Annotated in this window: 56 protein-coding genes and 3 pseudogenes; 31 read left to right on the forward strand and 28 right to left on the reverse strand. The window is 68.2% G+C overall.

The features are described 5' to 3' along the window. A pseudogene (locus H5411_RS28515) lies at positions 1–347 on the forward strand (class I SAM-dependent methyltransferase); the annotation flags it as partial. A gap of 183 nt (positions 348–530) precedes the next feature. Here H5411_RS28515 and H5411_RS28520 read toward each other — a convergent pair. After that, positions 531–1,172, reverse strand: a complete 642-nt coding sequence (locus H5411_RS28520; protein ID WP_183125617.1) for a VanZ family protein — start codon at positions 1,170–1,172, stop codon at positions 531–533. A gap of 103 nt (positions 1,173–1,275) precedes the next feature. Continuing rightward, on the reverse strand, positions 1,276–1,401 hold the full coding sequence (locus H5411_RS48575; protein WP_281377412.1) for a hypothetical protein: 126 nt from the start codon (positions 1,399–1,401) through the stop codon (positions 1,276–1,278). Positions 1,402–1,570: 169 nt separating this feature from the next. Here H5411_RS48575 and H5411_RS28525 point away from each other — a divergent pair, with 169 nt between their 5' ends. Next, entirely contained in the window at positions 1,571–3,259 is a 1,689-nt protein-coding gene (locus H5411_RS28525; protein ID WP_183125618.1) for a bifunctional metallophosphatase/5'-nucleotidase, read from the forward strand. A gap of 99 nt (positions 3,260–3,358) precedes the next feature. Further along, entirely contained in the window at positions 3,359–3,700 is a 342-nt protein-coding gene (locus tag H5411_RS28530) for an MmcQ/YjbR family DNA-binding protein (RefSeq protein WP_376772240.1), read from the forward strand. Here the strand turns inward: H5411_RS28530 and H5411_RS28535 are convergent. The 3 genes from H5411_RS28535 to H5411_RS28545 are packed head-to-tail and all read right to left on the reverse strand — an operon-like array spanning position 3,690 to position 7,719. Continuing rightward, entirely contained in the window at positions 3,690–5,531 is a 1,842-nt protein-coding gene (locus tag H5411_RS28535) for a VanW family protein (protein WP_183125620.1), read from the reverse strand. The two genes, H5411_RS28530 and H5411_RS28535, sit on opposite strands and share 11 nt — an antisense overlap. 24 nt (positions 5,532–5,555) lie before the next feature. Beyond that, positions 5,556–5,888, reverse strand: a complete 333-nt coding sequence (locus H5411_RS28540) for a GroES family chaperonin (protein WP_101436833.1) — start codon at positions 5,886–5,888, stop codon at positions 5,556–5,558. A gap of 1 nt (position 5,889) precedes the next feature. Further along, complete coding sequence (locus H5411_RS28545; RefSeq protein WP_183125652.1) at positions 5,890–7,719, reverse strand: thioredoxin-like domain-containing protein; 1,830 nt, start codon at positions 7,717–7,719, stop codon at positions 5,890–5,892. A gap of 169 nt (positions 7,720–7,888) precedes the next feature. Here H5411_RS28545 and H5411_RS28550 point away from each other — a divergent pair, with 169 nt between their 5' ends. Beyond that, a complete protein-coding gene (locus H5411_RS28550) occupies positions 7,889–8,461 on the forward strand; it encodes a hypothetical protein (RefSeq protein WP_183125621.1) in 573 nt (190 codons plus the stop codon). A 3-nt stretch (positions 8,462–8,464) separates the two neighbouring features. Here H5411_RS28550 and H5411_RS28555 read toward each other — a convergent pair whose 3' ends face one another. After that, positions 8,465–8,920 carry an SRPBCC family protein gene (locus tag H5411_RS28555; protein ID WP_101436830.1) on the reverse strand — a complete coding sequence of 152 codons (456 nt, stop codon included), beginning with the start codon at positions 8,918–8,920 and terminating at the stop codon, positions 8,465–8,467. A gap of 17 nt (positions 8,921–8,937) precedes the next feature. Next, a complete protein-coding gene (locus H5411_RS28560; RefSeq protein ID WP_183125622.1) occupies positions 8,938–11,241 on the reverse strand; it encodes an oxidoreductase in 2,304 nt (767 codons plus the stop codon). A gap of 389 nt (positions 11,242–11,630) precedes the next feature. On the opposite strand from H5411_RS28560, the gene H5411_RS47875 reads away from it, so the two are divergent. Then, positions 11,631–12,032 carry a hypothetical protein gene (locus H5411_RS47875; RefSeq protein WP_246369372.1) on the forward strand — a complete coding sequence of 134 codons (402 nt, stop codon included), beginning with the start codon at positions 11,631–11,633 and terminating at the stop codon, positions 12,030–12,032. Positions 12,033–12,113: 81 nt separating this feature from the next. On the opposite strand, the gene H5411_RS28575 is transcribed toward H5411_RS47875, so the two are convergent. Genes H5411_RS28575 through H5411_RS28585 form a run of 3 tightly spaced genes read right to left on the reverse strand, consistent with a single transcriptional unit; the run spans position 12,114 to position 14,775 of the window. Next, a complete protein-coding gene (locus tag H5411_RS28575; protein ID WP_101436828.1) occupies positions 12,114–12,887 on the reverse strand; it encodes an amino acid ABC transporter ATP-binding protein in 774 nt (257 codons plus the stop codon). Then, on the reverse strand, positions 12,884–13,837 hold the full coding sequence (locus H5411_RS28580) for an amino acid ABC transporter permease (protein ID WP_101436827.1): 954 nt from the start codon (positions 13,835–13,837) through the stop codon (positions 12,884–12,886). The genes H5411_RS28575 and H5411_RS28580 overlap by 4 nt, the downstream gene beginning before the upstream one ends. Before the next feature lie 23 nt (positions 13,838–13,860). Next, positions 13,861–14,775 carry an ABC transporter substrate-binding protein gene (locus H5411_RS28585; protein WP_101436826.1) on the reverse strand — a complete coding sequence of 305 codons (915 nt, stop codon included), beginning with the start codon at positions 14,773–14,775 and terminating at the stop codon, positions 13,861–13,863. Between the two features lie 166 nt (positions 14,776–14,941). Between H5411_RS28585 and H5411_RS28590 the strand changes: the two genes are divergently transcribed. Genes H5411_RS28590 through H5411_RS28600 form a run of 3 tightly spaced genes read left to right on the forward strand, consistent with a single transcriptional unit; the run spans position 14,942 to position 18,405 of the window. After that, positions 14,942–16,603: a circularly permuted type 2 ATP-grasp protein gene (locus tag H5411_RS28590; protein ID WP_183125623.1), complete on the forward strand. Its 1,662-nt coding sequence runs from the start codon at positions 14,942–14,944 to the stop codon at positions 16,601–16,603. A gap of 15 nt (positions 16,604–16,618) precedes the next feature. Continuing rightward, complete coding sequence (locus H5411_RS28595; RefSeq protein ID WP_101440938.1) at positions 16,619–17,566, forward strand: alpha-E domain-containing protein; 948 nt, start codon at positions 16,619–16,621, stop codon at positions 17,564–17,566. Then, a complete protein-coding gene (locus H5411_RS28600) occupies positions 17,563–18,405 on the forward strand; it encodes a transglutaminase family protein (RefSeq protein WP_101436824.1) in 843 nt (280 codons plus the stop codon). The genes H5411_RS28595 and H5411_RS28600 overlap by 4 nt, the downstream gene beginning before the upstream one ends. Here the strand turns inward: H5411_RS28600 and H5411_RS28605 are convergent, their stop codons facing one another. Both H5411_RS28605 and H5411_RS28610 read right to left on the reverse strand, forming a co-directional pair. Further along, on the reverse strand, positions 18,406–19,386 hold the full coding sequence (locus tag H5411_RS28605) for a FecCD family ABC transporter permease (RefSeq protein ID WP_183125624.1): 981 nt from the start codon (positions 19,384–19,386) through the stop codon (positions 18,406–18,408). Then, positions 19,383–20,399: a FecCD family ABC transporter permease gene (locus tag H5411_RS28610; RefSeq protein WP_183125625.1), complete on the reverse strand. Its 1,017-nt coding sequence runs from the start codon at positions 20,397–20,399 to the stop codon at positions 19,383–19,385. The genes H5411_RS28605 and H5411_RS28610 overlap by 4 nt, the downstream gene beginning before the upstream one ends. 62 nt (positions 20,400–20,461) lie before the next feature. On the opposite strand from H5411_RS28610, the gene H5411_RS28615 reads away from it, so the two are divergent. Next, positions 20,462–21,475 carry an ABC transporter substrate-binding protein gene (locus H5411_RS28615; RefSeq protein WP_183125626.1) on the forward strand — a complete coding sequence of 338 codons (1,014 nt, stop codon included), beginning with the start codon at positions 20,462–20,464 and terminating at the stop codon, positions 21,473–21,475. A 47-nt stretch (positions 21,476–21,522) separates the two neighbouring features. Here H5411_RS28615 and H5411_RS28620 read toward each other — a convergent pair whose 3' ends face one another. Further along, positions 21,523–22,944, reverse strand: coding sequence for a M20/M25/M40 family metallo-hydrolase (locus tag H5411_RS28620; protein WP_183125627.1), 1,422 nt, complete (start codon positions 22,942–22,944; stop codon positions 21,523–21,525). 360 nt (positions 22,945–23,304) lie between these two features. Between H5411_RS28620 and pdhA the strand changes: the two genes are divergently transcribed. The 11 genes from pdhA (at position 23,305) to H5411_RS28675 (ending at position 33,276) form a co-directional block, all read left to right on the forward strand. Next, on the forward strand, positions 23,305–24,510 hold the full coding sequence (gene pdhA / locus H5411_RS28625; RefSeq protein WP_183125628.1) for a pyruvate dehydrogenase (acetyl-transferring) E1 component subunit alpha: 1,206 nt from the start codon (positions 23,305–23,307) through the stop codon (positions 24,508–24,510). Continuing rightward, entirely contained in the window at positions 24,510–25,502 is a 993-nt protein-coding gene (locus tag H5411_RS28630; RefSeq protein ID WP_183125629.1) for an alpha-ketoacid dehydrogenase subunit beta, read from the forward strand. The genes pdhA and H5411_RS28630 overlap by 1 nt, the downstream gene beginning before the upstream one ends. Before the next feature lie 16 nt (positions 25,503–25,518). After that, complete coding sequence (locus H5411_RS28635) at positions 25,519–26,859, forward strand: dihydrolipoamide acetyltransferase family protein (protein ID WP_101436817.1); 1,341 nt, start codon at positions 25,519–25,521, stop codon at positions 26,857–26,859. 110 nt (positions 26,860–26,969) lie between these two features. After that, positions 26,970–27,542 carry a TetR/AcrR family transcriptional regulator gene (locus tag H5411_RS28640; RefSeq protein ID WP_167442196.1) on the forward strand — a complete coding sequence of 191 codons (573 nt, stop codon included), beginning with the start codon at positions 26,970–26,972 and terminating at the stop codon, positions 27,540–27,542. Positions 27,543–27,562: 20 nt separating this feature from the next. After that, positions 27,563–29,497 carry an ABC transporter ATP-binding protein gene (locus H5411_RS28645; protein WP_101440937.1) on the forward strand — a complete coding sequence of 645 codons (1,935 nt, stop codon included), beginning with the start codon at positions 27,563–27,565 and terminating at the stop codon, positions 29,495–29,497. Between the two features lie 31 nt (positions 29,498–29,528). Beyond that, a complete protein-coding gene (locus H5411_RS28650) occupies positions 29,529–30,113 on the forward strand; it encodes an ABC transporter ATP-binding protein (RefSeq protein WP_312878642.1) in 585 nt (194 codons plus the stop codon). Then, positions 30,110–30,682 carry a hypothetical protein gene (locus H5411_RS28655; protein WP_101436814.1) on the forward strand — a complete coding sequence of 191 codons (573 nt, stop codon included), beginning with the start codon at positions 30,110–30,112 and terminating at the stop codon, positions 30,680–30,682. The genes H5411_RS28650 and H5411_RS28655 overlap by 4 nt, the downstream gene beginning before the upstream one ends. 10 nt (positions 30,683–30,692) lie before the next feature. Beyond that, positions 30,693–31,190, forward strand: coding sequence for a P-loop NTPase family protein (locus H5411_RS28660; protein ID WP_101436813.1), 498 nt, complete (start codon positions 30,693–30,695; stop codon positions 31,188–31,190). A 54-nt stretch (positions 31,191–31,244) separates the two neighbouring features. Further along, the gene (locus H5411_RS28665) at positions 31,245–31,709 is read left to right on the forward strand and encodes an FxsA family protein (protein WP_183125630.1); all 465 of its coding nucleotides are present in this window, start codon (positions 31,245–31,247) and stop codon (positions 31,707–31,709) included. A gap of 12 nt (positions 31,710–31,721) precedes the next feature. Further along, a complete protein-coding gene (locus H5411_RS28670) occupies positions 31,722–32,150 on the forward strand; it encodes a very short patch repair endonuclease (RefSeq protein WP_106964998.1) in 429 nt (142 codons plus the stop codon). Between the two features lie 10 nt (positions 32,151–32,160). Further along, positions 32,161–33,276, forward strand: coding sequence for a DNA cytosine methyltransferase (locus H5411_RS28675; protein WP_183125631.1), 1,116 nt, complete (start codon positions 32,161–32,163; stop codon positions 33,274–33,276). Here the strand turns inward: H5411_RS28675 and H5411_RS28680 are convergent. Together H5411_RS28680 and H5411_RS28685 are read right to left on the reverse strand one after the other, a co-directional pair. Beyond that, on the reverse strand, positions 33,273–33,851 hold the full coding sequence (locus tag H5411_RS28680; protein ID WP_183125632.1) for an SCP2 sterol-binding domain-containing protein: 579 nt from the start codon (positions 33,849–33,851) through the stop codon (positions 33,273–33,275). The genes H5411_RS28675 and H5411_RS28680 overlap by 4 nt on opposite strands. 30 nt (positions 33,852–33,881) lie before the next feature. After that, positions 33,882–34,526: an SCP2 sterol-binding domain-containing protein gene (locus H5411_RS28685; RefSeq protein WP_183125633.1), complete on the reverse strand. Its 645-nt coding sequence runs from the start codon at positions 34,524–34,526 to the stop codon at positions 33,882–33,884. Positions 34,527–34,646: 120 nt separating this feature from the next. On the opposite strand from H5411_RS28685, the gene H5411_RS28690 reads away from it, so the two are divergent. Beyond that, on the forward strand, positions 34,647–35,306 hold the full coding sequence (locus tag H5411_RS28690) for a TetR/AcrR family transcriptional regulator (protein ID WP_101436807.1): 660 nt from the start codon (positions 34,647–34,649) through the stop codon (positions 35,304–35,306). On the opposite strand, the gene H5411_RS28695 is transcribed toward H5411_RS28690, so the two are convergent. Both H5411_RS28695 and H5411_RS28700 read right to left on the reverse strand, forming a co-directional pair. Beyond that, positions 35,295–36,134: a MaoC/PaaZ C-terminal domain-containing protein gene (locus tag H5411_RS28695; RefSeq protein WP_101436806.1), complete on the reverse strand. Its 840-nt coding sequence runs from the start codon at positions 36,132–36,134 to the stop codon at positions 35,295–35,297. The genes H5411_RS28690 and H5411_RS28695 overlap by 12 nt on opposite strands. 3 nt (positions 36,135–36,137) lie before the next feature. Continuing rightward, complete coding sequence (locus tag H5411_RS28700) at positions 36,138–37,472, reverse strand: 3-oxoacyl-ACP reductase (RefSeq protein ID WP_101436805.1); 1,335 nt, start codon at positions 37,470–37,472, stop codon at positions 36,138–36,140. A gap of 94 nt (positions 37,473–37,566) precedes the next feature. On the opposite strand from H5411_RS28700, the gene H5411_RS28705 reads away from it, so the two are divergent. Beyond that, positions 37,567–38,856 carry an acetyl-CoA C-acetyltransferase gene (locus H5411_RS28705; protein ID WP_101436804.1) on the forward strand — a complete coding sequence of 430 codons (1,290 nt, stop codon included), beginning with the start codon at positions 37,567–37,569 and terminating at the stop codon, positions 38,854–38,856. 51 nt (positions 38,857–38,907) lie between these two features. Here the strand turns inward: H5411_RS28705 and H5411_RS28710 are convergent, their stop codons facing one another. Then, positions 38,908–39,414: a DoxX family protein gene (locus H5411_RS28710; protein WP_101436803.1), complete on the reverse strand. Its 507-nt coding sequence runs from the start codon at positions 39,412–39,414 to the stop codon at positions 38,908–38,910. A gap of 184 nt (positions 39,415–39,598) precedes the next feature. Between H5411_RS28710 and H5411_RS28715 the strand changes: the two genes are divergently transcribed. From H5411_RS28715 to H5411_RS28735, 5 genes are all read left to right on the forward strand, one after another. After that, positions 39,599–40,357: a MerR family transcriptional regulator gene (locus H5411_RS28715; RefSeq protein WP_101436802.1), complete on the forward strand. Its 759-nt coding sequence runs from the start codon at positions 39,599–39,601 to the stop codon at positions 40,355–40,357. Positions 40,358–40,538: 181 nt separating this feature from the next. Further along, positions 40,539–41,729 (forward strand): ATP-binding protein, encoded by a 1,191-nt coding sequence (locus H5411_RS28720; RefSeq protein ID WP_101436801.1) that lies wholly within the window; start codon positions 40,539–40,541, stop codon positions 41,727–41,729. A 256-nt stretch (positions 41,730–41,985) separates the two neighbouring features. After that, the gene (locus H5411_RS28725; RefSeq protein WP_162836041.1) at positions 41,986–42,135 is read left to right on the forward strand and encodes a hypothetical protein; all 150 of its coding nucleotides are present in this window, start codon (positions 41,986–41,988) and stop codon (positions 42,133–42,135) included. Between the two features lie 261 nt (positions 42,136–42,396). Beyond that, positions 42,397–43,326 (forward strand): bifunctional helix-turn-helix transcriptional regulator/GNAT family N-acetyltransferase, encoded by a 930-nt coding sequence (locus H5411_RS28730; RefSeq protein WP_101436800.1) that lies wholly within the window; start codon positions 42,397–42,399, stop codon positions 43,324–43,326. Next, positions 43,327–43,614 (forward strand): hypothetical protein, encoded by a 288-nt coding sequence (locus tag H5411_RS28735; RefSeq protein WP_101436799.1) that lies wholly within the window; start codon positions 43,327–43,329, stop codon positions 43,612–43,614. On the opposite strand, the gene H5411_RS28740 is transcribed toward H5411_RS28735, so the two are convergent. Further along, on the reverse strand, positions 43,602–44,177 hold the full coding sequence (locus H5411_RS28740; RefSeq protein ID WP_183125634.1) for a peroxidase-related enzyme: 576 nt from the start codon (positions 44,175–44,177) through the stop codon (positions 43,602–43,604). The two genes, H5411_RS28735 and H5411_RS28740, sit on opposite strands and share 13 nt — an antisense overlap. A 112-nt stretch (positions 44,178–44,289) precedes the next feature. Here H5411_RS28740 and H5411_RS28745 point away from each other — a divergent pair, with 112 nt between their 5' ends. Beyond that, positions 44,290–44,940 carry a hypothetical protein gene (locus H5411_RS28745; RefSeq protein ID WP_183125635.1) on the forward strand — a complete coding sequence of 217 codons (651 nt, stop codon included), beginning with the start codon at positions 44,290–44,292 and terminating at the stop codon, positions 44,938–44,940. Between the two features lie 7 nt (positions 44,941–44,947). Here H5411_RS28745 and mctP read toward each other — a convergent pair whose 3' ends face one another. Together mctP and H5411_RS28755 are read right to left on the reverse strand one after the other, a co-directional pair. Beyond that, a complete protein-coding gene (gene mctP / locus H5411_RS28750; protein WP_101436796.1) occupies positions 44,948–46,612 on the reverse strand; it encodes a monocarboxylate uptake permease MctP in 1,665 nt (554 codons plus the stop codon). Further along, entirely contained in the window at positions 46,609–46,887 is a 279-nt protein-coding gene (locus tag H5411_RS28755; protein ID WP_101436795.1) for a DUF3311 domain-containing protein, read from the reverse strand. Before H5411_RS28755 ends, mctP begins: the two co-directional genes overlap by 4 nt. Positions 46,888–47,191: 304 nt before the next feature. On the opposite strand from H5411_RS28755, the gene H5411_RS28760 reads away from it, so the two are divergent. Further along, on the forward strand, positions 47,192–47,461 hold the full coding sequence (locus H5411_RS28760; protein ID WP_183125636.1) for a helix-turn-helix domain-containing protein: 270 nt from the start codon (positions 47,192–47,194) through the stop codon (positions 47,459–47,461). Between the two features lie 64 nt (positions 47,462–47,525). Here the strand turns inward: H5411_RS28760 and H5411_RS28765 are convergent, their stop codons facing one another. Beyond that, positions 47,526–48,377 (reverse strand): LysR family transcriptional regulator, encoded by an 852-nt coding sequence (locus H5411_RS28765; protein ID WP_183125637.1) that lies wholly within the window; start codon positions 48,375–48,377, stop codon positions 47,526–47,528. Between the two features lie 75 nt (positions 48,378–48,452). Between H5411_RS28765 and H5411_RS28770 the strand changes: the two are divergent. Beyond that, positions 48,453–49,013: pseudogene (locus H5411_RS28770) on the forward strand (SDR family NAD(P)-dependent oxidoreductase); the annotation flags it as partial. A 14-nt stretch (positions 49,014–49,027) separates the two neighbouring features. Here the strand turns inward: H5411_RS28770 and H5411_RS28775 are convergent. Beyond that, positions 49,028–50,224, reverse strand: a complete 1,197-nt coding sequence (locus H5411_RS28775) for an IS110 family RNA-guided transposase (protein ID WP_246369374.1) — start codon at positions 50,222–50,224, stop codon at positions 49,028–49,030. A gap of 228 nt (positions 50,225–50,452) precedes the next feature. On the opposite strand from H5411_RS28775, the pseudogene H5411_RS28780 reads away from it, so the two are divergent. Further along, positions 50,453–50,608: pseudogene (locus tag H5411_RS28780) on the forward strand (dehydrogenase); the annotation flags it as partial. Between the two features lie 4 nt (positions 50,609–50,612). Here the strand turns inward: H5411_RS28780 and H5411_RS28785 are convergent. From H5411_RS28785 to H5411_RS28805, 5 genes are all read right to left on the reverse strand, one after another. Then, positions 50,613–51,188 carry an EndoU domain-containing protein gene (locus tag H5411_RS28785; RefSeq protein WP_101436791.1) on the reverse strand — a complete coding sequence of 192 codons (576 nt, stop codon included), beginning with the start codon at positions 51,186–51,188 and terminating at the stop codon, positions 50,613–50,615. A gap of 46 nt (positions 51,189–51,234) precedes the next feature. Beyond that, positions 51,235–52,503: a DUF6297 family protein gene (locus H5411_RS28790; protein ID WP_183125639.1), complete on the reverse strand. Its 1,269-nt coding sequence runs from the start codon at positions 52,501–52,503 to the stop codon at positions 51,235–51,237. Then, positions 52,497–53,102, reverse strand: a complete 606-nt coding sequence (locus tag H5411_RS28795; protein ID WP_183125653.1) for an ABC transporter ATP-binding protein — start codon at positions 53,100–53,102, stop codon at positions 52,497–52,499. The genes H5411_RS28790 and H5411_RS28795 overlap by 7 nt, the downstream gene beginning before the upstream one ends. Further along, positions 53,099–53,992, reverse strand: coding sequence for an LLM class F420-dependent oxidoreductase (locus H5411_RS28800; RefSeq protein ID WP_183125640.1), 894 nt, complete (start codon positions 53,990–53,992; stop codon positions 53,099–53,101). Before H5411_RS28800 ends, H5411_RS28795 begins: the two co-directional genes overlap by 4 nt. An 84-nt stretch (positions 53,993–54,076) precedes the next feature. Further along, the gene (locus tag H5411_RS28805; RefSeq protein WP_183125641.1) at positions 54,077–55,897 is read right to left on the reverse strand and encodes a phosphoenolpyruvate carboxykinase (GTP); all 1,821 of its coding nucleotides are present in this window, start codon (positions 55,895–55,897) and stop codon (positions 54,077–54,079) included. Positions 55,898–56,032 lie beyond the last annotated feature (135 nt).

A 56,032-nucleotide genomic window follows, 5' to 3' on the forward strand; every position in this document is an offset into this window, starting at 1 on the left:
TCTTCCGATCTGATCGGCAGGCGCTGCTGACGGCCGCGCGGCGGCATCTGACGTCTGACGGGCAGCTGCTGGTGGAATGGCATCCGCCCGCCTGGTTCGACCAGGTCGCGGACGGTTCCGGCGGTCGGCTGGGCGAGGTGCGCATCGCTCTTGAAGGCGTGCGCCGCGACGGCGACCGGCTCTCCGCCACCGTCGTCTACTCCCTCGGCGACCGAACCTGGAAACAGCCCTTCACCTGCGAAAACTTCTCCCTTGAACCCGCGCTCGAGCAGGCCGGGCTGAGGTTCGAGCGCTGGGTCACCGCTGACCGGGATTGGTTCTCCGCACGACCTTCGGACGCGGGGTAGCCAACTCGGCGCCCCGGTCGGTAGCCTGTGTGATCTCTCGCACAACGGCGTCGATGAGGAGAGCACATGCAACTGTGGCTAGTGCTCGGCCTGGTAGCACTGATCATCGCCATAGCTTCGCTGATCGTGATCCTGGAAGACCGCCGCGCGGCGCGCCAAGCCGCGATCGCGAGACGAGCCCGGTTAGCGCGTCTGGGCGAGGTCGATCCGCTCGCTCCGGGCAGGCTCCACGCGGAGGGTTGAAGAGATCGGCCGGAGAGCGAGCAGCAGCGCCCCGGCCAGCCAGCCGAGACCGGACCCGAAGGTGTTGGTCATGAGGTCGTCGACGTCGAAAATCCGGTAGACGAACGGCGCGGTCCCGAAGTTCGCGGTGAGCTGGGTGATCTCGACGGCCAGTGAGGCCGCGAAGCCGATCGCCAGCGCGCCCACCAGGCCCCGCCGCCACAGGACCCGGGCGAAGAAACCGAGCGGGACGAACAGGAGCACGTTCATCGCGGCCTGCTGGAACGTCTGCGTGGTGAACCAGTCCGCCGCCGGGAGGCCGTGTTTCACCAGCTCGGTGTGGATGTCCGCGATCCACTGGAACGGCTCCAGCTGCACGGTCTGCTCCAGCCGCCTGCTGTTCGGGCCGGGCAGCGGCAGGAAGACGACCGCCAGCGCCATGCACGCGTAGAACAGGACCGCCGCCGTGGTCGCCAGGCTGCGCGGCCGCAGGCGGCCGTGCCGCGCGAACTGGAGCACGAGCTGCGGGATCAGGATCGTCGCCCAGACGGCGAGGAACCCGATGAACCCGTACTGCAGGGCGGTGACCTGTGCGTTCGTCATGCCAGGAACGCTATTGATCTTGCCGCTCGAGCACTTCGGTCGAAGAGCCGGAGGGTCTGGACCACGGATCGGCCAGATGGCCGAGCAGCCGCCGACCGATCGGTCAGCCGTCGCCCGAAGGCGGTTCGTCGTCCCGGTCCACCCGCTCCGAGCGCCAGGCCGCGAAGACGGTGCCGCCGATCAGCAAAAGGACCACGCCGAGCACCAGCACGACGAGTTGCAGTTCCATTTGCCTCCCTCGGCACTCACCGCACAAATCGGCGAGGCGCGGCCGAACGTTACCGAAAATTTCCTCCCGTACTAGCCGTTCTGCCCTGGTCAGGATCGTCCGATTTGGGCAGACTGCTTCGCCGGGCGTCCGCATCAGGGGTCAGGCGGGCGCGAACACCGGAGGAAAAATGAAGCTCTTCACCCGGCTCGCGGCCACCGCCGCGGCCGCTTTGGCCACTGTGGCCGTCACGAGCGCGCCAGCCGAGGCCGCACAGACCACTGACGTCCGGATCATCGCGCTCAACGATCTGCACGGGAACCTCGAACCGCCGTCCGGATCGAGCGGCCGGATCACGCTCTCGGACGGGACCAAGGTGGACGCGGGCGGCGCGGCCTACCTGGCGACGCACGTCAAGCAGCTCGAGGCGCAGGCGCGCAATTCGATGGTGCTGTCCTCGGGCGACAACATCGGCGCGTCGCCGGTGATCTCGGCGCTGTTCCACGACGAGCCGACCATGGACTTCCTCAACGAACTCGGCGTGAAGGCTTCCGTGGTGGGCAACCACGAGTTCGACGAGGGCTACCAGGAACTGCTGCGCATGCAGTTCGGCGGCTGCAACAAGACCGACGGCTGCCAGTTCCGCAAGACCTACGACGGCGCGCGTTTCCCGCTGCTCGGGTCCAATGTGTACTTCGACAACGGCCTGCCCGCGCTGCTGCCGTTCAGCATCCAGTTCTCCGGCGGCGTTCCGGTCGGCGTCATCGGCGCGACGCTCAAGGACCTGCCGTCGGTCGTGACGCCGGAAGCCATCAAGGGCCTCAAGTTCGGCGACGAGGTCGAGGCGATCAACCGCACCGCGGACATCCTCGACCGGCTCGGGGTGAAGGCCCAGGTCGTGCTGCTGCACCAGGGCGACGAAGCGCTGCCCGGCGCCGGTCCGAACGACTGCAAGGTGCAGCCGAACGGCGAAGCCTCGACCATCGCGAAGAACGTGACGCCGAAGGTCGACGCGATCTTCACCGCGCACAGCCACCAGCAGTACAACTGCGTGATCAACGACCCGGCCGGCCAGCCGCGGCCGGTGATCCAGGGCGCGTCCTTCGGCCGTCTGCTGTCGGTCGTGGACCTGAAGATCGACCGCCGCACGCGTGACGTGATCCGGTCGCAGACCAAGGCGCACAACGAAATCGTCACCCGCGACGTCACGCCGGACCCGGCCGTGACGAAGCTGGTCGACGAGGCCAGGACGAAGGCCGCGCCGATCGCGAACAAGCAGGTTGGCACCATCACCGCGGACCTGCCCGCGGCGGGCGGGCCGTCCGGCGAATCGCCGCTCGGCGACGTGATCGCCGACGGCCAGCTCGAAGCGACCAAGTCCAACAACGCCGTGATCGCGATGACGAACCCGGGCGGCATCCGCGCCGACCTGACGTACAAGTCGTCGCCGGCCGGGGAAGGCGACGGCGTCGTCACCTACGGCGAGGCGTTCAGCGTCCAGCCGTTCTCGAACATCATGCAGACGATCACGCTCACCGGCGCGAACCTGAAGAACGTGCTGGAACAGCAGTGGGGCCAGACCGGCGGCACCAAGATCCTGCAGATCTCGAAGAGCCTGCACTACGCGTACTCGGCGTCCGCGCCGATCGGCTCCCGGGTATCGAACATCACGGTCAACGGCACGCCGGTCGACCCGGCCGCCAAGTACCGGGTGTCGGTGAACAACTTCCTCGCCGCCGGCGGCGACGGGTTCACCGAGTTCACCAAGGGCACCGACCTCACGGGCGGGCCGGTGGACCTGGACGCGTTCATCGCGTATCTCGGCGCGCACCCGGGCATCGCTCCGCCGCCCGCGGACCGGATCACCGCGACTCCGTAAGTCAGTAGCTCAGTAACTCAGCACCGCCGAGGAGCCCTCGTCCACCAGGCGAGGGCTCCTCTCGTTTCTCCAAGACCGCGTGCGGACAAGCAGGGCACGATGGGCGGCATGACGATGACCTGGGACGACGTCACCGCGTGGGCACAGGCGGAGCTGCCGGAAACCGAGGTGGCGACCTGGTACCGCACGCCCGCGCTGAAGGTGGCGGGCAAGGGGTACGCGCGGCTGCGCACCGAGGCCGAAGGCGGGCTGGTGCTGTTCGTCGGTCTGGACGAGAAAGCCGCGCTGCTCGCGTCGGGCGATCCGGCCTTCTTCACCACGCCGCATTACGACGGCCACGGCTCGATTCTCGTGCACCTCGACCGCGTCGATCCGCAGCAGCTGCGGGAACTGCTCACTGAGTCCTGGCGGGCGCAAGCCCCGGCACGGCTCAGCAAATGACGATCGGCTGCGGCGAGTACGTCGTGCTGCGGCTTTCCTCGCGGACCTCGCCGCCGCTGGCCAGGTCGTAGAACACCCGCGTGTCGCTGACGGTGAACCCGGACGCGCCCGGCGAGGCGTGACACTGACCGTCCGGACCAGGCCCGACCTGCACCGGCGGCGGCACCTGGTTCGACGGCGCGCCGCTGCGGCCTTCGACGCGATAGTGCTTGGTACCCCAGATCTTCACCGTCACCGAGTCGCCGCTGACGCTCGCCTGGATCACGAACCCGGTCGGATCGGTGTTGGCCAGCTTGAGATCCACGGCGTTGCCCGAGCTGTCCACCGCCACCGCGTCGCGGCCCGCCGGGTAGCGGTTGATGAAGTGGTCGTGCGTCGCGTGGCCGCCGTCGCCGAGGCCGGCCAGGTAGGCCGCGTTGTACAAAGTGGACGAAAGCTGCGACAGTCCGCCGCCGGTCACCGCCGGGCCGGTGCCGTCTTCGTCAACCGGCGCGGACGCGTAGCCGTCACCCCGATGGTCGTTGAGGCTGAACGAGTCTCCCGGTTTCACGAGGACGCCGTTGATGCGTCCGGCGAGCGTGGCGACGTTCGCCGCGGCCGGACCGCTGAGCCCGCCGGTCGTGTACTCGCCCATGACCTCCTTGACGCCCAGCGCATTCGCGCCGTCGGTGGTCAGCGTCGGATGCTTCTGGTCGTAGGCGACCGGCAGATCGCGGCCGGCCGGCTTCGCGAGCACGTCGGTGAGGGACTTGAAAGTGGTGGCCCAGTTGATCTTTCGCCCGTCCTCGGACGGCGTGACGGTCGGTACGCCGGAGTCGAGACTGATCTGCGCGTCCTTGCTGTCCGCCTCGGTGGACGCCAGATCCGGCTGGACGGCCGCGCGCAGCTTCTCCTGATCGATCCGCAGTTCGAGACCGCCGCCTCCGTTGGGCTGGAACTGGAACGACGACGCGATCGCGGACGGCTCCAACGTGCTGTCCTTGCCCTGTCCGTGCAGCACGACCGGAGCGGCGACCGCGGGCGCGACCACGGTGTCCAGCAACCGGTGCACGTCGGCGGAAGTGGTTTGGGGCGGCGTCACCGCCATCTTCAGCGTCACCCCGCGAGGCGAAAGCCAGTCCGCCACGACGGATTGCACCGCGGCTTGGACGTCGGTCAGCTGCTGGCCCTGCCGTGGCTCGACCGCATACGCGGTCACGCCGTCCGAGCCCTTCGGCGTGAACCCGATGCTGCCCTCGACCAGCGGATGGTTGAGCTGCTTTCCGGCGAGCTGCTTGACCGCGTCGGCCACCTCGAGCTGGTCGCTGCGCGTCACGACGCCCACCTCGCGGGTGGTGAAGAACGACAGCAGCCGCGTGACCGGGCTCCACGGCTGGTGTCCGGCCTGGGCGAGCGTGCCCGGCCAGTCGAGGCCGAGCCCGGAATCCGCGGGCACGAGCGTCGCGGTGACGTCGCCGGCGTGGACCGGCACCGGACGGGTCAGCCGCGGCTGGAGTTCGGTGTGCAGCTTGGCTTCGGCCTCGGCGTAGGAAAGGCCGCCGACGTCGATCCCGGCCACCCGCACGCCGCGCGGGACGTCGCCGGCGCTGGTCATCAGGTCGATGCTGTAGAGCAGCACGAACAGCCCGAGCAGACAGCCGACGATCATGAACGTGCGGCCGACGCGTTTGCGGAAGCGGCGGAAAGGCGTGTCCGGCGGCGGAGGCGCGTCGGCCACCGCGAAGATTTCCGTGGCCAGATCCGGCTCGCTGACCAGGGCGGGATCGTTCAGCAGCTCGTCGCTCAGCAGGTCGTCGGCGAAAGACGCCGACGAACGGTCTTCCTCACGCAACGCCTGCCTCCCCTGGTACGGGAGCTACAGGTACAGCCCCGTGCCGTGTTCGGTCCGCTCCGTGGCCACCGCGTGGATGTCGCGCTCTCGCATCACCAGATGGCCTTCGCCCTGGATCTCGACCTCGAGCTGGTCCTCCGGGTTGAAGAGCACCCGGTCTCCCTGCTTGACGTTCCGCACGCTGTTGCCGACACCCAGTACATCACCCCACAGCAGCCTGCGCGCGACTTGCGCGGTGGCGGGAATCACGATGCCACCGCTGCTGCGGCGCTCGCCTTCCTCCTGCGACAACCGCACGAGAACGCGGTCGTGCAGCATCTGGATCTCGAGCTTCGGCGTGTCCGGCACGCCCGCCATGCTACTGACCGGTTGCCGGGGCCTTGGGCTCGCCCGCCATCATCAGGCTCAGCGCCTTCCCTCCTCCGTCCTCGAACCGCACCGGGACGCCCCAGTCCTGCCGGGTGATCCGGCACGCCGGGTGCTCGCCGCCGTCGTCGCAGCTCGCGGCCTGTGCCACGACCTGCAGGACCCCTTCGGTCGCGCCCGCGGCGAACGTGATCCGCCGCACCAGGTCGGTGCCGACCCCGGCTCCGTCGGCGAGCAGTTCCGGCGGCGACGCGGTGATCTCCAGCCGCGTCGAAGGTCCGTAGCGCTCGTCGAGCTTTTCGCCCGGCGGCGGCGTGAAAACGACGGAGAACTCGACCTCGCCGGGAGCGAGCACCGTCGGCGGGCGCTGCACGGCTTGCCGCCTGCCCGCGACGGCGGTCGCCTGGCCATTGCCCCCGAGCGGGGTAACCCGGTTGCCGGCCGACTCCACGACGTACAGCTCGCCGTCGTGGCGCACCAGGCCCTGCGGTTCGGCGAACCCGGTCGCGAGCGTCGTGACGTCGCGGGTGAACGGGTCGTAGCGGCGGATCGCACCGTTGTAGGTGTCGGCGATCGCGACCCGGCCGTCGGGCAGCACGGCGAGGCCGAGCGGATGCTGCAGCAGCGCCTGGTCGGACGGGCCGTCCGCGTGCCCGAAGGTGAACAGGTCCGTGCCGACCGCGGTGTGCACGGTGAACGACTCGCCCGCCGGTTCGATCCAGCGCAGGGCAGAGGTTTCCGCGTCGACGAACCACAGTTTCTGGCCGTCCACGGCGAATCCGGACGGCTGCGCGAAGAACGCTTCGTGCGCGTCGCCGTCGCGCAGGCCCTCGACGGTGGTGCCGGCGAACCGGCGGATGTCGCCGGAGACCGGGTCGAACACGCTCAGCGTGTGGTTTCCGGCCATCGCGACCACCACGCCGCCCGCGGGCGCCCACCAGGTGACGTCCCACGGGCTGGTGAGGTCGATGTCCAGGGCCTTGCCGGTGTCGGTGCCGTCGCGCCACTGTTTTCCGGTGCCGGCAATGGTTTTCACCTCGCCGGTGTTGAGGTCGAGGCCGCGCAGGCGGTGTCCGGAGGTGTCCGCGACCACGGCGTGGTAGCCGACGCGCTGCGCGACTTCGTTGGGCAGCAAGGCGATTCCGGACGGTTCGGCGAACTGGGCCAGGTCGAACGGCCCGTCCTGCGTCCCGCGCACGCCGCTGCCGAAGCGGCGGATGACCGTCTCGCCATCCGAAGCGAACTCGACGATCGAGTGATGTCCGGTGTCCGCCACCAGAATCCGCCCGCCCGCGGTGACCACGGCCTTGCTGGGGAAACGCAGTTCCGTGCGCTGCTCCTCGACCGGCACGTACGGGTTGCCGCCGCGCCGGAGCGTGCCCTTCGCCTCGTGCTTGGCGACGAGGTCGGCGATCACGCGGCGTAGCGCTTCCCCGTGGCCTTCGCCGGCCGCGACGTGCACGACGTAGCCCTCAGGGTCCACGACGACCAGCGTCGGCCAGGCCCGCACGGCGTACTGCGACCACAGCTCCATCTTCGGGTCGTTGACCACCGGATGCTGCACCTCGTACCGGCGCACCGCGGCCTCGATCGACGTGCGCTCGCCCTCGTGGCTGAACTTCGGCGAGTGCACCCCGACGGTGACCAGGACGTCGGCGAATTCCTGTTCCAGGGGACGCAGTTCGTCCAGCACGTGGAGACAGTTGATGCAGCCGCTGGTCCAGAAGTCCAGCAGCACCACGCGTCCGCGCAGCTGCGCCAGGGACAGCCGGCGACCGCCGGTGTTGAGCCAGACGTCGCCGGTCAGCTCGGGCGCGCGCACGCGGGCTTGCCGGGCTTGCGGTGAGGAAGTCACGGGGAGAGTGAACTACATCCGGTCACGCAGTGTTCCGTCAACCACGGCTGGAGAGAAGAACCTCACCCCGGCGAGGGAGCCCATTCCAGCGAAAAAGGACGCGCGGACGCGGCCTGGCGCTCCGTACGCTTCGGGCATGACACACGTTCAGCCGGCCGGAGCCTTCACCGTGGAGGAGGCCCGCGTCCTGCAGCAGAATCTCGGCGAGCCCTTGCGGCCTGGCCTCACGCCCGCCGAACTGAGCGACGTCGAAGACCAGTTCGGGTTCACGTTTTCCGAAGACCACCGGATTTTCCTCACCGCGGGCGTGCCGGTCGGCGACCGCTGGCCGGACTGGCGCCACGGCGACCCGGACCAGCTGCGCAAACGCCTGGACTGGCCCGTCGACGGTGTCCTGTACGACGTCGAGAACAACGACCTGTGGCTTCCCGAATGGGGCAACCGGCCGCGGTCGATGTGCAACGCGCTGGCGGTCGCGCGACGGCACCTGGCGACGGTGCCGCAACTGGTGCCGGTGTGCGGGCACCGGTATCTGCCCGCGGCGGCCGGGGAATCCGGGTATCCGGTGCTGTCGGTGTATCAGACCGATGTGGTCTATTACGGCTGGGACCTGCGCAGCTACCTGCGGCACGAGTTCGGCGGGGAGCCGCTCGGGGAGCAACCGGCGAACGTCCGGGTCGTGGAGTTCTGGTCGCGGTTCGTGGAGTGAGTGCTACTCGGCGGCGCTCTTGATCCGCGCGAGCGTCTCCTCGATGTTGACGCGGTTGGTCGCCGAACGGTCCTTGACCCCGGTGGCCACCACGGTCAACGGCGTGAACCAGCCGGGCCGCCGGTCCCACATGCTCTCGGTGACCACGCAGCCGTCGCCGGCGGGTTCGATCAGGTACTCCCAGCGAGAGACCGGGATCGGCCCGAGCTTGACGTCGAAGGCGAATCGGCGTCCCTCGTCCGCGGCCGTGATCACCGTGGTAGTCGACCAACGCCGCACGCCACGGCGATTGCGGCCGCGAAATTTCGCACCCACCGCCGGGGCGGTCGCACCGCCGAGCCAGCGGTGGCCGCAGTACTCGGTGGCCGCCCCCGCCAGCGCGCCGGGGTCGCTGACCAGCGCGTACACCTTCGCCGGAGCGGCGCTGACCTCGATCTGCCCCGTCGCATCAGGATTCACATACCCAGAGTATGCGATCAGGACTCCCGGCGCAGCATCCGGCTCACGCCCGCCGCGACGGTCGTCGCGAGGATCCAGCCGGACGCGGTGAACCCGGCCGCCACCCAGTTGTCCGCCCCGTGCATGTACCAGCGCGACTTGTTGCCGAAGTCGACGATCGGCACCAGCAGGTCGGCGGTGTAGATGACCGGGTTCCACTGGAGGCCGGAGTCCTGCTGGTTGACCAGGCAGCGCGGACCGCTCGTCATATAGCGGCCGGTGTGGTCGTTGACGCAGTCGTCCTTGCCGAGCCCGAACCACAGGCTGCCGAGCACCAGCAGCGTCAACAGCCAGCCGAGCGCGCGCACCGGACGGAAGCCGTAGCCGACCATCGATCGCTGCAGCCAGCTCCAGACGCGGACGCCGGGGCCAAAGAACTTGAAGCCCTTGGCGAGTGCTTCGTAGCGGAACTGCTGCTTTCTCAGAGCGACCGTCGAGGCGTGCTCTTCGTTTCCGGCTGCGCGCAGGGTCGCGGCGAGCTGGTCGTACGGGCCAGGGCGGTAACCGCGCATTGCCTTCCGGAGCAGCTCGATCCGGTGGTCCAGCGCTTTGTCGTCGTCGAGCGCGATGCCGTGTTTCAAGGCGTCATAACGGAAATCCTCGAGTTCGAGGCCGTCGGTGGCGTTCCAGATCTCCTCGTTGTCGTCCAGCGCACCGCAATGCGCCCTGCGCAGCCGTACCGACCCAGTCGGCGGTTCCGCGGGAGACAGCACGAATTCGTCCGCCGTGACATCACTGGCGTCGAGCGCGATCCCGTGCGGGGGAAGGGATCCCAGCTTCGCGCCGTTCATGTCCAGCCTGCGCGCGATCTGCGCGCCATCGAGGTTTACGCCGCCCTCAGCCAGGAACGGCCGGTCTTTGTCCTCGGTCAGCACCAAGTCACGCCCGATCCGCGCAGTGCGGATGTCGAGGGAGAAGCTGCTTGATTTCCGTTGACCCGGCTCGGTCAGCAACGTGCCGAACATGTTCACGCTGCCGCCGATTTCCGCGCCCTGGAGCCGGAGCGTGCCCTGCAGCGTGGCGTCGGTCAGCTGGAAGTTTCCGGAGATTTTGGCTCTCCGCGCGGAAAACGCGTCCCGGCCCGGGTGGAGGAACATCGAGTTCCAGGCGAGGAAGTTGCCGCCGACCGTGACGTCCGCGAGCCTCAACTGCCCGACCGGCACGCGAAGGTTGGTCGCCTCGATGTCGCCGCCGATCGTGGACCCGTCGAGGTGCAGCGCCCGGTCGTAATACGGCGTCGCGCGGCCGCGCACCATGGTGATCTCCGCGCCGGCGAGCCTAAGCGACCCGCCGATGCGCGCGTTGACCATGCGGAGCGTGCCGAACGCCCGGAGCCCGTCGGACAACTCGAGATTGCCGTCGACCTTCAGCCGGTCCGCGACCAACGCCGGCCGCGGATCGAGGTACGGATCGCCGGATTTCCAGGCGTCCACGGCGATCGGCCCGCGCTGGTCGACCTGAAGCCGCGCTTCGCGCATGACGATGTCACTGTCCACAGTGGCGCTGGGGAGGTAGAGGACTCCCTTGGCGGAGAACCTTTTCCGCTCACTGGCCGGTCCGTAGTTGTCGACCTCGCACAGCAGACTGCCGCCGATGTGCAACCCGTTCCCGTTGAACGCGAAGCCATCCGGGTTGTCGAACGTAGCGCCGGAGAAGTTGACGTTACCGCCGGTCCGCATGCCCGGCAGCCGTACTTCGCCCTTCGCGACCGTGCGATAGGCCAGCAGGGCACCGGTGATCACCAGCCGGTCGCCCTGAATCGCCTTCCCGTGCGGATGGCTGATCGTGGTCCTCGTGAGCACGACCGACCCGTCGATCACCGCGTCGGTGAGGTTGACCGCGGCGTTCGGCATCCCGCGCTCGCGATCATCCCCGCGCTGCACGGTCGTGGTCTCGAGCTCGAACGAGTCCGCGGCCACTTCGATAACGCTGCGAATCAACCGGACGTCATTCCGGCTGCGCAAATTGCGTGCCCGTAGTCCGGGTAACCAGCATTTCCGGAAAACGAGCCCGAGAAGAGTCGCCTCGCGCACGTCCGGCGGATGCTCGAACCGGCAGCGTTCGAATTGGAAGAGAAAATTGAGGTCAGCGGCGCGAAGATCGAGCGTGCCGGTGATGTAGGCGTCCTCGACCTGCACGATCGGCGCGTTGGTGGCCTGCCGTCTCCAGCGCAGGAGGCCGCTGCTGCCAGGTTTCAGCAGGTCCGCGGCTTTCACCTCGTACCGCTTGTCGGGAACCCCGGCAAACGGATCAAGCGGCGGCAAGGTCGTATCGGTCGGCACGAGCCCCTTCTCCCCACGATCGTTCGGCCCTCAGGGAATCGGATCAAGGGCGGATGAGCAAGGGGCCTGGTGGAGTAGTGCGCGACCGTCCTTCGCGGTGGCTACTGAACGCGCGTGGTTGGCTACCGAAGTGATCCACTTGTCCGGACGATCTTCCGATAAGCACCTTCTTGGGCGGTTCGTGCCTGCTATGGTCACGCGGCGAAGCTGATCAAGAACAGAGGGTAGGCTGCACCCAGGAACCGCGGCCCGTGCGGGGAGGCAACGCGGCGGTGCCGCCGCCTCAACCGCCGCCTCCGCCGAATTTCGGAGCACTCGGGTCGGGTCAGGCCAAGGCGGACTTCGCGGCGGCTGCGTCCAACGGCGGCTGGGAATTCAACCCGGAGGCGATGGACAAGGTCATCCGGCAGCTCGAGGACAGCTTGGACAACGAGTACGCGAAGGCCCGGACCATCGCACTTCAGTTCGCGCAGCTCGGCCAGCCGGGTTCAGACACCGTCACGACCGAATACTCGAAGGCCGCGGACCGCGCCACCACCGCGTACAACGAATTTCTCCGCGGAACGGTCGATTACCTGGATTCTTCACAGCCGTCCGGACGGACGAGTCCGAGTATTCGAGACGCTAAGCAGGTGCTGCAGTGGCTTGATAAGCCGCATACGTACTTTGGGCGGCTGTACATCGCGGTCCGGGACAGTCGCGGGAAGCGTCGGCGCAACGAGGCTGTTCGGCGTGGACAAGTCCGGATGGATCAGTCTGGCCGGCGCTGGGCCGCAGGAGATGGCGAATAAGGTGCAGCAGCTGGAGAGCGAGCTGCGCTCAGGGCAGTAAAAAGGCCGCCCGGAGAATCTCCGGGCGGCCTCCCGCAAAACTCAAGCGTTCGGACTCAGCACCCGAGCCAAGAACGACTTCGTCCGTTCATGCTTCGGATCCCCGATGACCTGTTCCGGAGAACCAGACTCCACGATAACCCCGCCGTCCATGAAGAAGACCTTGTCGGCTACCTCGCGGGCGAACTGCATTTCGTGGGTTACCACGACCATCGTCATGCCGTCCTTGGCCAGTTGGCGCATGACGCCAAGGACGTCGCCCACCAATTCCGGGTCCAAAGCGGACGTTGGCTCGTCGAAGAGCATCAGCTTCGGTTGCATCGCCAGCGCGCGAGCGATGGCGACCCGTTGCTGCTGACCGCCGGAGAGCTGGCCTGGATAGGACCTTGCCTTGTCCGCCAGACCGACTCGTTCCAGCAGTTCCTGGGCCCGCTCCCGGACTCGCGTCTTCGGCTCGCCACGAACCTGGATCGGAGCCTCCATGACGTTTTCCAGCGCCGTCATGTGCGGGAACAGGTTGAACCGCTGGAACACCATGCCGATGTCCTTGCGTTGGGCCGCGATTTCCTTGTCTCGCAGCTCATGCAAGCGACCGCCGCGTTCGCGGTAGCCGACCAGCACTCCGTCGACATACAGCCGGCCCGCGTCGATTTTCTCCAGGTGGTTGATGCAGCGCAGCAGAGTGGACTTGCCGGAACCGGACGGGCCGATCAGGCAGATCACCTCTCGCTCGTGCACTTCCAGGTCGATGCCCTTCAGTACGTCGAGCGAGCCGAAGCTTTTGCACACCTTCTGTGCGGAAACGACTGGGGTCAACGCGCCGCACCTCCGCTGCCGCCGCGACCGAAGCGGTAGCCCAGCATTCGCGCTCCCCACCTGTTCTTCTGCGCGGTCGCCCGTGAAGTGCCGCGGGCGAAATACCGCTCGATGTAAAACTGGATAACCGTCAGCACTGACGTCATGAACAGATACCACGTCGCCGCGACGATCAGCAGCGGAACTGTCTTGTAGTTCTGCGAATAAATCGTCTGTACCGACACCATCAGCTCGAAGTACCCGATGACGACGACCAGTGACGTGGTCTTCAACATCGAGATGGTTTCGTTGCCGGTGGGCGGAATGATCACCCGCATCGCCTGCGGCAGGATGATCCGGCGCAAGGTTTTGCCCCGGCTCATGCCCAGCGCGGACGCCGCCTCCAGCTGGCCGCTGTCCACGGACTGGATGCCGCCGCGGACGATTTCCGCCATGTACGCCGCCTCGTTCAGGCCGAGGCCGAGCAACGAGGCGACGAACTGGTTGATCAGCGTGTTCGTGTCCCAGCTGATGAAGGTCGGCCCGAACGGAATGCCGAGGCCGATCTTCGAATACGCCAGCGCCAGGAAGTTCCAGATCACCAGCTGAGTGATCAGCGGCGTGCCGCGAAGCAGCCAGATGTACACCGACGCCGCGCCCGACATCAGCAGGTTCGGCGACAGCCGCATCACCGCGAGCAGCACGCCGCCGACGATGCCGATGATCATCGAGATCACCGTGAGCACCAACGTGTTCCGCAAGCCGTTGAGAATCCGGTTGTCGAAGAGATACTCGCCGACAACCGGCCACTGCAACGCGGAATTCGTGACAACGCTGCGGATCACGATGAACGCGAGGAACAAAATGATCACGCCGGCGATCCAGCGTCCGTAATGCCGGACCGGGACCGCCTTGATCGGGGTGGTGTCGACCTCCTGCCAGGATTCGGCGGGGCCAGGGGGAGTGGACACGAGTAACTACGTCCTCAGTTTCTTCAGGAAGCGGACGGGTTGATCTCCGACTTGGTGATGGCACCGGACCCCGACAAGCCCCACTTGTCCAGGATCTTCTTGTAGATTCCGGTGTCGATCAGCTTCTGGACGGCACCCTGCACCGCCTTGGCGAAGTCGCCGCTGCCCTTCGGCAGCACGATCCCGTACGGCGCGGTGTCGTACGGCGCGCCCGCGGACTCCAGCTGACCGCCGGTCTGCTTCACCGCGTAGTCGATCACCGGCGAGTCGGCCAGTTCGGCCTGCACGCGCTTCGCGGTCAGCGCCAGGTTCACGTCGGTCTGGGCCTGGAACTGGGTGATGTTGATCGGCTGCTTGCCCGCCTTGGTGCACGCGGTGTTGCGCTTGCCGAGATCGTCGACCTGCGTGGTGCCCTTCTGCACGGCCACGTTCTTGCCGCACAGGTCGTCCACCGACAGTTTGTCCGGATTGCCCTTGAGCACGGCGAGCGAGGTGCCCGCGCTGTAGTACGAAATCATGTCGACGGTCTGCATCCGCTCGGCGTTGATCGTGAACGACGAGATGCCCATTTCGTACTTCTTCGCCGAAATACCGGGAATGATGCCGTCGAACGCCGAGTTCTGGAACTCCGTCTGCACGCCGAGCACCTGGCCGACCGCGGTGCCGAGGTCGACGTCGAAGCCGGTCGCCTTGCCGTTCTCGACGAATTCGTTCGGCGGGTAGGTCTGGTCCTGCCCGACCACGATCTTGCCGTCGGCTTTGATGTCGGCGGGCACCATCGCGGCCAGCGCCGCGTCCTTCTGCGCGGTCGGCGCGCTTTCGGTTCCGCCGGGAGCCTGGCTGGAACCCGCGTCGCCGCCGGCTCCGTTGCCGCCCGCGCCGCACGCCATCGTCATGCCGACCAGCGCGAAAGCGGGGAGAAGGGCGAGCGCCTTCATTTGCTGTCCTCGGGCCACTTCGTCACTCCTCGTAGTTCTCAAGGGCTGAGAGCTGGCATATTGCCACTCGCAAGCGGGTATGCACAGCACTGCTGCGTCACGGGGAAGTTTCGCACAGGACTTGCCGGAAGACGGGTGTCACGGCCGCTCGGCGCGGTAAGTCAGGATGTCCCCCATGAACAGCAACCCCGGTCCCCGGCTGCCACCAGCCGGACGACGTGCGCGAACGGTGAAAGGCCGCCGCGCGGCCCGGCCCGGCGCGCAGTTCGACGGCTACCTCGCCCCGGAGCGGCCGCACGCCGGCGCGTACGACGAGATGTTCGCGCCCGACGGCACGGTCCGCGGCCCCTACCGAGCGCTGTACGGCTCGATCGCCGCGCTCGACGCCAGCGATCTCACCAACCGCTCGCAGGCGCTGGACCGGGCGATGGTGGACCAGGGGATCACGTTCTCGCTCTCCGGCCAGGAGCGGCCGTTTCCGCTCGACCTCGTGCCCCGCGTCATCCCGGCGACCGAATGGACCCGGCTGGAACGCGGCGTGACACAGCGGGTCCGCGCACTGGAGGCGTTCCTCGCCGACGTCTACGGCGACCGGCAGATCCTGCGCGACGGCGTGCTCCCGCGCCGGCTGATCACCTCGTGCGAGCACTTCCATCGCGAGGCCTACGGGATCAAACCGCCCAACGGGGTGCGCATCCACGTGTCCGGAGTGGACCTCGTCCGCGACGAAGAGGGCACCTTCCGCGTCCTGGAGGACAATCTCCGCAACCCCTCCGGCGTGTCGTACGTGATGGAGAACCGGCGCACGATGGCGCGCGTGTTCCCGGACCTGTTCGCGCGACACCGGGTCCGTCCGGTTGGTGACTACGCGTCACATCTGCTTCGCGCACTGCGAGCGGCGGCCGCGCCGAACGTCGCGGACCCGATGGTCGTCGTGCTCACGCCCGGGGTCTACAACTCGGCCTACTTCGAGCATTCGCTGCTCGCCCGACTGATGGGCGTGGAGCTGGTCGAGGGTCGCGACATGTTCTGCCGCGACAACGTGGTCTACCTGCGCACCACCGAGGGCGAACGCCAGGTCGACGTGATCTACCGGCGAATCGACGACGACTTCCTCGACCCCGTGCACCACCGGCCGGACTCAGTGCTCGGCGTCGCCGGCATCCTCAACGCGGCCCGCGCGGGCAACGTCGTGGTGGCGAACGCGGTCGGCAACGGCGTCGGCGACGACAAGCTCGTCTACACGTACGTGCCGGAGATGGTGCGCTACTACCTGAACGAAAAACCCATTCTGCCCAATGTGGACACCTACCGCTGCTGGCTGCCCGACGAGTTCGACTACGTCATGCAGCACGCCGACGAATTGGTGATCAAACCGGTCGAGGGTTCCGGCGGGTACGGCATCGTCTTCGGGCCGGAAGCGTCCAAAAAGGAACTGGACGCGTTGCGCCGCAAGGTCCGCGCGAACCGGCGCGGCTGGATCGCGCAGCCGGTCGTGCAGCTGTCCACCGTTCCGTCCAAGGTGGACGATCGGCTCGCGCCGCGGCACGTGGACCTGCGGCCGTTCGCGGTCAACGACGGCAAGGACATTTTCGTGCTGCCCGGCGGGCTGACCCGGGTCGCGCTGCCCGAGGGCAGTCTCGTGGTGAACTCGTCGCAGGGCGGCGGGTCGAAGGACACCTGGGTGCTCGCTTCGCGGTCCTCGACGTCGGAGCAGGAACTCGACCGTCCCGCGCTCGGCGATATGTCCGCTGTGGACGGTGTCGCGGCGGAGCAGGGGCCGGAACTGTCCACGTCGCAGCAGCAGCAACAGCAACAACAGAGCTGAGGGAGGGAAAACATGATGCTGGCCCGCAACGCGGAGTCGCTGTACTGGATCGGCCGTTACGTCGAACGCGCCGACGACACCTCCCGCATCCTGAACGTCTCGGTGCATCAGCTGCTGGAAGACGCGAGCGTCGATCCGGACCACGTCAGCCGCCAGCTGCTCGCCGTGCTCGGCATCCCGTTCGACGCGGGCGACGCGCTCGACGTGTGGAAGCTGACCGAACTGGTCGCCTACGCGAAGGACAATCCGTCGTCCATCGTCGGCTCGATCAACTCCGCCCGGGAAAACACTCGCGGCGCGCGGGAGGTCGTGTCGACCGAGCTGTGGGAATGCCTCAACGCGACATGGAACGCGGTGCCGGACCGGCAGCGTTACGCCCGCCGCGCCGGACCGCACGCCTTCCTGTCCTTTGTGGAGGAACGCGCGGCGATGTTCGCCGGGCTCGCCGATTCCACGATGAGCCGCGACGACGGCTGGCTGTTCATGGTGCTCGGCCGATCGGTCGAACGCGCCGACATGGTGGTGCGGCTGCTGCTTTCGCGAGTTTCCGACCGCGCCTCCTCGCCGGGATGGATGACCGTTCTTCGCTCGGCGGGTGCGCAGGACACTTACCTGCGCACGAACCGTGGCGCGCTTGACGCGGCTCGCGTGGTGCAATTCCTGCTCCGGGACACGTTATTCCCGCGCTCGGTGTTTCACGCACTGCGCCAGGCGGAGGATTGCCTGCGGCAGCTGGATCCGGGGATCAACGCGCGGGGCAATGAAAAATCCGAGGCCGTCCGGCTGCTCGGGCGTGCCCGCAGCGAGCTGGAATTCCTCCACCCCTCGGCCCTGCTGGACGACCTGCCGCGGCGGCTGCGCGGACTGCAGGAAGCGATCAAGGAAGTCGGGGAAGCGGTGTCCATCCAGTACTTCCACACGTCGCCATGGGTGGCGTGGAGCGGCGCGGAGGTGTCCCTGTGAGCTGGCAATTGCGGGTGACGCACCGGACCGGCTACCGGTACGCGACGCCGGCCACCCAGTCGTACAACGAGGCCCGCCTCACCCCGCGTTCGGACCGGCGGCAGACCACTTTGGCCACTCGCATCGAAACCTCCCCGGCGACCCGGGCCTACCGTTACACCGATTACTGGGGCACTGACGTCACGTCGTTCGACTTGCACGCGCCGCACACCGAGTTCACCGTGCTCGCGACGTCCGTGGTGGAGACCGCGGACGAAGCGGAGCCGGTGCGTTCGGCGACGTGGAAGGACCTGAAGAGCGAGACCGTCCGCGACCAGCGCACGGAGTATCTGACGCCGACGCCGTACACGCCGAACGACCAGGAACTGTCCAAACAGGCCCGCGCGCTGCGCAAGGGACTGGACCCGGCGGACGCGGTGCTCGCGATCTGTGGCTGGGTGAACGAGCAGCTGAAATACCAGCCCGGAACCACTGGTGTGCACAGCACGGCGACGGATGCGTGGCGGGCGCGGGAAGGCGTGTGCCAGGACTTCGCGCACGTCACGCTGGTGATGCTGCGGGCGATCGGCATTCCGGCGCGGTACTGCTCGGGGTACCTGCACACCAAGCCGGAGGCCAAGCTCGGCGAAAAGGTGGAGGGCGAAAGCCACGCCTGGGTCGACGTGTGGACCGGCGGCTGGTGGGCACACGACCCGACGAACGCGATCCCGGTCGGGCCGCGGCACGTGTGGGTCGCGACCGGACGGGATTACGCGGATGTGGCTCCGTTGAAGGGGATTTTCACCGGGGCCAGTCAGTCCACTTTGGATGTTTCGGTCGAGCTCACCCGCATGGCATAGTCACGCGACCTGGCGGCGGCGGGAAACCGCCAGCAACCACAACAGGTACCCGCCGCCCAGTGCGGCCGCGACCACGCCCACCGGGAGCAGCGAAGCGTCCAGGACGCGCTGGCCGACGAAGTCCGCCGCCAGCACCAGTACCGCTCCCATCGCCGCGGAGGCCAGCAGGTTCGGTCCGGGGCGACGGGTCAGGCGGCGGGCGAGTTGGGGTGCGGCAAGGGCGACGAACGGGATCGGCCCGGCCGCGGCGGTCGCGGAAGCGGCCAGCGCGACCGCGGCCAACAGCACCACCGCACGCACTCGCGGCACCGCGACACCGACCGCGACAGCCGCGTCGTCGCCCATTTCCAGCATCCGCAACGCGGGCTGGTGCACGAAGACGAACGGCGAAAGCACCACGACAGCCAGGCACAGCGGGATGAAGTAGTTCCAGTCGCGGCCGGCAAGGTCACCGGTCAGCCAGCCGACCGCCTGTGCCGCGGCCTCGAGTTTCGCTTGCACCAGCAGATAGCCGTTCACCCCGGCCAGTACCGCGCTCACCGCGATGCCCAGCAGCACCAGCCGCGAGCTGAGCAAACCGTGCGGAGCGCACAGCGCGGTGACCAGCAACGCGGTGAGCAGGCCGCCCGCGACCGCGCCGACGGAGACCAGGCCGGGGCCCGCGCCGAACAGCAGGATCATCATGATCCCGCCGGTCGCCGAGCCGGTGGTGAAGCCGATGATGTCCGGGCTGCCGAGCGGATTCCGGGTCACCGTCTGGAAAACCGTGCCCGCCAGCGCGAGCGCGATGCCGACGAAAATCGCCACCAACGCGCGCGGCAGGCGGCCGGTGACCACAAGGTACTGCGCCTTCGTGCCGGATCCCGCGAGCGTTCGCAGGACTTCGAGCGGCGACATCTCGTAGTCTCCGGTGCCCACGGCGAGCACCAAGAGCACCGCCGCCACCAGCGTCAGCAAGCCGACGACCACCCAGGTCCTCATCGCCGCACCGCCTTCAGCCGCCGCGCCACGATTACGAAGGCGACGCCGCCGACCACGTCCGTCATCAGGCCCACCTGGATTTCCCCGTTACCGCCGAGCAGCCGGCCGAGCACGTCGCAGCCGAGCAGCAAGACTGGCCCGAGCAGCGCGGACAACGGCAGCACCCACCGTTCGTCCTGGCCGACCAGCGCGCGCACGACGTGCGGGATCATCAACCCGACGAAGGCGATCGGCCCGCACGCCGCGGTCGCGGTCGCGGAGAGCAAGCCGACCGCGATCATGCCGACCGCGCGAGTCAGCACCGGATTCGCGCCAAGGCCGCGCGCACTGTCGTCGCCGAGTGCGACTGCGTTGAGCGGCCGGGCGAGCACTCCGGCGATCACCAGCGCGGCCAGGAAGAACGGCAACAGTCCGGCGAGGCTGCCGAGGTTCCGGTTCACCAGCGAGCCGACAAGCCAGTACCGCATCTGGTCGAGGCTGTGCGTGTTGATCATCTGCATGCCCTGGTTGATCCCGACGAACACGGCCTGCACCGCGACGCCCGCGAGCACCAGCCGCAGCGGGCTCACCGAGCCGCCGATCACCGTGACCAGGACCGTTCCGGCCAGTGCGCCGAAGAACGCGAACCACACCAGTCGTTCGGGCGAAGTCACCGAGAACACCGCACCGCCCAGGACGATCGCGACCGCCGCGCCGTGGTTGATGCCGAGCAGGCCGGGGTCTGCGACCGGGTTGCGCGTGATCGCCTGCAGCAGCGCGCCGGCCAGCCCGAGCCCGACGCCGACCGCGAGCCCGAGCAGCGTCCGCGGCATCCGGTCGTCGCGGATCACGACGTCTTCGAACGTGCCGCTGTAGGAGAACAACGCGTGCCAGACGCTGCCGACCGGCAACCGGTTCGAGCCGAAGGCGATCGACAGCACCACCACCGCGACGAGGGCGACGAGCGCCGCGACCAGGACTGTCGCGCGGACGCCCCAGCGCCGGGATGTGACGCGCTCCCCAAGGAGGACCATGGCGTTCACCCTAAGGCAAGGCTAACCTCAGGCGGTACCGCACCCGATCCTCCGGAGTTCCGATGACCCTCTCCCCGGCGCGGCTGTCCCGCCGCGGTTTTCTTGCCGGCACCGCGGCCGCGGGCACGCTCGGCCTGCTGAGCGCCTGCGGCTACAAAGACGACCAGCAGGCGGCCGGTGGCGGCGCGACGTGGTCCTTCACCGACGACCGCGGCCGCAAGCTCAGCGGCGAGCGTCCACAACGGATCGTCGCGCAGGTGACCGCGGCTGCCGCGCTGTGGGACTTCGGCGTGAAATCGGTGGGCATCTTCGGCCCGTCGCGGCTGCCGGACGGCAAGACGGACCCGCAGGCAGGCGGCGTCGACCTGAAGTCGGTGACCTCGCTGGGCAACGTCTGGAACGAGTTCAACTTCGACAAGTTCGTGTCGCTGAACCCGCAGCTGCTGGTCAGCGTGATGTACCTGAAGCAGCAGATGTGGTACGTGCCCGACACCTTGGCGGACAAGGTGGACAAGGCCGCGCCGAGTGTCGGCATCGGACTGCAGGACATCACGATGCCGCAAGGGATCGCGAAGTTCGAGGCATTGGCCAAGGCGCTCGGCGCGAACGTCGCGACGCCGGAAATCCAGCAGGCGAAACAGATGTACGAGGCCGCGGACGCCAAGTTCGCCGAGGCGGTCAAGAAGACGGCCGGGCTCAAGGTCGTGCTCCTGTCCGCGCAGAAGGACACGGTGTACGTGGCCAACCCGGCGAAGTTCGCGACCTCGAAGCACTACCAGGAAATGGGAATGCAGTTCGTCCTGCCGGAGAAGCCCGACGAAAGCCAGGGCGGCTACTACGAGCAGGTGAGCTGGGAAAACGTCGGCAAGTACTCGGCCGACGTGATCATGTACGACTCGCGCGGCGGTTCGCTGTCGCTCGGCCCGGACGGGCTCGGCGGCGTCCCGACCTGGCAGCAGCTGCCGGCGGTGAAGGCGGGCAAGCTGATCCCGTGGAACAACGAGACGCCGTTCTCGTACCAGCGGTTCGCGCCGGAGCAGACCCGGGTCGCCGACGCGCTGGGCAAGGTCGCCTGAGCCTGAGCGCCTGCGCCGGGCGGTAACCGGCGCAGGCACCCGGGAGATCAGCTGCGGGCGTGCGCGTCCAGCAGGTGCGCCACCGCTTCGGTGACCTGCTGGGCGTAGTCCAAGTTCAGCCACTCGTCCGGCACGTGGATGTTCGAATCCGCGCCGCACGCGCCGGTGACCAGGAACTGCGCCTCCGGGTACTTCTCGCCGAGCAGGCCCATGAACGGGATCGACCCGCCCATGCCCGCGGCGCGGTGCGGACGGCCGAACACCTCGTCGTCGACGCGGCGCAGCGCGTCGGTCAGCCACGCGGCTTCCTCCGGCGCGTTCCAGCCGTTCTCCGCCTGCTGGTCTTCGGCGATGGTGACCTTCGCGCCGTACGGAACGTCCGTGGTGAGCGCGCGCTTGATCGCGGCCAGCGCGTCTTCCGCGTCCGCGGTGGGCGGCAGACGGAAGCTGAGCGTGAGCGTGGTGCTCTGCCGCAGCACGTTGCCTGCTTCGGCGGGCCGCGGAAGCCCTTCGCCGCCGATGATCGACAGCGTCGGCCGCCAGTAGTTGTTCAGCAGCAGCTCAAGCGCGTCCTCGGAGACCGTTTTTCCGCCGCTCACCAACGGGAACGCGGTGCGCAGCGCTTCCGGCGCCACCTCCGCGACCGCCTCGATCTCGGCGAGACGGCTGGCCGGCACCTCGACGTTCAGCTCGGACAGCTTGATCTCGCCGGTTTCCGCGTTCTCGATCCGCTCCAGCAGCTGCCGCAGGATGCGGAACGAACTGGCGACGACGCCGCTGGCCAGACCGGAGTGCTGCGCGGTGGCGAGCAGCTGGACGGTGACCGTCAGGTGCACCATGCCGCGCAGGCTGGTGGTGAGCCACAGCCGGTCGTAGTCCATGCCGCCCGCGTCGAGGCACACGACGAGGCTGACTTCGCCGAGCCGTCCGCTCAGGTGCTCCAGGTAAGCGGGCAGGTCCGGGCTGCCGGATTCCTCGCCGGTTTCCAGCAGCAGCGCGATACGCGCGTGCTCGCCTCCCGCCGCGTGCACCGCTTCCACCGCGGCACTGGCCGCGTACCCGGAGTAGCCGTCGTCCACCGAACCGCGGCCGTACAGCCGGCCGTCGCGGATGACCGGCGTCCATGGGTCAAGCCCCTCGGACCAGCCGCCGACCGGGGGCTGCTTGTCGAGGTGGCCGTACATGAGGACGGTGCCCTTGTCGGTCGCGCCCGGGGTGGCCGGCACGTCGACGAACAACAGCGGGGAACGGCCTTCCAGCTCGACGACCTCGATCCGCGCGCCCGGCAGGTCACGCCCTTCGAGATAGCTCTTGACGTGCTGGACGGCGGCGGCGAGATGCCCGGTCGACGCCCATTCCGCGTCGAACGCCGGGGACAGCGCGGGGATCGCGATCAGACCGGACAGGCTCGGCGTGACGTCGTTGATCCACGTCGAGACCACGGATTCGCGTACGGATTTTTGTTCCACAGCGCCATCTTGCCACGGTGACCGACGTCACCGGTCCGACTGAACGTCGTGCGTGGCTGTCGCGGTTCTCACCGCGATAGCCACGCACGAGGGCAGGTAGGGCCCGGGATGGCCGCCCGACCATCGCCTCTCCCATACTCGGTCTTCCAAGCGTTTCCCCTGTTCAGCGACGTTTTCTCAGCAACAAATCAGCAACTGCCGCTCTCCATCGGAGCAATTCTCGTGCCAGGATGTGGCCACGAACCGTCAACGCCGACGGTGGCCGGGAGCCTCGGACCCGAGGAGCCGGTCCCCGCCGGTGCAGTCGCTGTGGCCGCCACAAGCGGCCGCTCGCGGCGCCGACACCGAGGAGAACAGCTCATGCCGTCCGAACAGTGGACGCACCCGGAACCTGGAGACGGGCCGGCGGCCGTAGCGGCCCAACCTTCCCCCGAACAGGTGATCGCCGGTTTGCGAGCGACAAGCGAAGGTGGCGCTGAGCTCACTCAGCTGCTCACCCCCGAGGGCCAGCGGGTCCCGTCCGAGCGTTTCGACCGCTACGTCGAGGACGTCGACGACGAAACGCTGAAGAACCTCTACCGCGACATGGTGCTGGTGCGCCGCGCGGACCGCGAGGCCAACGCGATGCAGCGCCAGGGGCAGCTGGGCATCTGGGTGCCGCTGCTCGGCCAGGAAGCCGCGCAGGTCGGATCCGGTCGCGCGCTGCAGCCGCAGGACATGGCGTTTCCGAGCTATCGCGAGCACGGCGTCGCGTACACCCGCGGCGTCGACATGCGCGAGCTGATCGGGATTTTCCGGTGCACCGACCACAGCGGCTGGGACTACCAGGCGCACCGGTTCCACCCGTACACCATCGTCATCGGCAACCAGGTGCTCAACGCGGCTGGTTACGCGATGGGGCAGAAGTTCGAAGGCAAAGTCGGGGACGAGGGTGGCGAGGCCACCATCTGTTACTTCGGTGACGGCGCGACTTCGCAGGGCGACGTGCACGAAGGTTTCGTGTGGGCCGCGGTGTACGACGCGCCGCTGGTCTTCTTCTGCCAGAACAACCAGTGGGCGATTTCCGAGCCGACCGAACGCCAGTCGCGGCTGCCGCTCTACCAGCGCGCCCGCGGCTACGGCTTCCCCGGCATCCGCGTGGACGGCAACGACGTCCTCGCCTGCCTCGCCGTGACCCGGTGGGCGCTGGAGGAATGCCGGCACGGCAACGGCCCGGTGCTGATCGAGGCGTTCACCTACCGGATGGACGCGCACACCACCACCGACGACCCCACCCGCTACCGGCTCTCGGACGAGCTGGAGGAGTGGAAGCTCAAGGACCCGATCGAGCGCGTGCGCGCGTTCCTGGCTCGCGGCGGGCACGCCGACCAGGCGTTCTTCGACAGCGTCCAGGCCGAGGCCGACCAGTTCGCCGCGGACCTGCGCGACTACACGTTCAACATGCCGGAACCGCCGCCGGACCGGGTGTTTTCCCAGGTGTACGCGGAACCTTCGCCCGTGCTCGAAGCACAGCGCGCGGAGTATCTGTCGTATCTCGACGGTTTCGCGACGGCGGGTGAGCACTGATGACTGATCTGCAGAAGCTCACGATCGGCAAGGCGCTCAACCTCGGTCTCCGCCGCGCGATGGAGGAGGACCCGAAGGTCCTGATCATGGGGGAGGACGTCGGCAAGCTCGGCGGCGTCTTCCGGATCACCGACGGACTGCAGAAGGACTTCGGCGAGCAGCGCGTGCTGGACACGCCGCTGGCCGAATCCGGCATCATCGGCACCGCGGTCGGCCTCGCCGTGCGCGGTTTCCGGCCGGTGTGCGAGATCCAGTTCGAGGGGTTCATTTTCCCCGGCTTCGACCAGATTTCCTCGCAGCTGGCGAAACTGCACTACCGCACGCAGGGCAAGGTCAAGATGCCCGTCGTGATCCGGGTGCCGTTCGGCGGCGGGATCGGCGCGGTGGAGCACCACTCGGAATCGCCGGAATCGCTGTTCTCGCACATCGCCGGCCTCAAGGTGGTGTCGATTTCGAACGCGGCCGACGCCTACTGGGGCATCCAGGAGGCGATCCGCTCGGACGACCCAATCCTCTTCTTCGAGCCCAAGAAGCTGTACCACTCGGGCGCGCTGAAGATGGAGGTCGACACCTCGACGGAGCCGTCGCGGGTGTTCTCGTCGCACGTCGTGCGCGAGGGCACGTCGGCCACGGTGGTCGCGTACGGCCCGTCGGTGAAGGTGGCCCTCGACGCCGCCACGGCCGCCGAGGCCGAGGGCAAGTCGCTGGAGGTCATCGACTTGCGCACGCTCTCGCCGCTCGACCTCGGGCCGGTTTTCGAATCGGTCCGCAAGACCGGACGGCTCATCGCGGTCAGCGAGGCGCCGTCGGAATCCTCGCTGACCTCGGAAATCGCTGCCCGCGTTCAGCAGGAGTGCTTCTACTCCCTGGAGTCCCCCGTCCTGCGCGTGACCGGATTCGACACGCCGTACCCGCCTGCGAAGCTCGAGGAGCATTACCTCCCCGACCTCGACCGGGTCCTGCACGCTGTCGACCGTTCGCTCGCCTGGTAAGGGGGTTCTGACAGAAATGCCTGAGTACAAACAGTTCCCCCTGTCGGACACGGCGGAGGGGCTCACCGAAGCTGACATCCTCGCCTGGCGCGTCAAGCCGGGCGACAAGGTCACGGTCAACCAGATCGTGGTCGAGGTCGAGACCGCGAAGGCCGCGGTCGAGCTGCCGATCCCGTGGGCCGGGGTGGTCACCGAGCTGCACGTGGAGCCGGGACAGACCGTTGAGGTCGGGACGCCGATCCTGACCGTGGACGTGGATCCGGACGGGAAGGCGTCGCCCGCTGCTGCGGAGCCCGCCGCCACCGAGCCCGCCGCTCCCGCCGAAGAGGAGATGAAGCCGCTGGTCGGCTACGGCTCCAAGGCGGCCGGGACGACCCGGCGGGCGCGCAAGAGCGCCACGCCCGCTCCGGCACCGGCGGCGGCCGCTCCGGCACCGGCGGCGGCCGCTCCCGCACCGGTGAAGGAAACCCCGCGCGGCGGTTACGTCCCGCTGGCCAAACCGCCGGTCCGCAAGCTGGCCAAGGACCTCGGCGTCGACCTGCACTCGCTCACCGGCAGCGCCGACGGCGGCGTGATCACCCGCGACGACGTCCAGCGCGCCGCCAACGGTTCCGCCGCACCGGCACTGTCCACTGTGGAGTCCGGTTACGACCCGGCGACCCGCGAGCGGCGCGTGCCGATCAAGGGGGTCCGCAAGGCGACCGCGGCCGCGATGGTGCAGAGCGCGTACAGCGCTCCGCACGTCACGGAATTCCTCACCGTCGACGTCACGCCGATGATGGAACTGCGCGAGAAGCTCAAGAAGTCGCGCGAATTCAGCGGCGTCAAGCTCACTCCGCTCGCGTTCGCGGCGAAGGCCGTATGCCTCGCGGCGAAGCGCACGCCGGACGTCAACGCGGTGTGGGACGAGGCCGCGCAGGAGATCGTCTACAAGGACTACGTGCACCTCGGCATCGCGGCGGCGACCCCGCGCGGTCTCGTGGTGCCGAAGATCCGGGACGCGGATTCCTTGTCGCTCAAGGAACTCGCGGTCGCGCTCACCGAGCTGACCGACGTGGCGCGCGAGGGCAAAACCACGCCGGCGGCGATGCTGGGCGGCACGTTCACGATCACCAACGTCGGCGTGTTCGGCGTCGACACGGGCACGCCCATCATCAACCCGGGCGAGTCGGCGATCCTGGCGGTCGGGGCGATCCGCGACACCCCGTGGGTGGTCGACGGCGAGATCAAGGTGCGCAAGGTGATGCAGCTGTCGCTGAGCTTCGACCACCGGGTGGTCGACGGGCAGCAGGGGTCGGAGTTCCTCGCCGACGTCGGCGCGCTGCTCGCCGATCCGGCGGTCGCGATCACGTACTGAGCCGAAGGGCCGGGTCCGCGCGGATCTGGCCCTTCGCTTTATCCAGTTGACGGAGTGAGCGCTCACTCCGTATCGTGGCGAGCATGGAGACGAGGAAAAGAGCGCCGGGGATGGCGCCGGACGACCGGCGGCGGATGATCGTCCGCGCGGTGCTTCCGCTGGTCGTCGAGCACGGTCGCGGGGTCACGACCGCGCAGATCGCCCGGGCCGCCGGGATCGGCGAGGGCACGATCTTCCGGGTTTTCACGGACAAGGACGAACTGTTCGACGCGTGCGTGGAAGCCGCGCTCGACCCGGCGGAGGCGTTGGAGATGATCGGGGAGATCCCGGCTGCGCTGCCGTTGGAGAAGCGGCTGGCGGAGGCTGCCGAAGCGATGAACGCGCACCTCCAGCGGATGGGCGCGGTGATGGCCGCGACCATGAAGGGACGGCCGCGCGCGTCGGCGGAGGAGGCGCGCAACCGCAAGTCGGTGACTGGGGACAGCAGGCGAGAGTCTCTCGAGGCGATGCAGCGCGCGGTGCGGGAGCTGTTCGTCCCGGACGCCGCCCGACTGCGGTTGCCGGTCGACAAGGCCGCTTCGCTTTTCTTGGCACTGCTGTTCACGCAGTCCCGCCCGATGCCCGGTTCCCCGACAACTGACGAGGTCATCGACGTCTTCCTGCACGGTTCGGTGCTGGCGTGATCCCCGGCGGTGGGGGTGGGATCGAGATGGTCCTGGGCCGCCGCGGTCGCCGCCGGATGGCGCAAACCGTGCCGGACAGCGGGCTCACCGGGCCGGTCGACATCCCGGAACCGGAGCAGCCGGAACAGCCGAAAGGCCTGCGGGCGCGGCTGTCGCGAATGCGCACATCGGTGGCGGGCACCGTGCGCGGCCTGCCGAAGGTCGCGAAGCTGACCTGGCAGGCGAGCCCGACGCTGACCATCCTGCTCGCGGCGGTCACGCTGGCGTCCGGGCTGCTGCCGACGGTCACCGCGTACCTCGCGAAGATCCTGTTGGACTCGGTAGTCGCGGCGATCCAGCATCGCGGGTCGACCGCGGACATCGTGCGCATCACGCTGTTCCAGTTCGGCGTGCTGGCGGCGACCGCGATCAGCAGCGCGATCACCACGATCGCGCAATCCCTGTTGCAGGAACGGATGACGCTCACCATCCGGCACCAGGTCATGCGGCACGCGAGCGACCTGCACCTGGCGTATTTCGAGGGTTCCACGTCGTACGACATGCTGCGTCAGGCCGCGCAGGAAGCGCCGACCCGTCCGTTGTCGATGATGACCTCGGCGCTCGGCTTGATCCGGACACTGATCACCTTCGCCAGCATGATCGCCCTGCTGGTGTCGATCAGTCCGCTGCTCGCGCTGGTCGCTTTGCTGGCCCCGATTCCGGCGTTCATCTCGCAGTCGAAGTACGGTTCGCGGGCGTTCTGGCTCACCTTCATGATGTCGCCGATCAAACGGCGGATGGACTATCTGTCCTCTTTGGTCACCACGGACACGTATGCCAAGGAGACCAAGCTGTTCGGCCTCGGCCCGTACTTCGTGGACCGGTTCCGGAAGCTGGGCGTGGTGGCCTACGAACGGCAGCGGAAGCTGACCGTGAAGCGGAATGTCAGCTCGACGTCGTGGGGGTTGCTGAGCACGCTGGCCGGTTCGGCGATCGCGTTGTACATCGCGCTGGAAGCGGTCGGCGGACGGCTCACGCTGGGCGACCTGGCGTTGTACACCGCCGCCGCGACGTCCGTGCAAAGCTCGGTGACCGGCCTGTTCACCGCGTTTTCCGGGATGTACGAGAACAATCTCTACCTGGACACGCTGTACCGGTTCCTCGACACCAAACCGGAAATCACCGCCCCCGCGCGGCCGCGGCCGGTTCCGTCCACAGTGGAGGGACACATCCAGTTCGAGTCGGTGAGCTTCAGCTACCCGGGCGCGGACGAACCGGCACTGCACGGGGTGAGTTTCGAGATCCGTCCTGGCGAAACCGTCGCGGTGGTGGGGCGCAACGGCGCGGGCAAGTCGACGTTGTTCAAGCTGCTGTGCCGGTTGTACGACCCCACGGCGGGCCGGATTCTGTTGGACGGCGTGGACATCCGCGAGTACGACCCGGTCGAACTGCGCACCAAGATCAGCGCGATGTTCCAGGATTACGTGACCTACCAGGGAACCGCGGCGGAGAACATCGGCCTTGGCGACCTGAACCGGCTCACCGATCGCGAGCACATCGAGGACTCCGCCCGCCGCGCCGGAGCCGACGAGCGCATCGCCCGGCTGGCCACCGGGTACGACAGCCCGCTCGGCCGGTGGTTCGACCAGGGCGTGTCGCTGTCCGGCGGGGAATGGCAGAAAATCGCGCTGGCCAGGGCCTTTCAGCGCGAGGCTCCGATCCTGATCCTCGACGAACCGACGTCGGCACTGGACGCGCAAGCCGAGCACGACCTGTTCAATCGGCTGCACACGTTGTCGCGCGGGCGGACGACGCTGTACATCTCGCACCGGTTCTCGACGGTCCGTCAGGCCGAGCGGATTCTGCTGCTGGATCAAGGGAAAGTCGCGGAATACGGAACGCACGAAGCGCTGATGGCGGCCGATGCCGGGTACGCGGAATTGTTCACGCTGCAAGCGGAGGCGTACTTGAAGTGACTATCTTGGGGTGATCAGCCGAGGGGGTTTCGTGCTCATCACCCCTCAAGACCTGGGGGTCACCGCGGGCGAGACGGCGCTGTTCAGCGGTCTCGACCTGGCCGTCGACGCCGGCGAATGCCTGGTCGTCCGCGGTGCCAACGGGGCGGGCAAATCGACGTTGCTGCGCTGTCTCTACGGGAATCAGGCGCCGACGTCCGGTTCCGTGTCCGTCTGCGGCGGACCGCCGGACGAGCGGTCCGCCGCTTTCCGCCGCCGGGTTTCCGTCCTTTTCGACGATTCGGCGCTCTTCGACGAACTCACGCCACGCCAGCATCTCGATCTGCTGCGCAATTCCTTCGGCGGCGAACTGGCCGACGGCCCGGTCCCGGCTCCCGATGTGCCCGCGTCGGAACTGTCCGCCGGACAACGACGTCGACTCCTGCTGCACGCCGCGGTCGCGCGCCCGCACGAGGTGCTGCTGCTGGACGAACCGGAACGCGCGCTCGACGCCGCCGGCCGAGCCTGGCTGTCCACTCTCGTCACCACCAGCACGCGACGCGGCGCCGCGGTCGTCGTGGCGAGCCATCACCCGCCGCTCGCGGACGAGGTCGCGGATTACGTGGTGGACCTGTGAAACGTCCGGATCTGGTCCTGGCGCTGGTCGTCGCGGCCGGCCTGCTGGGATCGCCGTTCTACAACACCGAACTCGTGCGGAGCCAGCTGATCGGCGGCGCGCCCGTAGGTGCGCTCGGCAGCGTGCTCGTGCTGTGCACCGGCCTCGCGCTGGCGTGGCGGGCCACGCTGCGGCGCGGGTACGTCGGCGGCTATCTGGCGCTGCTGCCCTTCACCGCACCCGTCGCGCAGCTGCATCGAGTGCCCGGGCTGCGCCGCTGGCTGGACGCGTCCAACCTGCGCCTGCACGTCGTGACCTGCGCTTTTCTCTGCCTGCTCGCCCTGATCTGGGCGGGCGTGGTCCTCTTGCTGGGCATCCCGGCTTCGATCAGCGCGGTCGTAGCCGTCCTGCTCGCCGCGCTCGCTGCCGTTCGTTCCGTGACCCGGGGCCCGCTGGACTTCAGCTCGATGGGAATGGTGCTGTACGAGGGCGTCCTGATCCCCGCTGGCCTGGTGCGGCAGCTCGTCCGCGGACCAGATCTCCTCGTGCTCGGGTTAATTGCCGCGAGTTTCCTCCCGGTCTGGCTCTAGGCTGCCGGACATGGGGCGACGCATCATGGTCACCGGGTGTTCCGGGGCCGGAAAATCCACCCTGGCCAGGCGCATCGGCGCCGCTCTGGACATCCCGGTCGTCCATCTGGACCGGCTCTACTGGCGTCCCGGCTGGGTCCCGGCCCCGCCAGAGGAGTTCCGCGCCGCGGTCGCCGAAGCCGCCAGCACGGACAGCTGGGTGATCGACGGCAACTACAGCAAGACCTTCGACCTGCGGCTGCCGTTCGCCGACACCGTCGTGCTGCTGGACGCCTCCCGCTACGTCTGCCTTTCCCGCGTCGTGCGTCGGTTGGTGCGCGAATGGGGGCAGGAGACGCAGGCCGCCGGGTGCGTGTCGAAGGTCGACGCCGAGCTGGTCCAGTGGATCTGGAAGTGGCCGACCCGCCGCCCGCTGATGCTGCACCGGATCGCCACCGAAGCCCCGTCCGCGCGGCAGGTGCTGCTGCGCTCGCCGCGCGAGGTGTCCGCGTTCCTGCGAGCCCTCTGACCTGGGCTGTTCCGAGTCCGGGAGCAAATCGCGGCACTCGTTCGTTCACCGAGTATGGCTGTCGTGTTCCTGCTCTACGTCATCGCTGAAGTCGCCGCCGTCTGGGCGGTCGGCTCGGTCGTCGGTGTGCTCGGCACGATCGGTCTGCTGATCGCGGGCGCGTTCGTGGGCTCGTGGCTGGCCCGCCGTGAGGGCGGGAAGGCGATGCGCGCGTTCATGGCCACCGCGCAGTCCGGCCGCAACCCGGAGAAAGAGCTGACCGACGGCATGCTCGTCGCGCTCGGCGGCGTGCTGATCATGCTCCCCGGTTTCGTCAGCGACGCGCTGGGCTTGCTGTTCCTGCTGCCCCCGACGCGCTCGGTCGCCCGGCGGTTCTGGCTGCGCCGCGCGGAGAAGCGCGCCATCCGGTACGCCAACCAGCGGCGAGGCCCGGTGATGGTGGTGGACAGCGAGGTCGTCGCGGAGGAACCGCGGCCGAAGAACCACCCGGTGATCGAAGGCCGGATCGTCGAAGGCTGAGCCTTTGCCACAATGACTCCCGTGGAGCGGCTGGAAACGACTTCCGCGGTGAGCGCCCGCATGAGCAGGCAGAAGTCCCGCAACACCGGGATCGAAATGGCGCTGCGCAAGATCCTGCACGCCGCCGGGTACCGCTACCGAGTGCACCGCCGTCCGGTGAAAGGGGTCCGCCGCGAGGCTGACCTGGTGTTCGGCCCCGCCCGCGTCGCGGTTTTCGTGGACGGCTGCTTCTGGCACGGCTGCCCGGAGCACGGCACGTGGCCGAAGAACAATGCAGATTATTGGCGGACCAAGATCGAAACCAACCGCCGCCGCGACGCGAATACCGACGCGCTGCTGCTCGAAGCGGGCTGGCTGTCGGTGCGAATCTGGGAACACGAAGCGACCGATGTCGCCGCGTCGCGGGTGATCGAAACCGTGAAGGAACGCCGGCCCCATTAATGTTGGCGCCATGCCTCTACCGGGTCAGCCCACCGCCGCGGAGTTTTTCGCCGGCATCGGTCTCGTGCGCCTAGGACTCGAACCGGCCGGCTTCGACGTCGCGTGGTCCAACGACATCGAACCGGCGAAGCAAGCCATGTACGAGGCACACTTCAACGACCAAGGCGCGCACGAGTACGTACTAGGCGATGTCGCCGCCCTCTGCGGCGCAGATCTGCCCGCTGGCCTCAGCCTGGCCTGGGCGTCCTTCCCCTGCACGGATCTCTCGCTGGCCGGCTGGCGCCGCGGCCTGGCGGGCTCGCACTCGTCGACGTTCTGGGAATTCACCCGCATCCTCGACGAACTGGGCGCGGACCGTCCGCCGGTGGTAGCGCTGGAAAACGTCGTAGGACTAGCCACCAGCCACGGCGGCGAGGACCTCCGCGCGGCGATCCGCGAACTCAACCGTCTCGGCTACTCCGCCGATGTCCTGACCCTCGACGCCCGCCGGTTCGTCCCGCAGTCGCGGCCCAGGTTGTTCATCGTCGGCGCGCAAAACCCGCCCTCGGACTCGCCTGCGCCCTCCCCGCTCCGCCCGCCTTGGCTCGCGCTCGACCCCGCGTTGCGGACCCATCGCGCCGCCCTGCCCGCACCGCCGCCCCTGCTGGCCACCGGCCTGTCCGCCGCCGTCGAACGCCTCTCCGCCGACGACGAGCGTTGGTGGAATCCGCTTCGCACGTCGGGGTTCATCGGGTCGCTGTCGCCGCTCCAGTTGGAACGACTGACGCAGCTCCAGGCGGGAAAGCAACTGGTGTACCGGACGGCCTACCGCCGCACCCGAAACGGGAAGCCAGTGTGGGAAGTCCGGCCCGACGACATCTCCGGCTGCCTGCGCACCGCCCGCGGCGGGTCCTCTAAACAGGCCGTCGTGCAGGCCGGGCGGGGAAGCGTACGGGTCCGCTGGATGACACCCCGCGAGTACGCCCGGCTGATGGGAGCGGGGACGTACGCGCTGGATGGCTTGCGGAACAACCAGGCACTCTTCGGCTTCGGGGACGCGGTGTGCGTGCCGGTGGTGCGGTGGCTGTCGGAGAATTACCTGATGCCGTTGGCGCGTGGGGAAATGAGCCTCGAAGCCGCGGGTTAGTCCGACCCAGTGGGCTTAGGAATGTCGAAATACCCCGACAACCGCACCGCCGGCGCGTACTCGCCCTTGACCTTTACCTTCCCCGTCACGAACATCGCCGCCACCGCGGCGGTCCCGGTCGCCATGCGGATGAAGTCCTCGACCGCCACCGTGATCGTCGTGTCCGGGGTGCGGGCCAGATCGGTGCTCGACACGCACAGGCCGTCCTCGATGACCGTTTGGTAGCGGTCGAAATCGTCTCCGGCGGGGAAGCGCCACGAGACCACGATGTCCACGTGCCGGGCTCGTTCCGGGCGGAAGTGTTCCGACATCCGGCGGAAGATCTCGTCCAGGAAAACCCCGCGCAGCTCGTCGTGGTCGGCGATGCCTTTCAGCTGCTCGCGGGTCGCGGCGGCCACCACGTCCACCAGGGACTGCGTCGTCAGCGAGGCGATGTCGATGCCGGCTCCGGCGGTGCCGAGCATGTGCAGCGTCTCCAGGACCTGCACGAACTGCTCCGGCGTCAGTTTGCCCACCTCGAGAGTGCGCGCGAAACCGTTCACCGCGTGCTCACCAGGTGAGTGCGCGGCACGCATGCGCGAGCGCCAGCGGGACACCAGGGCGGCTCAGGCCGGTCGGGGCAGGTCGAAGTGGCCGACCAGCCCGGCTGCGAAGGCCAGGTCGCCCTTGACCTTCAGTTTCCCGGTGACGAACAGCACCGCGGGCGTGGCCTGGTGGGTGATGATGCGGAAGAAGTCCACGGGCGAAAGCGTAATCGTCACGCGGGGCTTCTCGCGCATTTCACGGGACACCGTGCAGGTTCCGTCGGAAAGCACCGTCTCGTAGCGGTCGTAGCCGCCCTCGCCGGTGCCGCCGGACAGCCGCCAGTGCACCACCGCGCGCAGCGACTTCGCACGGATGTGCGCTCCCATGCGCGCGAAGATCTCGTCCAGCACTCGCTCCCGCAGCGGACGTTCGGCGACCACGGCCTCCAGCTGTGCCCGCGACGCGCGCGCGACCAGCGTGGCGAACTTCGTCGGATCCACCTTGTCCAGCGAGAACGCCGGCACCTGCTCCGACAGCCGGACCAGCGCGGCCAGCAGCCGGTTCATGTCGGAACGGCCCAGCTCGCGGGGGTCGATGGCGTCCGCGACCGCGTTGACGTCGAGCGCGCTCGCGTCGACGACTTCGGTGCGGTCCAGCGCGTCCAGCAGCGCGACCCCGCGCAGGCCGGCCAGGTCAGTGCTGGTCGCCTCCGGGTTGTCGGCCATCTTCCACCCCTTCCGGAACTTTCCGACGTAAGGCTACCGGTGAGTAGGTAGTGCGGCAAGCAACGCCGCCGACCTGGGGACGGGTACCGTCCGTGCCAGCGAGAGGGAGGAAACAGCACTGTGCCCGACGAAGATCAGCGCCCACCCGAGCGAGCGAGGCGGCTCCCGAGGGCGGTCCGTGAACGCCAGATATTGGACGCCGCGGTGCAGGTGTTCTCGCAGCACGGCTACCACTCGGCGTCGATGGACGAGATCTCCGAGGTCGCGGGCGTCTCCAAGCCGATGATCTACACCTACCTCGGCTCGAAGGAAGACCTCTTCGGCAAGAGCATCCAGCGCGAGGCGACCCGCCTGCTGGAAGCCATCCAGGCCGGCGTGCAGCCCGATCTCCCGCCGGACATGCAGCTGTGGCACGGCCTGCGCTCGTTCTATCGCTTCGTCGCCGAATACCGCGAGTCCTGGACCGTGTTGCACCGCCAGGCTTTGACGGTCGGCGGCGGGTTCGCGGCGGAGATCACCGCGATGCGCACGCGCGCGATCGAGCTGGTCGCGGCGCTCGTGGTGGCCGCGGGCACCCGGAAGGGCCTCGGCGAGCAGACGGAGTTCTCCGGACCCGGCTTGGCCGCGGCGCTGGTCGGCGCGGCGGAGTCGCTGGCCGACTGGGCACTGGACCACCCGGAGATCTCCGACGGCGTGCTCGCGTCCTGGCTGATGAACCTGGTGTGGCTGGGGTTCAACGACCTCGTCGAGGGGCAGGTCTGGAAGCCCTCAGAGGGCTGAGATCACCCCGTCCAGGTGCGGTTTCGGCTTCCGGGCGTGCCACAGCTCGAAGGCCCATCCGTCGTCGGTCTGCCACGTCGTGAACGCCGCGCGACCGGGCAACAGCACCGGCTGCTTGAACCGGACCGCGACGCTGAACGCGTCCGGCAGCCGGCCCTCGAAGGACGCCAGCGCGTGCGCCTTCGTCCACATGCCGTGCGCGATCGCCTGCGGGAAACCGAACAGGCGCGCGGTCAGCGGGTGCAGGTGGATCGGGTTGCGGTCGCCGGAAACCTCGGCGTAGCGACGGCCGATGTCGCCCGGGACGTGCCACAACGCGGACGGCGTCGGGGGAGTCAGCTGAGCACGCGGACCCGAAGACCCGGAGCCCGAACCGGTGCGGCGGAGATAAGTCGACACCTCGCTCCACACGGTGTCCGCACCGGAGTGGACCTCGCTCACCATGTCGAACTGGCTGCCTTTTTCGTGCGGGCGCAGGTTTTCCGCGCGCACGCTCACCCGGAACGTCTCGCCGAGCAGCAACGGACGGTGCTGCGTGATCCGGTTCTCGACGTGCACCAAGCCCAGCAGCGGGAACGGAAAACCCGGCTCGGTCATCAGCGCCATCTGCAGTCCGAAGACCAGCATGTGCGGATACGTCGCCGGCAGCTCGTCCGAAAACCGGAATCCGCAGACCTCGTTGTAGGCCGCGACGTGTGCCGGGTCCACGACGACCTCGGGACGCACCAATTCGGTGGTCGGGAGGGTCGATCCGCCGCCGCGGCGCAGCAGGGCTTTGGGGTACAGCGTCGCCAGGCTCGGCGCGCTCGTCACTTCGCGGACGGCCATCCCTCACGCCCCCAGCAGCGCCTGGCCGCACACGCGGACCAGGTTCCCGTTGACCGCGGCCGACGCCGGATTGGCATACCAGGCAATGGTTTCCGCGACGTCCACCGGCAGCCCGCCCTGGCCGAGGCTGGACAGCCGCCGTCCGGCCTCGCGGATGAACAGCGGTACCGCGGCGGTCATCTTGGTCTCGATGAACCCGGGCGCGACCGCGTTGATCGTGCCGCCGTACTCCGCGAGCTGCGGCGCGCCGACGTTCACCATCCCGATCACGCCGGCCTTCGACGTCGCGTAGTTCGTCTGGCCGACGTTCCCTGCGATGCCCGCGATCGAGGAAACCCCGATGATGCGGCCGTTCTCGCGGAGGATCTTGTCGCCGAGGAGCTTGTCGTTCACCGCGAGCTGCGCGGCGAGGTTCACCGCGATCACCGAGTCCCAGCCGCCCTCGGTCATGTTGCCGAGCGTCTTGTCGCGGGTAATCCCCGCGTTGTGGACCACGACATCCACGCCGCCGTGGCGTTCAGTGAGGTATTCGGCGAGCTTGGCCGGCGCGTCGGCCGCGGTGATGTCCAGTTGCAGCGCCGAGCCGCCGATCCGGTTGGCTACCGCGGACAGATCGCCGCCCTGCGCGGGGATGTCCAGTGCGACCACGTGCGCACCGTCGCGGGCCAGCGTTTCGGCGATCGCTTCGCCGATGCCCCGCGACGCACCGGTGACCAGCGCGACCTTGCCGTCCAGGGGCTTTTCCCAGTTCTCCGGCGTGGGCGCGGTCTTCGCGTGCGTGCCGACGCGGATGACCTGGCCGTCCACGAAGGCCGACTTCGCCGACAGCAGGAACCGCAGCGTCGACTCGGCCGCTTCCTCCGCTCCTTCGGCGACGTAGACGAGCTGAGCCGTCGCGCCGCGCTTGAGTTCCTTGCCGACCGAGCGGACGAATCCTTCCAGCGCGCGCTGCGCGATCCGCTCGCGACCCTCGGCCAGCTCCGGCGGCGTGCCGAGCACGACGACCCGGCCGGACGGCCCCACCTTGCGGATCACCGGGTGGAAGAACCGGTAGACCTCGCGCAGCTGTCCCGGATCCTTCACGCCGGTGGCGTCGAAGACCAGCGCCGCGTGCCGGTCGGCGGGCGCGCTGATCACCTCGATGCCGGCCTCGGTGAGCTGCGCCCGGACGGTCTTCTCCAGTCGTCCGCCGGGCGCGGCGCCGAGAAGTGCGGGACCCTCAAGAGCGGGTTGGCCGGGACGGTACCGGCGCAACGTCGCGGGATTGGGCAGGCCGAGCTTCGGCACCACGAACTTCCCCAGCGGGGTCTTCGTGAACTGCTGGTACCTGTCCGCCATCACGTGCCTCCCGTGCAGTCTGCGTCACGTCGCAGTCTAACCTACTCGCTAGTAGGTTACAGTGTGAAAGGGACGACTCAGAGAGGTGGACGGCATGGCGACCAGGAAAAGCCCGGCGGTGCGCAAGGTCGCGATCGTCGGCGGGAACCGGATCCCGTTCGCGCGGTCGAACGGCCCGTACTCCCGGGCCTCGAACCAGGACATGTTCACCGCCGCGCTGGACGGTCTCGTCAGCCGGTTTTCGCTGCAGGGCGAGGTGATCGGCGAGGTCGCCGCCGGCGCGGTGCTCAAGCACTCCAAGGACTTCAACCTCGCCCGCGAAAGCGTGCTGGGCAGCAAGCTCTCGCCCGCGACGCCGGCGTCGGACGTGCAGATGGCCTGCGGCACCGGATTGCAGGCAGTCATCAACGTCGCCCACAAGATCGCCCTCGGGGAAATCGATTCGGCGATCGCGGGCGGCGTGGACACCACGAGTGACGCCCCGCTCGCGGTGAACGCCGACCTGCGCCAGATCCTCGTGCAGCTCAACGCGGCGAAGACGCTCGCCGACCGGCTCAAGCTGGTCGCGAAGATCCGCCCGGGCCACATCGTCCCGGAGATCCCGCGCAACGCCGAACCGCGCACCGGGCTGTCGATGGGGGAGCACGCCGCGCTCACCGCGAAGGTCTGGGACATCACCCGCGAGGCGCAGGACGAACTGGCCGCGACCAGCCACCGCAACCTCGCCGCCGCCTACGACCGCGGCTTCTTCGACGACCTGGTCACGCCGTTCCTCAAGCTCACCCGCGACCAGAACCTCCGCCCGGACTCGTCGGTCGAAAAGCTCGCCAAGCTCAAGCCGGTCTACGGCGGCCCGGACGGGACCATGACCGCGGGCAACTCGACGCCGCTGACCGACGGCGCGTCGACCGTCCTGCTCGCGACCGAGCAGTGGGCGAAGGCGCACAACCTGCCGGTGCTGGCGTACCTGACGTTCAGCCAGACCGCCGCTGTCGACTACGTGCACGGCGACGAGGGCCTGCTGATGGCCCCGGCGTACGCGGTGCCGCGGATGCTCGAGCGCGCTGGATTGACGTTGCAGGACTTCGACTTCTACGAGATCCACGAGGCGTTCGCGTCGCAGGTGCTCGCGACGCTCAAGGCGTGGGAGGACCCGGCGTTCGCCAAGGAGAAGCTCGGCCTCGACGCGCCGCTCGGCTCGATCGACCGCACCAAGCTGAACGTGAACGGTTCCTCGCTCGCGGCCGGGCATCCGTTCGCCGCGACCGGCGGCCGGATCGTCGCGACGCTCGCGAAACTGCTGAACGAAAAGGGCTCCGGACGCGGCCTGATCTCCATCTGCGCGGCCGGCGGCCAGGGCGTCACCGCGATTCTGGAGAAGTAAGGGCACGAAAGGCCGCCGTCCGAGCACTCGGACGGCGGCCTTTTCGCGTTGTCAGTCGGTAAGCGACTTCTCCGCGCGCTTGGCGAGTTTGTCGGCGCGCTTGCCCGCCTTCTTCGCCGCACGCCGGGCCCGCCAGCCCAGCGACGGCTTGCCCGCCGTGTCGCTCGCGGCCAGCAGCAGACCGCCGGCCAGCGACGCGTTCTTGACGAACTGGATCTGCTGGGCCTGTTTCTCGCCCGGATCGGTCAGCTGCCAGAAGCGGTGCGCGGCCAGCGTCGTCGGCACCAGCGAGCCGAGCAGCGCCACCGCCGCGAGCCGCGGGGCCTTGCCGCTCGCCAGCGCGAGCCCGGCCCCGATCTTGACCGCCGCGTCGATCCGCACCAGCGTGGCCGGATCGCGCGGGACCTGGTCCGGAACCAGGCCCTCGACCTTGTCGAAGGTCTCGGTGAGGAACGGTTCGGCCGCCTTCGCGTGGCCCTGGGTGTCGCGCAGGGCACCGATGCCGCCGAACACGAAGATCGACGCGAGCAGTGGACGTGCCACCCGGCGCAGTATCACGGTCTCGCCTCTCTGGTCTGGAATCCCTGCAGAAGAACCTACAACCGGGATTGCCCGCCGCGCTCCCCGCCGAACCGCGCTAGCGATACCTAGCTGAATATTGCTCTGTTTCTAGATTGCCTTAGACAGTTCTAGCGGCTTCGAGCTTGACCTTGACGCTACGTCAACCTCTACCGTCGAAGCCGTGGTCAGGACGGAATGGTCGATCCAGGACATCGCCCGATTCGCGGGCACGACGAGCCGGACCCTGCGGCATTACGACGCCGTCGGGCTCCTGCCGTCGACGCGGATCGGCAGCAACGGCTACCGCTACTACGACGAGGACTCGCTCGTCCGGCTGCAGCGGATCCTGCTGCTCCGCGACCTGGGCTTGGGCCTGCCCGCGATCGCCGAGGTGCTCGACGGCCAGCGCGACGGCGTCGCGGCGCTCGAAACGCACCTGGCGCTGCTGAACCAAGAGCAGCAGCGGATCGGGCGGCAGATCGATTCCGTCCGGACCACGCTGGCGAAACTGAAGGGAGGTGAACGACTGATGGCAGAGGAAATGTTCGACGGCTTCGACCACACCCAGTACGAGGAAGAGGTCACCCGGCGCTGGGGAGCCGAGGCCTACCGCAAGGGCGACCAGTGGTGGCGATCGCTGTCGGCGGCCGAGAAGAAGGCCCACCAGCAGGAACAGGTGGATATCGGCACCGCGTTCGGAGCCGCTCGCGACGCTGGTCACGACGCCGGTTCAGCCGAAACGCAGGCTGTCACCGCGCGGCTGCACGAATGGCTGAAGCCCACCGGCGTGGAGATCTCGAAGGGGTACTTCGCCGGTCTCGGGCAGATGTACGTCGACGACCCGCGGTACGGCGCGTACGACGAGAAGCACGGCCCCGGCACGGCCGAGTACATCCGCGACGCGATGAAGATCTACGCGGAACGGAACCTGAGGGACTAACGCTCCGTCAGATGATGCGCTGGGGGTAAGGATGGACGGGGCTGCAGACCCGGCCATCCTTCCGCGACACCTCCGCCTTCCTCCCCTCCGCCACCCTCAACGGAGTGGCGCGCCACGCTGGCCTATCTGTGTATATGGCGGAATATCGGGCCGACGCTAGATACCTCGATACGGTGACAGAGTGGACCCCATCCGCAACCCCTTCGCGCCCGGCGCCGGGCAGCGGCCGCCGGAGCTGGCTGGCCGCGAAAGGGAGCTGAGGGCGTTCGAGGTCGTCCTCGAACGCGTCGCTCGCGGGCGGCCGGAGCGCAGTCTCGTGCTGACCGGCCTGCGTGGCGTCGGCAAGACGGTGCTGCTGGGGGAGTTGCGGTCGATGGCCGTCCGGCGCCGCTGGGGCGCGGGCAAGATCGAAGCACGGCCGGACGCGGAACTGCGGCGTCCGTTGTCGGCGGCGTTGCACCGGGCGATCCGCGACCTCGCGGTACGGCATCGCGCGCCGGACCGGGTCGAGGAAGTGCTCGGGGTGCTGAAAGCGTTCGCGCTCAAGGCGAACAAGCCGGACGCGAAACTGCGCGACCGCTGGCAGCCCGGCATCGACGTGCCCGCCGCACAGGGCCGCGCGGATTCTGGTGACATCGAGATCGACCTGGTCGAACTGTTCACCGACGTCGCGGAGTTGGCCGCGGACGTCGGCACCGGCGTCGCGCTCTTGATCGACGAGATCCAGGACCTGCAGCCAGACGACGTCTCGGCGCTGTGCGCGGCTTGCCACGAGCTGTCGCAATCTGGTGCCCCGCTGGTCGTGGTCGGGGCGGGATTGCCGCACGTGCCGGCGGTGCTGTCGGCGTCGAAGTCGTACTCCGAACGGCTCTTCCGTTACTCACGCATCGATCGGCTCAGCCGCGAGGACGCCGACTACGCGGTGATGGCTCCGATCGAACGAGAGGACGCCGGGATCGAACCGGAGGCGCTCGACGCGCTCTTCGACGCGTCCGGCGGTTATCCGTATTTCATTCAGGCCTACGGCAAGGCCGCCTGGGACGCCGCGCCCGCCGACCCGATCACCGTGAAGGACGTACAGGTCGCCGCACCGGAAGCGGAATCCGAGCTGGCCGTGGGGTTCTTCGGGTCGCGCTACGAACGCGCGACGCCCGCCGAACGCGAGTACCTGCTCGCGATGGCCGAGCTGACGCAAGGCCGCGACGAGGCCGCCGGCACCGCCGATGTGGCCGTCTACTTGGGGCGCAAGCCGTCGTCGCTGTCGCCGGCGCGCGACAGTCTCATGAAGAAAGGCCTGGTCTACTCCGCCGAACGCGGGCAGATCGCCTTCACCGTGCCGCACTTCGGGCACTACTTGCTCGGCCGCGACTGAGCGATTCTTCCCTTCGCTACCGGTCTATGCGACTGCCTAGCTATATATAGAGATTTTGCTAGATACCCGTAGAGACCATGAGCGCGTTAGCGGCTTGTGACTGCCGACACGAGATCTGTCCGGCGATCTTCCCAATTTAGCCGTTGTTTATTCGGCAAGTGCCCCATGTCACCGTAGATTCGTTGGCATCCTTGTGAAAAAAGGTGCATACTAGAGACACAGCCACCGAAGACCTCTGAAGGGGATGCAGAACACCATGAGCAACATCGCCGCCAAGCTCCGTGCCCGTCGCGCCGAGGCTCGCACTCGCCGGGCACTGAACCGGGCGATCGACACCGCGGCCACCTCGACGGTCCGGCAGGAGCTCATCGCCCTCGCCCAGGCGCGTCAGCCGTTCATGCGCTGACCTGCACGACCACCCTGTTGGTGGGTCACTCACGTGAGTGATCTAGACCACAGTGCACCCTGGGTGTAACGCCGCGGAGAGCCGCGTCGATACCCACTACGACCCCGTGATGCTGGCGGACCCCCGACCTGGCAGCATCACGGGGTTTCCATATGTCTGGACCACTTCCGTCGCCGCACCACCACCGGGGGAATTCGCTTGCCCCGAGCGGACGACGGGGAGATGCTTGACTAAGTCAACGATTGAGTCGAGGTGGTCCCCATGCCGGATTCCGTCCTTGCCGAACGCGTCGCCACGGTTCGCGCGTTCAACCGGCTCTACACCGGCGTGATCGGAGTCCTCGACGAGGGACCGGCCGACGCCGAATACTCGCTGAGCGAAGCGCGGGTGCTGTTCGAACTCGCCCAACAGAACCAGCTGCAGGTCAGTGATCTGCGCAAACGGCTCGCCCTGGACGGCGGCTACGCGAGCAGGCTGCTCGGCAGGCTGGAAACCCGCGGCCTGATCACCCGCGAACGCTGCGTGGACGACGCGCGCCGCCAGGTCGTCACGCTCACCGAGGAAGGGCACGCCGCCTTCGCCGACCTCGACCACCGCTCGGCCAGCCAGATCGGCAGCCTCCTCGACCAGTTCGCGGACGCGGACCAGCGCCGTCTGCTCGGCGCGATGGGGACCATCACCGCTCTCGTCGGCGAATCGTCACCGGAACCGGTGGTCACCCTGCGCGCCCCGCGCCCGGGCGACTTCGGCTGGGTGGTGCACCGGCACGGTGCGCTGTACGCCGAGGAGTACGGCCTCGACGAACGCTTCGAAGCCCTCGTCGCCCGCGTGATCGCCGACTTCGCCGAACACCGCGACGACCCGCGCCAAGCCGGCTGGATCGCCGAACTCGACGGCGAACGAGTCGGCAGCATCTTCTGCACTCCCGGCGACGAGGAAGGCACCGCGAAACTTCGGCTGCTCCTGCTGGAACCGGCCGCACGCGGACACGGCGTCGGCAAACGGCTGGTGCGCGAATGCGTCGAATTCGCCCGTGCGCGGGGGTACCGGTCGATGGAGCTGTGGACGCTGTCGGTGCTCGCCGCCGCGCGCGGGATCTACCGCGGTGCCGGATTCGAACTTGTCGGCGAGGAGAAGACGGACGCGTTCGGCCCCCTCGTGACCGGCGAAACCTGGCGGCGGGAGTTATAGATGTTCGTCCTGTACTGCGCCGTGTGTGATCGCCGCACGCTGCTGGGCGTCGACGAGGTCGACTGGGTCGAAAACCTGACGCGCGGCGTGATCTCGGTGTCCGGGCACTGCCCGCTGGGCCACGACGCAGTCATCCTGACCGGCGACGCGTTCACCCCGCACGCGGACCCGAGGTATTTCGGGCCCGCGCCGCGAGTGTGGACGAAACCCGTGCACCGCCTGCGAGACTGGCTGCGCACAAGGTTCGAGATGAGCCGCGACCTGCCGGGGCCGTTCTACCGCTTCTGACGCCCCATCAAGTAGAACTCCGGGTTCGGCTTGAGCGCGGTCAGATGCGCGAGCCGGTTCGACATGGCGAACAACGCGGTGATCGCGCCGACGTCCCAGATCTCGTCCTCGGTCAGGCCCGCCTCGCGCGCCATCGCGAGATCGCCCTCGCCGAACAACGCGGAATCGTGCGACAACGCCAACGCGAGATCGACGATCGCCCGGCCGCGCTCGTCGAGTTCGACCTGCCACGGATTGGTCGCGACCTGGTCGGACAGCTCCGGGTCCTTCGCGCGGATCCGCAGGATCGCCCCGTGCGCGACGATGCAGTAGGTGCAGTGGTTCGCGCCGGAGGTGGCTACGACGACGAGTTCGCGTTCGGCCTTGGTGAGTCCGCCGTCGCGTTCCATGAGCGCGTCGTGGTAGTCGAGGAAGGCTCTCAGCTCGGCGGGCCGGTGGCCGAGCGCGCGGAAGATGTTCGGCGTGAAGCCGGATTTCTCCGCGATGGCGCCGACGCGCTCGCGGAGATCGTCGGGAAGGTCTTCGAGTTCCGTCACGGGGAACCGGCTCACGGGGTTGGTCATGCCGCCCACGCTAACCCGCGCGGTTCGGGTACGGGAGGGGTCGTTCGCGCCAAGGTGTCTGACGGCTGACCCCGGATGCACCCCGTTCACCCGGAAGGAGTTTGCTTACCCCGTGAACTGGACCGCGTACGTGGACGGTTACTGCGAGCGCACCGCGCCCGGGCTCTGGGGTGAGCCGTTCAACGACCTGGCCAACCTGGCCTTTCTCGTCGCCGCCGGGATGGTCTGGTGGCGCGCCGACGGGCAGCGGATCGGGCGGGTGCTTGCCGTCCTGATCGGGTTGATCTTCGTTGCCAGCAGTGTGTTTCACCTGGTCGCCACGAGGTGGGGAGCGGTCGCCGACTCCGCGGCCATCCTGGTCTTCACTTTGTTCTACGCCGCGGCCTTCCCCCGGGTTTTCTTTCAAGCCAAAGCCACATGGTCGTGGCTGGGGGCACCGGCTTTCCTGATCCTCACCGGGGCGTCGGCGGCGCTTGGCGGCGGGCTGTATCTGCCAGCACTCGCCGGCCTTGCCGGGTTCGCCATCGCGTTGGCGGTCAAGCGCGACTCGTACTGGCTGCACTTCACGATGGCCGCCGCGGTGTTCGCGTTGTCGTTGTCCTTCCGCACCATCGACGGGGTGGTCTGCGGGGACTTCCCGGCAGGCACGCACTTCCTGTGGCATTTGCTCAACGCGGTGGTGCTGTACGTCGTCGCGAAGGCGATGATCGGGAAAACGCGAGAGGCCCCCGCGCCGGAGAACGACGCGAGGGCCTCTGTCTAAAAAGGACTCAGTGTGCGCCGATCGGGCGCAGGTCCTTGTCGTGTTCGTCGGCGTGGTAGTCCTCGGGCGCGGTTTCGTCGGTGCCCGGGCTCCACTTCAGGGCCCGTGCGATGACCGAAACCACCGCGGCCACCACGATGTTCGCGATCAGGGCCACGAAACCGGGGTAGATCTGCACGACGGCGAGACCGGTGCCGCGGAACGGGTGCCAGCCGAAGACCGACAGGTTGCCCATCGCCAGCGCGGAACCGCCGAAGTGGAGTTTTCCGTTGGCCGGGTTGGGAATGCCGTACAGCATGATCAGGCCCCAGCCCATGCCCACGATCCAGCCGGCGATCAGGCCCGCCTTGTGGAACCAGCGCGTGTACAGGGCGATCGCCACCGCGGGCAGGGTCTGCAGGATCAGCACGCCGCCGATCAGCTGCAGATCGATGGAGAACTGCGGGTCGATCAGGATGATCACCAGCACCGCGCCCAGCTTGACCACCAGCGACGCCAGCTTGGCCTGCTTCGCTTCCTGCTTCGGCGTCGCGTCCTTGCGGATGTACTCCTTGTAGATGTTGCGGGTCCACAGGTTCGCCGCGGCGATCGACATGATCGCGGCGGGCACCAGCGCGCCGATGCCGATCGCGGCGAAGGCGATGCCCGCGAACCAGTTCGCGAACTGCGAGTCGAACAGCAGCGGGACGATCGTGTTTCCGTCCGGCTTTCCGGTGGCGGCGTTCTTCAGCGGCTTGACGCCCGCCGAGATCGCGACATAACCCAGCAGCGCCAGCAGACCCAGCACGAACGAGTAGGCCGGCAGCGCCACCATGTTCCGCTTGATCACGTTGCGGCCGCGCGAGGCGAGCACGCTCGTGAGCGAGTGCGGGTACAGGAACAACGCGAGGGCTGAACCGAGCGCCAGCGTCGCGTACTGGAGCTGGTTGCTCGAGGTGAGCAGGATCGAACCGGCGGGCTTGCCGGTGTTCGGGTTCGGCTTGGCGAGCGTTGCCTTGGCGGTGTTGAAGATGTGGTCCCAGCCGCCGAGCTTCGCGGGCAGGTAGAGGACCGCCACGATGATCACGATGTAGATCAGGATGTCCTTGACGAACGCGATCAGCGCGGGCGCGCGCAGGCCGGACTGGTACGTGTAGAGCGCCAGGATGACGAACGCGACCAGCAGCGGCAGGTGCCCGACGATGCCGGAGCCGTTGATGCCCATCGTGCGCAGCACGGCTTCGAGGCCGACCAGCTGCAACGCGATATACGGCATGGTCGCGACGATGCCGGTGATCGCGACCAGCAGCGCCAGCGTCGGCGAGCCGAAGCGGCCGCGGACGAAGTCGGCCGGGGTCACGTAGCCGCGCGAACGGCTGACCGACCACATGCGCAGCGCGGGCAGCAGGACGATCGGGTAGACGACGATCGTGTAAGGCAGCGCGTACAGGCCGAGCGCACCGGCGCTGAACACGAGCGCGGGCACGGCGACGAAGGTGTAGGCGGTGTAGAGGTCGCCGCCGAGCAGGAACCAGGTGATCCACGAACCGAACTTGCGGCCGCCGAGGCCCCATTCGTCGAGGTGGTCCAGGGTGCCGGCGGCCTTCCAGCGCGAGGCGACGAAGCCCAGCACGGTGACCACGACGAACAGGAACGCGAAGACGATCAGCTCGACCCACTGAATGTGGCTCATCGGGTCTCCCCCTCGTCCAGGTCGTCGACGCTCAGCTCGTCCCGGCGCACGTTCCGCGGCTTGTCCTTGGTGGCCAGGTAGACGATGCCGGTGCACAGCACGCCCACCACGACGAACGCCAGCTGGAACCAGTAGAAGAACGGAAGGCCGAACAGCCGCGGCCCGTCGAAGTTGAACAGCGGCGTGACCAGGATCAGCAACGGGATCAGCAACAGCAGGTTCCAGGCACTGAACTGGAACCCGCGCACCCGACCGCCCGGTTTGGCAGTGGACATCGAACCTCACCTAACACTTACGTGACACGCGACCGCCTGACCCTAGACCCCGGTCATCCCGCCGTCATACGAGTTCGATATCGATTCGATCAGCACTACGAACACGTTCCAGGGTGTGGACAACCTCGGGGACAACCCGCTTCCAAGCGACCACGGAGAGCCGTTTGCTACCCCTATCGGCGGGGCCGGGACGCCTCGAATGCCCCAAGAGCTTGTGCCGGACGGCGGTTGTCCACGGGATTCGACATCTTGTGCACAGAGTTATCCACAGGCAGTGGACAACTCTGTGGCTAAACTGAACGGCATGGTCCGCGTGCCCCTCACCGACGAAGAACGCTCCCGCGGCGAGCGGCTCGGCCTGGTGCTGCGCGCGGCCCGGGCCAGGCGCAGCATGGTCGACGTGGCCGCGGAAGCGGGCATTTCGGTCGAAACCCTGCGCAAGATCGAGACCGGCCGGATCCCGACACCCGCGTTTTTCACCGTGGCGGCGATCGCCGACGCGGTGGGCATGCCGCTGGACCGGCTGCGCGTCGCGTGTGACGGCGACGCGGCGGCGTTTTCCCAGGCCAGCTGAGGTTTCGCGGGCTCGCCAGGCCGATCGGGCGTGATTCGCCTGTGGACAAGTGTGGGTAAGGCCTTCAGCCGACGGGCGATTCCGTACGCAGCGCGACCGCGGCGCGGACGAGGGCGGCCAGCTCGGGGGAGCGGCTGTTCGGCGGCCAGCCGATCACCGTGGTGACGTCCGGGGCGTCGACGACCGGGACCGCGACATGTTCCGGCCACTGCCAGGCCCGGCTGGACGCCGGGATCACCAGCAGCGTCCGGCCGAGCGCGACGAGCTGGGCGAGTTTCGACTGGGTGCGCACTTCCGGGCCCGGACCGTCCGGGTAGCTGCCGTCGAGGCGGGGCCAGCGGGCGATCGGCAGGTCCGGCACGTCGCTGACCTCGGCCATGGTCAGGGTGTCCCGCGCGGCGAGCGGATGTGCGGCCGGGAGGATCGCGACCTGGCCCTCGACGTGGAGATCCTCGGTGTCGAATCCGGCGACGTCGTCGTACGGCCGGTGCATGATCGCGACGTCGGCGGACCCGTCGCGCAGCAGGCCGGCTTGCTCGCCGACCTCGCACAGCAAGATCTCGACCGGCGGCGCTTCCGGGGAGTCGAGAAGGCGCTGCAGGAGTTCGTGCGATGCCCCGGCTTTGGTCGCCAGAATCAGCTGCGAGTCCCCGGCTCGGCGCGCGCGGCGGGCGGCGGCCGCGACCGCGTCGAGGGCCAGCCGGGATTCACGGAGCAGCACCCGCCCCGCCTCGGTCAGCTCGACGCCGCGGCGGTTTCGCTCGAGGAGCTGGACTCCGAGCCGCCGCTCGAGCTGGGCGATCGCGCGCGAGAGCGGCGGCTGAGCGATCCCGAGCCGTTCGGCCGCGCGGCCGAAATGCAGTTCTTCGGCGACCGCGGCGAAGTAGCGGAGTTCGCGGGTCTCGAGATCGTCCACGAAATCAGCGTAATACCTGGCGGGTATCACAGCGGACCTCATTGATCTTGGACGTCCGAAGGGCCCGCGCCAACTATGGATGGAGTGAACGACACGAAGACCGCGCTGGTCACCGGCGCGAACAAGGGAATCGGCCTCGCCATCGCGCGCGGCCTCGGCTCGATCGGCTTCACCGTCGCCGTGGGTGCGCGGGACGAAAAGAACCGCGAGAAGGCCGTCGAGGAACTGCGCGCCGCGGGCGTCGACGCGTTCGGGGTCGCTCTCGACGTCACCTCCGAAGACAGCGTCGCCGCCGCGGCCAAGGGCCTCGACCGGCTCAACGTCCTGGTCAACAACGCCGGCATCGGCGGCAAACTCGACGGCGGTGCCCAGGATCCGACGACCCTCGACCTCGACGTCCTCCGCACTGTCCTGGACACGAACGTCTTCGGCGTCGTCCGGGTCACGAACGCGATGCTGCCGCTGCTGCGCGAAGCGGAGTCGCCGCGCATCGTCAACGTGTCCAGCAACATGGGTTCGCTGAAGCTGCGAACCGGCCCGGTCCTCGCCGCTTACGCGCCGTCGAAGACGATGCTCAACAGCATCACCGTGCAGTACGCCCGCGTGCTGGCCGACACGAACGTCATCATCAACGCTTCCTAATGCTTTTGTCAAGCGGCGGTAGTAGCCGGAGGTGTGACTTGGTAGCACCGGCGGTCACGGATGAGGGCCCACAGGACGTTGACGCGTCGGCGGGCGAGGGCGAGTACGGCTTGGACGTGCTTCTTTCCCTCGGCGCGTTTGCGGTCGTAGAACTTCTGCGAGTTCGGGTCGTTGCGGACGCTGATCAGCGCGGAGGTGTAGAGGACGCGCTGGAGCCGTCGGTGGTAGACGAGCGGCCGGTGGAGGTTGCCGCTGACCTTGCCCGAGTCTCGTGGTCTAGGGGCGAGCCCGGCGAAGGCCGCGAGGGCGTCCGGGGAGTCGAAGCCGTCCAGGGTGCCACCGACGGCGGCGAGGAACTCGGCGCCGAGCACGCTGCCGATGCCAGGGATGCTCAGGACGATGCCGGCGAGTTCGTGTTCGCGAAACCGGCCCTCGATGAGCTTGTCCATTTCGGCGATCCGCTTGTTGAGGGCCATCACCTCCTCGGCCAGGGTGTGGACCAGCTCGGCGATGGTCTTCTCCCCGGCGACGGAAGTGTGCTGGCGTTCGGCGGCCTCGACGGCGGCTTCGGCCAGGGTTCTCGCGTTGCGGACCTTGCGGTTGGCCAGCCACGTCGTCAGCCGTGTGACACCGGCCCGGCGGATCGCGGCCGGGGTCTGGTAACCCGTCAGCAGCCTGAGCGGGCCGGTGTTGGTCACGTCCAGAACTCGCTCCAGGGCCGGGAACATGCTCAGCAAAGTGCCGCGCAGACGGTTGACCGCACGGGTGCGGTCCTCGACCAGGTCGGCTCGGCGTCCTGTGAGCAACTTGAGTTCGACGGTTGCTTCGTCGCCGGGGCGGATGGGGCGCAGGTCGCGGCGCATCCTGGCCTGGTCGGCGATGACGTAGGCGTCTCGGGCGTCGGTCTTTCCCTCGCCGCGGTAGCCGTCGGAGGCCCGGTTGACCAGGCGGCCGGGCATGTAGAGGACCTCCTGGCCGTGGTTGACCAGCAGCGCCAGCAGCAGTGCGGGCTCCCCGCCGGTCATGTCGATAGCCCACGTGATCTCACTGCCATCGGCCAGGTCCAGGACGTCACCGATCAGCTTCAGCAGCTCGGGCTCGTCGTTGACGACCCGCCGCGACAGGAGCGTCTTGCCCTCCGCGTTCAGGACGAGGCCGTGATGGTGGCCCTTGCCGCTGTCGATCCCCGCCCATATCCGGCTCATCGTGCTCCTGACCTTCGTGCTTGCGCCATTCATGCCACGGACGACCTCGCCGGCATTGCTCTACACAGCGACCTGTTCGCACTTCCTAATCGGCGGCCGAGTCGTCGCGGGGTGCCAGGCGGCGAAGCGTCGTATGCCACGAAACGGCAGCCGCCTGAAAGCCACACCCAGCACCCCTGGGCAACCCAACCCTACGAACGGCTCGATCAACCCGACCAAGAAGGTAGAGCCGCCTGTCCCGGTTACGTGGCAACGGATTTCAACGGTTACGCCGGAACTCGGACACCCGAGCAGGGCGCGGCGATCGCGGTCAAGCTCGCGACCCTGCCCGACGACGGGCCGCGCGGCGGGTTCTTCGACGACGCCGGGGAAATCCCCTGGTGACGCCTCAGCCGCGCAGGTCGGCGAGGATCCGTTCCCGGTCGTTGAGGTAGCGGCAGTCGCGGACCGGCAGTTCGAACGAGTTCAGCAGCTTCTCGAAATCCGCGTACTCGTCCGGGTTGAGCTGGATGCCGGTCACCTCGAAATGCGCGGCCAGGGTGTCGGCCAGCTCCTCCCATTCGCCGGACCACTGCAGGTCGCGGTAGTGCTCGAGGTCCTCCGGCGCCATCCGGTGGGCGAGCAGGCGCAGCACGCTGTCGACGAAGTAGCTGATCCGGTTGCCCGCGCGGTCGTCGACGGTCGGGTTCGCCGGGTCGCGCGCGGCGTCCGCGTTCCGGACTACGCCGGGACCCGGCAGCGGGTAGCTGGTGTGCACGTGGCCGTCGCCGTTGACCAGGACGACCACGCGCACGCCGTACCGTTCGCCGACGCAGCGCCAACGCCCGTTGTACTGCTGCCGCCGGGGTTCGCCCGGGTCGTTGGCGACGTCCTTGACCACCGCGATGATCTGCTCGTCGCTCCAGCCGGGCGGAAACTCGCACGTCGCCCTGCGTCCGATGCCGGAAGCGTGTCCACCGCCCACGTTCGGCTCCTCTCGTCGGCACGGAGCCTAACCCGGGCGCGGCCGTTCAGCCGAGTTGTGCCAGCACGATGATGCCGAGCACCAGCAGGTCCGGACCGCGGAACAGTTGCCGCATAAGGTTTGCCGGCATCGGACCGGCCGGGGTGTCGACAAAACCCGCGCTGCTGTAGTCCACCGGCTGGCGCGTGACGGTGCGCAATACCGAGAGCACCGCCAGGGCAACGGTCACCCACGAGAGCGGCGAAAACGCGGTGCCCAAAGCGAAAAGTGCCACTGAGAGCAGAGCACACCAGACAACTCCGACCACGACCAGCGCGGCGCCGTGGGCGATCACCAGCTCCTGCGATGTCGAGCCCAGCCACCGTCGCCGCCCCGGATTCCGCCACAGCACGCCAAGACCGGCCCCGAAAGGAGTAAGCGCGACGTACGCGCCGATCCCGACGAGCACCGGACCCGGCAGAGTGGGAACAGCAACATGTCCGACGGCTACCGCGAAAGCCACTAACAACACCGCGCTCGCGTACCGGGCACGGCCGACGATCCCGACCCACGCGAGCCGGAACGCGGTCGGCGGGCGCAGCGACCACGAGCCCGCGGGCGCGGATTCCGGCAACATCATCATCGGGTCGAGAAAGGTCACCGCCATCGCGCGCAGGACCCGTGCGTTCCAGCCGTCGAGCAACACCGCGCGACCGGCACCGCTGACTGCTTCGCCGCCGAAAGCCAGCAGCAGACCGCATAACGCGAGCGCCGCGCCGACGTACTGCACCGTCGTCGCGTCCAGGCGAGCCGCGGCGATCACGACGCCCGCCACCGCGAGGAGCAGCGGTCCAGCGGCTTCGAACAGGAACGCAGTACGCCGCGCGGTCGTGAAAGCGAGGATCGTGCCACCGGCGACGAGCGCCGCCGCGGCACGCCACCAGTCGATCGAACTGCCGCCGACCGCCAGCATCAGCGCGGCGAGATAGCCGATCACCACGACGAATCCGGTGAGCACGCCGGCCAGCCGGGTCGCGACGACGCGGCGGCGGTCCACCTGAGCGAAGTCCATCCAGGTCAGCTCGGCCGGTTCGGCCCAGACGAAACCGCGCCGCAGCAAGCTTCGCCAGCCCACCGCGGCGCACAACGAGACGAGGCCGAGCACCGCCGAGTAGTCCACTGCGGACGGTCCAAAGAGGACTCGATGCCAGGCGTCGGTGCGGAAAAAGGCGGTGAACAGGAACCCGACGCCGAACATCAGCACGAACGTCGGGCTGTCGCCGCTGAAAATGCCGCCGAAGCGTTTGCGGCCGGGCACGCGCAACCGGGTCACCACAGTTCGAGCACGCTGTCTGCCGTGTCCAGCAACGGTTGATGGTGCGTGGCAACGACAACTGCCGCACCCGCCTTGGTGGATCGGCCGATCAGCTCGACCAGCCACTCCTTGCCCGCGGTGTCGAGCGCACGTTCCGGCTCGTCGAGCAACAGCACGCGATGCGGCCGCGCGGTGACGCCCAACAACAGCAACCGGCGACGCTGCCCGGCCGAAAAATGCCCGGCGGTGACGCGGGCGCGCTCGGCGAGACCCGCGTCCGCGAGCAGTGCTTCGAAATCGCCGAGATTCTCGCCGAACGAACCGGAAAGCAGCTCCAGATGCTGCATCGGGGTGAGTTCGGCGAAAAAGTCGGAATCGTCGAAGAGCACGGACACCTTGCGGCGGAAGGAAACGCTACGTTCGTCCGGCTTCGCGCCGTCGACCAGCACCCGGCCTCGCTGCGGTTGCTGCATTCCGTACAGACACCGCATCAGGGTGGATTTGCCGACGCCGTTAGGCCCGACGAGCACCGCGCATTCGCCCGGGTCGACCGAGAAATCGAGGTCCTCCAGCAACCACAGGTCCCCGGCCTTCACGCCGAGCCCGCGCGTCTCGACTATCGGCGACACAGCAGCTTCACCACCGGGGCCAGCGCTTCGAGGTTCGGTTCGAGGACCGTGAAATAGCTGAAACCGAACCGGGCGCGGTGTGCGACCACCTGCTCAGCGATTTCCTCGACGGTGCCGACCAGCACCGTGGGGACTTCGGCCAGTTCCTCAAGCGTCAGCGTGTCGCTGAGGCGAGCGTGGATTTCGCGCAAGGCGCCTTCGCGATCATCAGTGATCTGGACGAGTTGCACGAGCAGGTTGAATTCGGCTTCCCGGCCAGCCAGTCGCTCGGTGACGAAGCGGGTGCGTTCTTCCACCGCGTCCGCCGTGGCCAGCATCAGCGGCGAACCGTCGCGCACCTTTGCCATGCCGCTGAAGGCAATCGTCGCCGCGTGTTCGGCGGCGAGCGAAAGCAACCGGTCGCCTCGGCCGCCGATCATCAGCGGGGGACCGCCGGGCTGCAAGGGTTTCGGCGCGTAGTCCGGATCCACGTACAGCCGGGCGAGTTCCTTGATCGTGAATTCGAGGTGATCGACCCGCGCACCCGCGCTGGGAAACGGCATTCCGGCCGTTTCGAACTCCTCTTTGACATATCCCGCGCCGAGTCCGAGTTCGAGCCGTCCGGACACGAATTGGTCCGTGCCCGCGACGTCGCGGGCGAGCAGCACCGGGTTGTAGAAAGGCGCGTTGAGCACGAAAGTGTTGAGCCGCACCCGGTCGGTGGCCTCGCCGGCCAGGACGAGCGCGGGGAACGGCGGCGCGATGCCGAGATGGTCGGCCACGCTCAGCACGTCGTACCCGAGTTCCTCGACCCGGCGGCACTTCGCGACCCACTCCTCACGCGAGCCCGGCGACACCAGGTTCACGCCGAAGCGGAAAGTCTTCTCCCCGTCAGAGACCATGCGGCCCACGCTACCGTTTCCGCCGCGCGAAGAAGGGGACGTCCGCGCCCGGTGCGAACGTCCCCTTCTTACCGTCGTGCGGCGTCAGCCGAGCCGCTGGGCCAGCGCGTCGAGCTCGTCACGCAGCGCGGTCGGCACCTCGCCGATCTTCGCGAACCACTCCTCGATGAGCGGCAGCTCCTCGCGCCACTCCTCGTTGCGCACCTCGAGCGCGGCCTGGATGTCCTCGACCGGCTCGGAGAGGCCCTCGAGGTCGAGGTCCTCGGCCTTCGGCACGAAGCCGATCGGCGTCTCGGCCGCGTTGCCCTTGCCCTCGACGCGCTCGATGACCCACTTGAGCACGCGCGAGTTCTCGCTGAAGCCCGGCCACAGGAAACGGCCGTCGTCGCCGCGGCGGAACCAGTTGACGTAGAAGATCTTCGGCAGCTTGTTCGCGTCGGCGTTCTTGCCCAGGTCCAGCCAGTGGTTGAAGTAGTCACCGGCGTGGTAGCCGAGGAACGGCAGCATCGCCATCGGGTCGCGGCGCACGTTGCCGACCGCGCCGACCGCCGCGGCGGTGGTCTCCGACGACATGGTCGCGCCCATGAACACGCCGTGCTGCCAGTCGCGAGCCTCGTTCACCAGCGGCACCGTCGTCTTGCGCCGGCCGCCGAACAGGATCGCCGAGATCGGCACGCCCTTCGGGTCGTCCCACTCCGGCGCGAGGATCGGGCACTGCGACATCGGCACGCAGTACCGCGAGTTCGGGTGGGCGGCCTTCTCCTCGGAGTCCGGCGTCCAGTCCTGGTGCTTCCACGAGATGGCGTGCTCGGGCGTGTTCTCCATGCCCTCCCACCACACGTCGCCGTCGTCGGTGAGCGCCACGTTCGTGAAGACCGTGTTGCCCTTCTCGATCGTGCGCATGGCGTTCGGGTTCGTGTGGTTGTCGGTGCCCGGCGCGACGCCGAAGAACCCGAACTCCGGGTTCACCGCGTAGAGGCGGCCGTCCTCGCCGAAGCGCATCCACGCGATGTCGTCGCCGAGGGTCTCCGCGCGCCAGCCCGGGAGGGTCGGCTGCAGCATGGCGAGGTTGGTCTTGCCGCAGGCGCTCGGGAACGCCGCCGCGACGTAGTGGACCTTGTCCTCGGGCGAGATCAGCTTGAGGATCAGCATGTGCTCGGCGAGCCAGCCCTCGTCACGGGCGATGACCGAGCCGATGCGCAGCGAGTAGCACTTCTTGCCCAGCAACGAGTTGCCGCCGTAGCCAGAGCCGTAGCTCCAGATCAGCCGCTCCTCCGGGAAGTGCGAGATGTACTTGGTCTCGTTGCACGGCCAGGCGACGTCCTTCTCGCCCGGGGCCAGCGGCTTGCCGACCGAGTGCAGCGCGGGCACGAACTCGCGCTCCGAACCGTCCGGCGCGATGAACTTGTCCAGCGCCGCCTTGCCCGCGCGGGTCATCACGCGCATCGACGCGACGACGTAGGCGAAGTCGGTGATTTCGATGCCCAGCTTGGGGTTTTCGTCGCCGAGCGGGCCCATGCAGAACGGGATGACGTACATCGTGCGGCCGGCCATGCAGCCGCGGTACAGCTCCGTCATCGTGGCCTTCATCTCGGCCGGGTCGACCCAGTTGTTCGTCGGGCCCGCGTCCCTCTCCTCCTTCGAGCAGATGAAGGTGCGGTCCTCGACCCGCGCGACGTCGCCGGGGTCCGAGGTGGCCCAGTAGGAGTTCGGCTTCGCGTCCAGCTTCACGAAGGTGCCGGCGTCGACCAGCTCCTGGTTGATCCGGGCGGCTTCCTCGTCAGACCCGTCGACCCACACCACGCGGTCCGGGGTGGTCAGCTCGGCGACCTCCCGGACCCAGGACAGCACGCCACTGTGCGTCGTCGGCGCGTTGTCCAGTCCGGGGATGGCGACTGCGGTCATCTTTACTCCTGACTTCCGACGACAAAAGAGCCCACACCGCGAACGACAGTGTTCTTGGTGCGGGCTTCGTTGCCGGCGACCGAATGGCTTCGCACACCGGCGGAAGACCGGTGTGCGGGTTTTGGGATTCCCCGA

The organism is Amycolatopsis echigonensis, from assembly GCF_014174495.1.
Lineage (GTDB): Bacteria > Actinomycetota > Actinomycetes > Mycobacteriales > Pseudonocardiaceae > Amycolatopsis > Amycolatopsis echigonensis.

Coding starts and splice junctions, on each gene's coding strand:
- H5411_RS28595 (WP_101440938.1), top strand. CDS start 16,619: ATGCTGGCCCGCAACGCGGAGTCGCTGTACTGGATCGGCCGTTACGTC.
- H5411_RS28705 (WP_101436804.1), top strand. CDS start 37,567: ATGGCGACCAGGAAAAGCCCGGCGGTGCGCAAGGTCGCGATCGTCGGC.
- H5411_RS28635 (WP_101436817.1), top strand. CDS start 25,519: ATGCCTGAGTACAAACAGTTCCCCCTGTCGGACACGGCGGAGGGGCTC.
- H5411_RS48575 (WP_281377412.1), bottom strand. CDS start 1,401: ATGGAACTGCAACTCGTCGTGCTGGTGCTCGGCGTGGTCCTTTTGCTG.
- H5411_RS28610 (WP_183125625.1), bottom strand. CDS start 20,399: ATGGTCCTCCTTGGGGAGCGCGTCACATCCCGGCGCTGGGGCGTCCGC.
- H5411_RS28805 (WP_183125641.1), bottom strand. CDS start 55,897: ATGACCGCAGTCGCCATCCCCGGACTGGACAACGCGCCGACGACGCAC.
- mctP (WP_101436796.1), bottom strand. CDS start 46,612: ATGAGCCACATTCAGTGGGTCGAGCTGATCGTCTTCGCGTTCCTGTTC.
- H5411_RS28665 (WP_183125630.1), top strand. CDS start 31,245: ATGGCTGTCGTGTTCCTGCTCTACGTCATCGCTGAAGTCGCCGCCGTC.
- H5411_RS28605 (WP_183125624.1), bottom strand. CDS start 19,386: ATGAGGACCTGGGTGGTCGTCGGCTTGCTGACGCTGGTGGCGGCGGTG.
- H5411_RS28755 (WP_101436795.1), bottom strand. CDS start 46,887: ATGTCCACTGCCAAACCGGGCGGTCGGGTGCGCGGGTTCCAGTTCAGT.
- H5411_RS47875 (WP_246369372.1), top strand. CDS start 11,631: ATGGACAAGGTCATCCGGCAGCTCGAGGACAGCTTGGACAACGAGTAC.
- H5411_RS28630 (WP_183125629.1), top strand. CDS start 24,510: ATGACTGATCTGCAGAAGCTCACGATCGGCAAGGCGCTCAACCTCGGT.
- H5411_RS28730 (WP_101436800.1), top strand. CDS start 42,397: ATGCCGGATTCCGTCCTTGCCGAACGCGTCGCCACGGTTCGCGCGTTC.
- H5411_RS28590 (WP_183125623.1), top strand. CDS start 14,942: ATGTCCCCCATGAACAGCAACCCCGGTCCCCGGCTGCCACCAGCCGGA.
- H5411_RS28585 (WP_101436826.1), bottom strand. CDS start 14,775: ATGAAGGCGCTCGCCCTTCTCCCCGCTTTCGCGCTGGTCGGCATGACG.
- H5411_RS28800 (WP_183125640.1), bottom strand. CDS start 53,992: ATGGTCTCTGACGGGGAGAAGACTTTCCGCTTCGGCGTGAACCTGGTG.
- H5411_RS28660 (WP_101436813.1), top strand. CDS start 30,693: ATGGGGCGACGCATCATGGTCACCGGGTGTTCCGGGGCCGGAAAATCC.
- H5411_RS28740 (WP_183125634.1), bottom strand. CDS start 44,177: ATGACCAACCCCGTGAGCCGGTTCCCCGTGACGGAACTCGAAGACCTT.
- H5411_RS28640 (WP_167442196.1), top strand. CDS start 26,970: ATGGCGCCGGACGACCGGCGGCGGATGATCGTCCGCGCGGTGCTTCCG.
- H5411_RS28775 (WP_246369374.1), bottom strand. CDS start 50,224: ATGAGCCGGATATGGGCGGGGATCGACAGCGGCAAGGGCCACCATCAC.
- H5411_RS28615 (WP_183125626.1), top strand. CDS start 20,462: ATGACCCTCTCCCCGGCGCGGCTGTCCCGCCGCGGTTTTCTTGCCGGC.
- H5411_RS28735 (WP_101436799.1), top strand. CDS start 43,327: ATGTTCGTCCTGTACTGCGCCGTGTGTGATCGCCGCACGCTGCTGGGC.
- H5411_RS28695 (WP_101436806.1), bottom strand. CDS start 36,134: ATGGCCGTCCGCGAAGTGACGAGCGCGCCGAGCCTGGCGACGCTGTAC.
- pdhA (WP_183125628.1), top strand. CDS start 23,305: ATGCCGTCCGAACAGTGGACGCACCCGGAACCTGGAGACGGGCCGGCG.
- H5411_RS28550 (WP_183125621.1), top strand. CDS start 7,889: ATGACACACGTTCAGCCGGCCGGAGCCTTCACCGTGGAGGAGGCCCGC.
- H5411_RS28670 (WP_106964998.1), top strand. CDS start 31,722: ATGACTCCCGTGGAGCGGCTGGAAACGACTTCCGCGGTGAGCGCCCGC.
- H5411_RS28680 (WP_183125632.1), bottom strand. CDS start 33,851: ATGCGTGCCGCGCACTCACCTGGTGAGCACGCGGTGAACGGTTTCGCG.
- H5411_RS28525 (WP_183125618.1), top strand. CDS start 1,571: ATGAAGCTCTTCACCCGGCTCGCGGCCACCGCCGCGGCCGCTTTGGCC.
- H5411_RS28540 (WP_101436833.1), bottom strand. CDS start 5,888: ATGGCGGGCGTGCCGGACACGCCGAAGCTCGAGATCCAGATGCTGCAC.
- H5411_RS28685 (WP_183125633.1), bottom strand. CDS start 34,526: ATGGCCGACAACCCGGAGGCGACCAGCACTGACCTGGCCGGCCTGCGC.
- H5411_RS28700 (WP_101436805.1), bottom strand. CDS start 37,472: ATGGCGGACAGGTACCAGCAGTTCACGAAGACCCCGCTGGGGAAGTTC.
- H5411_RS28675 (WP_183125631.1), top strand. CDS start 32,161: ATGCCTCTACCGGGTCAGCCCACCGCCGCGGAGTTTTTCGCCGGCATC.
- H5411_RS28530 (WP_376772240.1), top strand. CDS start 3,359: ATGGGCGGCATGACGATGACCTGGGACGACGTCACCGCGTGGGCACAG.
- H5411_RS28760 (WP_183125636.1), top strand. CDS start 47,192: ATGGTCCGCGTGCCCCTCACCGACGAAGAACGCTCCCGCGGCGAGCGG.
- H5411_RS28520 (WP_183125617.1), bottom strand. CDS start 1,172: ATGACGAACGCACAGGTCACCGCCCTGCAGTACGGGTTCATCGGGTTC.
- H5411_RS28725 (WP_162836041.1), top strand. CDS start 41,986: ATGAGCAACATCGCCGCCAAGCTCCGTGCCCGTCGCGCCGAGGCTCGC.